This is a genomic window from Streptomyces sp. NPDC051913 (assembly GCF_044593635.1).
GTDB lineage: Bacteria > Actinomycetota > Actinomycetes > Streptomycetales > Streptomycetaceae > Streptomyces.
On sequence record NZ_JBIUCI010000005.1, the window covers coordinates 226,984 to 283,785 of the forward strand.

Consider the following 56,802-nt stretch of genomic DNA (forward strand, 5'->3'; position numbering starts at 1 on the left):
TGAGACACGCGGCGTGGAGACCGGCACGTTGTCGGTGCTGACCCGCCAGGCCCGGCCGCCGTCGAGGGGCGCGATCCACACGTCGTCCTCGGCGGTGAAGGCCACCAAGTCGCCGGTCAGGTGCGGGTATCGGAGATACGCGGGCGTCACGGGCTGGGTCACCCGATCACCCTAAGGTCATTTGCCCTGCACCGGGCGGCAGTCCGGGTACTTGTCGCACCACACGGTCTCCGTGACGGTGACGGTGACCGTGGCACCGGGGTTGTTGTCGGCGGGCTCGGGAGTGGCGTTGCAGTTGCCCAGCCCGTTCACCTGGAACCACTGCTTCCCGTCGATCTTCGCGGTCAGCTCCCCGCGCACACACTGCCCGTTGACGACCCGCGTGATCTTCCCGTCGGCCTTGATGTCCTTGCCGTCGTTGGTCTCGCCGGTGCAGTGCACCTCGGCGACGGCGTTCTCGGTCGCGGTCGGGGTGGGGCGGTTGCCGTAGGAGGCCTGGCAGGTGAGCCACTGCACCTTGGCGTGCTGCCGCTCCAGCTCCTTGGTGACGGTCTGGTCGGTGGTGTACGCCACGGACGCGGAACTAAGCCCCGCGGGATCACAGGCGACGGCCCCACCGACGGTCACCACGACAAGCGCGGCCACCGCGCCGATACGTCGGCCCCGGTGCCGCCAAATCCTCCTCAATACCCCCATGGAGGGCAGCTTCCCACTGTCCCGCCCGCCGCGGTAGGCCGCATACGGACACTCGTCCCACATTCGAGTGAAGCCCTCGCGGAAAACCCGGAGACCGGACACCGTCCGCCCGCCTAGCGTGACGCCATGCGCAAAGACCGCCGGCTCCGCCGTCTCGTCGTCGACGAGCAGACGACGTATCTGTGGAACTTCCGTCAGAGGAAGGGCGCCGACGGCGTCTGGCGGGACGTCGTCACCCTGCACCGCGGTGGCCGACGTACCCGGTTCGTGTTCCTGCCGGGCGAGGCGGGCTCGGGCCGGTACCTCTCCGAAGGCCACCCCTGGTTCCAGGGCTGGGCGATGGACGGCCAGGGCGCGGGGATCAACCTGCGTGAGCCGGGTGTCGTACGCGCCCTGCTCGACGAGGCGACGCGGCGCGGTCTGATGCCGTCCGGTGAGGGGGAGTTGGACGGCTGGGAGTTCTTCTACGCCGTCGCCGAGGCCGTCGATCTCAAGCGCGCAGCAGCAGCCACTCCTGGAGCTCCACCAGGTTCCCCTCCGGGTCCTTGAGGTGGGCGACCCGCATCCGGTCGGTCATGGGGGCGGGGCCGTGCAGCAGGACGGCGCCCCGCCCGGCGATCTGCTCGCAGTAGGAGTCCAGGTCGTCGACGCGCAGCACCACCAACGACCGGTGCCCGGTGGCGTCGTCGCCCAACTCGCCGAGAACGCCCGCCATCATGGCCCGGTCCTGGAGGGCGATGCCGGCCGCCCCGGTGGAGGGGCTGAACTTCTCGTACGGTCCCTCGGTCGCCCCCGACTGCGGCTTCAGACCGAGGACTTCGGCGTAGAAGCGGTAGCAGGCGGCGAAGTCGGTGACGAGAAGCCGTACTTGGGCGAGTTCCACGGTGTTTCCCCCGGAGGATCGGTCAGGACCAGCGGCCGGTGCGGCCGAGGAGCAGGGCCGCGGCCGCCGTCCCGGCGGTCGACGTACGCAACACGGTAGGGCCCAGCACGTACGCCTTCGCACCGGCCTCCTCGAAGAGCGCCAACTCGTCCTTGGCGACGCCCCCTTCGGGGCCGACGACGAGGACGATCTCACCCTCGTCGGGGAGTTCGGCGGTGGCGAGCGCCTGACTGCCGCGCTCGAAGTCGGAGTGGAGCACGGCGGCGAAGTCGGCGCGGGCGAGCAGCGCGGCGACCTGCTTGGTCGTGGCCAGGTCCGCGACCTCGGGGAAGCGGACGCGGCGGGACTGCTTGCCGGCCTCGCGGGCGGTGGCCCGCCACTTGCCGAGCGCCTTCAGCCCGCGGTCGCCCTTCCACTGGGTGATGCAGCGGGCCGCCTGCCAGGGCACGACGGCGTCGACGCCGACCTCGGTCATGGTCTCGACGGCGAGTTCACCGCGGTCGCCCTTGGGGAGGGCCTGGACGACGGTGATGCGCGGTTGCGCCACCGGTTCCTCGCTGACGCCGTCCAACTGGACGATCAGCCGGTCCTTGCCCTCGGTGGCGAGCACGACGCAGTCGGCCCAGCGGCCCGCGCCGTCGGTGAGGATGACGTCCTCGCCGGGCTGGAGACGCTTCACGGAGACGGCGTGCCGTCCCTCGGGTCCGTCGAGGACGTAGTGGCCGCCGCCACCGGCGTCGAAGTGCTCGACCACGAAAACGGGAGCGGTCATCGCGGGTCACCTCCGGCGTTCCGGAATCCGGACAACGCTGTCGTGGCGTCGGCGAGTTCGGCGGCCAGCACCTCCACGAGCTGCCCGGCGGGCAGCGGGCGGGCCATCCGGTGCCCCTGTCCCGCCCACAGCGCCATGCCCTGCGGGTCACCGGCCTTGGCGGCGGCCTTGCGCAGGGGGGAGGTGAGGTGGTGGACCTCGGGGTAGGCGGCGGGGGCGTACGGGCCGTGCTCGCGCAGGAACCGGTTGACGAGCCCGCGGGCCGGCCGGCCGGAGAAGGCGCGGGTCAGTTCGGTGCGTACGAAGAGGGGGTTGGTCAGCGCCTGCTTGTGGAGATCGGCGGCGCCGGACTCGGAGGTGGCGAGGAAGGCGGTGCCGAGCTGGGCGGCACTGGCGCCCGCGGCGAGGACGGCGGCGATCTGGCTGCCGCGCATGAGGCCGCCGGCGGCGACGACGGGGATCCCCACGGTTTCCCGGATCTGTCCGACCAGCGAGAGCAGGCCGAGCCCGGCGCCGTCGGTCTCGGGGACGTCCCGGTGGGTGCCCTGGTGTCCGCCGGCCTCGATGCCCTGCGCGATCACCGCGTCGGCCCCGGCCCGCTGCACGGCGAGGGCCTCGTCCGGGGTGGTCGCGGTGACGAGCGTGAAGGTCCCGGCCCTCCGCAGCGCCTCCAGCACCTCGCCGCCCGGCACCCCGAAGTGGAAGGAGACGACGGGTACGGGGTTGTCGAGGAGTACGGCGAGCTTGGCGTCGTATCCGTCGTCCCGCCCGCTGTCGGGATCACCGAGCTCGGTCTCGTACCAGGCGGCTTCCCCGGCCAGCTGGTGCGAGTAGACATCCACGGCGGCCGGGTCCGCGTACTCGGGCTGCGGCATGAACAGATTGACGCCGAAGGGCCGTCCGGTGAGCCCGCGCAGCTGCTTGATCTCCTGGTACATGCCGTCGGCCGTCTTGTACCCGGCGGCGAGGAACCCGAGCCCCCCGGCGTCGGACACGGCCGCGGCCAGCCGCGGCACGGAGACCCCGCCCGCCATGGGGGCCTGCACGATCGGATAGGGGAAGAGATCGGTCAGCGCGGAGGACATGCCCGCATGTTGTCACGTCCCCCGAACAAGTCCGAATCCAGCCTTCCACCTGGCATAGTCCACTGACGCCACTGGGCGCCGAGCGGCTTTCACCACCGACGCCCAGCCCACCTCAGCGACCGTTGAACGCATCCTTCAACCGCGAGAACAGTCCCTGCTGACCCGGCTGGAACTGCCCCTGGGGCCGCTCCTCGCCTCTCAGCTTGGCCAGCTCGCGCAGCACGCGCTCCTGCTCCGGGTCCAGCTTGTTCGGGGTCTGCACCTCGACGTGCACGATGAGATCGCCCCGGCCGCCGCCCCGCAGATGCGTGACACCGCGCCCGTGCAGCGGGATCGACTGCCCGGACTGGGTGCCCGGCCGGATGTCGACCTCCTCCAGCCCGTCCAGCGTCTCCAGCGGCACCTTCGTACCGAGCGCCGCCGCCGTCATCGGAATCGTCACCGTGCAGTGCAGATCGTCACCGCGCCGCTGGAACATCGCGTGCGGCAGCTCGTGGATCTCGACGTACAGGTCACCGGCGGGACCGCCGCCGGGCCCGACCTCGCCCTCACCCGCGAGCTGGATCCGCGTGCCGTTGTCCACACCGGCCGGGATCTTCACGGTCAGCGTGCGACGGGAGCGGATCCGGCCGTCACCGGCGCACTCGGGACACGGCGTCGGAACCACCGTGCCGAACCCCTGGCACTGCGGGCACGGACGCGAGGTCATGACCTGGCCCAGGAAGGACCGCGTCACCTGCGAGACCTCACCGCGCCCACGGCACATGTCACATGTCTGGGCCGAGGTTCCCGGCGCCGCGCCCTCACCGTTGCAGGTGTTGCAGACGATGGCCGTGTCGACCTGGATGTCCTTCGTGGTGCCGAAGGCCGCCTCGTCGAGCTCGATCTCCAGCCGGATCATCGCGTCCTGGCCGCGCCGGGTGCGCGAGCGCGGACCGCGCTGGGACGCCGTACCGAAGAACGCGTCCATGATGTCCGAGAAGTTCCCGAAGCCGCCGGCGCCGAAGCCGCCCGCGCCCCCGCCACCCGCCTGGGACAGCGGGTCGCCGCCGAGGTCGTAGACCTGCTTCTTCTGCGGGTCCGACAGCACCTCGTAAGCGGCGTTGATCTCCTTGAACCGCTCCTGGGTCTTCGGATCCGGGTTGACGTCCGGGTGCAGCTCGCGTGCGAGCCGACGGAACGCCTTCTTGATCTCATCCTGCGACGCGTCGCGGCGCACGCCGAGAACGGCGTAGTAGTCCGTGGCCACTTACGACTCCGCCAGGATCTGTCCGACGTACCGTGCCACCGCTCGTACCGCTCCCATCGTTCCCGGGTAATCCATGCGGGTCGGTCCGACCACGCCGAGCTTGGCTACTGCCTCGCCGCCCGAACCGTAGCCGACCGACACCACCGAAGTTGAGTTGAGTCCCTCATAGGCGTTCTCGTGACCGATGCGTACGGTCATGCCCGAATCCCCGGCCTCGCCAAGCAACTTGAGGAGCACGACCTGCTCCTCCAGTGCCTCCAGGACCGGCCGGATGGTGAGGGGGAAGTCATGTCCGAAACGGGTGAGATTGGCGGTACCGCCGATCATCAACCGCTCCTCGTTCTCCTCGACCAGTGTCTCCAGCAGCGTGGAGAGCACTGTCGCGACCGTACCCCGATCCTCGACGTCGAAGCCCTCGGGCAGGTCCTCGACCAGCCGCGGCACATCGGTGAACCGACGCCCCGCGACCCTGCTGTTGAGCCGCGCCCGCAGATCGGCCAGCGAGGCCTCCCCGAAGGGCGCCGGGCAGTCGACCATGCGCTGCTCGACCCGGCCCGTGTCGGTGATCAGGACGAGCATCACCCGTGCGGGGGCGAGCGAGAGCAGCTCCACGTGCCGCACGGTGGATCGGGTCAGCGACGGATACTGCACCACCGCCACCTGCCGGGTGAGCTGCGCGAGCAGCCGCACGGTCCGGGCCACCACGTCGTCGAGGTCGACGGCGCCGTCGAGGAAGTTCTGGATCGCGCGCCGCTCGGGCGCGGTCATGGGCTTGACGCCCGCGAGCTTGTCGACGAACAGCCGGTAGCCCTTGTCGGTGGGGATGCGCCCGGCGCTGGTGTGCGGCTGGGCGATGTACCCCTCGTCCTCCAGGGCGGCCATGTCGTTGCGCACGGTCGCCGGGGAGACGCCGAGGCTGTGCCGCTCGGTGAGGGCCTTGGAGCCCACGGGCTCCTCCGTCCCCACATAGTCCTGGACGATGGCGCGCAGCACCTGAAGCCTGCGTTCACTCAGCATCGCGCACACCTCCAGAAGTCGATCCCCAGGCCCCTGCCTGGCACTCTGTCCGTCCGAGTGCCAGCGTTCCCCGCGGCCCAGTGTACGGCGGTGGGGTGCCACCCGGGCAAGGTCGGTCGGGGTGTGACAGCTCGTGAACCGCTCGTACGGCTAGCGTCGCGGTATGACGGTGACTTGGGAAGAGCTGGGGTGGCAGCGGGTCGCGGCCGGGGTGGGCCGGTGCCGGCTGCCGGTCTGGGACTGCACGGCGGGCCTGGTCGTCGGGGCGGAGACGGCCCTGTTGGTGGACGCCGGGTCGAGCCTCGCGGAGGGGGCGCGACTGCGGGCTCAGGCGGAGTCGCTCGCCGGGCACCGTGTGACTCATCTCGCGCTGACCCACCCCCACTTCGACCATGTCTTCGGCGCGGCGGCGTTCGCGGGTGCGGAGGTGTTCGGGCCGGTCGGCATGGACACGCTGCTCGGCCAGACCCAGGCCCGCGCGGAGCTGCGCGCGGACGCGATCCGCAACGGCCTGGAGGCGGGGCGGGCCGACGAGGCCGTGGACTCCCTCACTCACCCCCGCCATCTGGTCTCCGGCGAGTGGACCCTCGACCTGGGCGGCGGCCGGCAGGTCCTGCTGGCCAACGTCGGCCCCGGGCACACCGCCCACGATCTCGCGGTGCTGGTGCCGGGCTCGCCCGAGGTGGTGTTCTGCGGCGACCTGGTCGAGGAGTCCGGTGATCCGCAGGCGGGCCCGGACGCCGTACCGTCGCACTGGCCGGCCGCCCTTGACCGTCTCCTCGCCCTGGGCGGCGGGGACGCGCTGTACGTGCCCGGTCACGGAGCGGTGGTGGACGCGGCGTTCGTCCGGGCACAGCGCGACGCCCTGGCGCGGCGTTTCGGCGTGTCGCCCTGACCGCACCCCGGCTTCTCCTATCGTCATCCGAATGCGCCAGTACTCCGCCGATCTGACCCCGCCGTGGAAGAAGCCGAAGCCCGTCCCGGAGGTCCCGGCCGAGCCCGGCCTGGTGGTCGAGGAGCCCGGCACCGGTTTCTGCGGCGCGGTGATCCGCTGCGAGGCGGGCACGGTGACCCTGGAGGACCGCTTCGGCAAGCTCCGGGTGTTCCCGCTGGAGCCGCGGGGCTTCCTGCTGGAGGGGCGGGTGGTGACGCTCGTACGCCCGTCGTCATCGGCTCCTGTACGTCCCACGCGTACGGCCTCCGGCTCGGTCGCCGTCCCCGGCGCTCGCGCGCGCGTGGCCCGCGCCGGCCGCATCTACGTCGAGGGCCGGCACGACGCCGAGCTGGTCGAGAAGGTCTGGGGCGACGACCTGCGCATCGAGGGCGTGGTCGTGGAGTACCTGGAGGGCGTGGACGACCTCCCGGCGATCGTGGCCGACTTCGCCCCGGGCCCCGACGCCCGCCTGGGCGTCCTGGTGGACCACCTGGTGCCGGGCAGCAAGGAGTCCCGTATCGCGGCCTCGGTGACCAGCGAACACGCCCTGGTCGTAGGCCACCCGTACATCGACATCTGGGAGGCGGTGAAACCGTCGTCCCTGGGCATCGAGGCGTGGCCCAGGGTCCCCCACGGCCAGGACTGGAAGAAGGGCGTGTGCAGCGCACTGGGCTGGCCGCCGGAGAACACGGGCGCGGTATGGCAGGCGATCCTGAAGCGGGTGAACTCGTACAGGGACCTGGAGCCGGAGCTCTTGGGCCGAGTAGAAGAACTGATCGATTTCGTCACGGCCTGACTGGACCCACCTGAAGGGGCGCGGGGCTGTGTCTATTTGCGGCTCCGCCGCGTGGGCGCGACCAGCCCCCACCGGCCCGCACCCGCCCAACGACCTCTCAGTCCACCAGGTCCCGCACCACCGCATCCGCCAGCAGCCGCCCCCGAAGCGTCAGCACCGCGCGCCCCTCGTCGTACGACTCCTGCCACAGCAGCCCGTCCGACAGCGCCCGGCGAGCAGCTCGCAGACCCTCCTCACGGAGCAGATCAAGCGGCACCCCTTCCCGCAGCCGCAGCTCCAGCAGAATCCGCTCGACCCTCCGGTCCTCCTCCGACAACACCTCACGCCCCGCCCCCGGCGACCTCCCCGCAGCCAGCGCCGCCGCGTACGCGCCGGGATGCTTCACGTTCCACCACCGCACCCCGCCCACGTGCGAGTGCGCTCCAGGACCGGCCCCCCACCAGTCCGCGCCCCGCCAGTACAGCTCGTTGTGGAGGCACCGCCCGGCCTCGGAGGTCGCCCAGTTCGACACCTCGTACCAGTCGAAGCCGGCCGCCGCGAACGCGTCCTCCGCGATCAGATACCGGTCCGCGTGCACGTCGTCGTCGGTCATCGGCACCTCGCCGCGGCGGATCCGCCGGGCCAGCTGCGTGCCCTCTTCCACGATCAACGCATACGCGCTGACGTGGTCCGGCCCCGCGCCGATCGCCGCGTCCAGGGACGCCCGCCAGTCGTCGTCCGACTCGCCCGGGGTGCCGTAGATCAGATCCAGGTTGACGTGCTCGAAGCCCGCCGCCCGCGCCTCCGCCACGCACGCCTCGGGGCGCCCGGGCGTATGGGTCCGGTCCAGCACGCGCAGCACATGCTGCTTCGCGCTCTGCATGCCGAACGAGATCCGGTTGAAGCCGCCCGCGCGCAGGGTCGCCAGATACGACGGGTCCACCGACTCCGGATTCGCCTCCGTCGTGACCTCGGCGTCCGGCGCGAGGCCGAACTCGTCGCGGATCGCCGCGAGCATCCGTACGAGATCACCCGCGGCCAGCAGTGTCGGCGTACCGCCCCCGACGAACACCGTCCGGACCGGACGCGGGTCGTCCCCGAGCACCTTCCGGGCGAGCCTGATCTCGTCGATCAGGGTGTCCGCGTAGTTGTCGCGGGAGGCGAGGACACCGCCGCTGCCGCGCAGCTCGGTGGCGGTGTAGGTGTTGAAGTCGCAGTACCCGCAGCGGGTCGCGCAGTACGGGACGTGCAGATAGAACCCGAGGGGGCGCTCGGCGGCTCCGGAGAGCGCGTGCGCGGGGAGTGCGCCGTCGTCGGGGACGGGCTCGCCGTCGGGGAGTGCGGAAGGCATGCCTTCCATTGTCCAGTACCCCGCCGGCTACTCGGCCTGGAGCACCAGCAGGGCAAGATCGTCGTCGGGCGGTCGTACGCCGAATTCGTGCACCAGCCGTTTGATGCGCTCGGCGATGAGCGGGGCGGTCAGGCCCGCGCAGCCGGCGAGGGCCTCGGCGAGGCCGTCGCCGTCGTCGAACTGGCGGGAGCCGCTGCGCCGCTCGGTCACCCCGTCGGTGACGCACAGGAGGGTGTCGCCGTGGCGCAGCTCGATGACCTCGCTGGTGTAGACGGCGTCCTCGACGACCCCGAGGAGGGTCTGCGGCTGGGCGACCGTGCGGACCCCGCCGTCCGGGCCCAGCAGCAGGGGCAGGGGGTGGCCGGCGGAGGCGAGGGTGACCTGGACGCCGCCGTCGAAGGGCACGAGCTGGCCGAAGAGGAGGGACAGGAAGCGGGTCTGCGGGCCGTCGGCGGCCGCGGCGAGGCCGGCCGGTCCGGCGAAGGCGCGGGCGGCGGCGTCGGCGGCCTCGGTGGCGTCGTCGAGGAGGAGCTGGTTGAGGCGGTCGAGGACGTCGGCGACCTCGTACCCCTCGCGGGCCAGCAGCCGCAGCCAGGGCCGGGCCAGCCCGATCACCACGGCCGCCTCCGGCCCCTTGCCCTGGACGTCGCCGATGGCGAAGCACCAGCGGCCGTCGCCGGACGGGAAGAGGTCGTAGAAGTCGCCGCTGGGGCCCGCCTTGTCGCAGGGCTCGTAGACGAGCGCGCTGCTCACGCCGGGGATCTCGGCGACGGCGCCGGGCAGCAGTCCGCGCTGGAGGACGGCGCTGATCGTGGCCTGGCGGGCGTACTGGCGGGCGGCGCTGATGGCGAGGGCGACCCGGCGGCCCAGGTCCTCGACGAGCCCGGTGATCTCGTCCGGGAAGCGCAGCAGGCCCGCCCGCCCGATGACCAGCGTGCCGAGCGGACGGCCGCCGGCGATCAGGCGGTACGCGAGGGCCGCGCCGTGGGTGCCGTGCGGGCCGAGCGCCTCGCCGGGCCAGGGGAAGGAGACGGGCCCCGAGCGCGGCGGGTCGGGAGGACGCGGCGCCTCCTTCTCCAGGGCCCGGCGCAGGTCTTCGATGAGGTTCTCGCTGCCGTGCCAGACGCGGGCCAGCCGCGGCCCCGGCCCGGCGATCGCGTCGGCGCCCCAGCCTCCGACGCCGCCCGCGCCGTCGGCCTCGGCCCCGCGCGGGGAGCCCCAGCGCCCCATGAGCTCGTCCTCCAGCCACACCGCGCACCAGTCGGCCAGCCGCGGCACGATCAGCTGTCCGGCGAGCGCGGCCACCAGGTCCTCGTCGAGCTGCCCGGCGAGCAGGTCGGAGGCCTCGGCGAGGAAGGACAGGGCGCCTCGGTTGAGCCACTCCCGGTCGCGCTCGGCGCGCTGGGGTTCGGGCGCGAGGATCTCGGCGACCCGCAGACCGCGCTCCCCCGGGTAGGGGTCGGTGTCGCCGACGGCGGCGCAGCCGTCGTCGGTGAGCCGGGCCCATACGGTCTTGGAGCCGGTGCGGTACGTGATCCCCCAGGACTCGGCGAGGGCGGCGACCAGGCGAAGGCCGCGGCCGTACTCCGGTGTGCCGGGGTGGCTTTCCGGCGCGCCGGTGGCGAACTCGCTCCTCTCGTACGGAGGTTCGGGCGCGCCGGCGCGCGGGGCGCGTGAGGGGTGGTGGTCGGTGACCTCCACGACGACCGCGCCGGTGGCCTCCATACGGCAGTCCAGTGCGATGTCGGTGCCCGCGTGGACGACCGCGTTGGTGACGAGTTCGCTGGTCACGATCGTGAGGTCGTCGGTGAGGCGATCGGTGAGCTGTTCGGCGCCGGGCAGGCCGAGTTCGGCCCATTCGGCGAGCGCGGCGCGCAGCAGTGCGCGGGCGGCGCCCGGCGCGTGCGAGCTCCCGGAAAGGGTCGCGTGCGCCCGGGCGCACGGGAGCACGCCGTCGGGCACAGGCGCATCAGAGGCACGGGGATCGCTCTCCCGTTGCGTCGGAATGGCCCCCATGTCCAGCTCCCCGAGCAGTTCGGACGAATACACCTCAGTCGATGCGGACAGAGTGACAGACTGGCTGCGCCCATAAGCGCCGAGTTACCGAAGTGGGCCGCCATGAGTGAGAACAGTGCTACGCGTGTGCTCGAAGACGGACAGAATCAGGACCAGATTCGAGCATCGGATCTGCGTCCGCTGCTCGCCGCGATGACGGCCGCGCGGGACGGGCACTTCTCGAAGGTGCCGGAGACGGGGCACGGCCCCGTCGTGGCCGAGCTGTCCGCGATCTTCAACCAGTTGGTGGACCGCAACGTCCACTTCACCACGGAGGTCCAGCGGGTCAAGCGGGAGCTGGTGCGGCACGGCCGGCTGGACGAGCGGCTCTCGCCGAGCCCCGGTGCCGGCGCCTGGGCCTCCCGGGTCAGCGATGTGAACCAGCTGCTGGACGCCCTGGTCGCCCCGGCCGCCAACGCGACCCGGGTGCTCGACGCGGTGGCCGGCGGCGATCTGACCCAGCGGGTCGATCTGCACGACGGCAACCGCCAGTTGCGGGGCGATCTGCGCCGGCTCGGCCGGGCCGTGAACAAGATGGTCGACCAGTTGTCGCTGTTCACGGGTGAGGTGACCCGGGTCGCCCGAGAGGTCGGCACCGAGGGGCGGCTCGGCGGGCGGGCCAAGGTGACGGGTCTGTCCGGCAGTTGGCGGGATGTGACCGAGGCGGTCAACACCATGGCCTCCCGGCTGACCGCGCAGGTCCGTGACATCGCCCTGGTGACCACGGCCGTGGCCCGCGGCGACCTGACCCGCACGGTCACCGTCGAGGCCACCGGTGAGCTGCTGGAACTGAAGCTGACCGTGAACACGATGGTGGACCAGCTCTCCGCCTTCGCCGACGAGGTCACCCGCGTCGCCCGCGAGGTCGGCACCGAGGGGCAGCTGGGCGGACGCGCTCAGGTGCGGGGCGTGAGCGGCGTCTGGAAGGACCTCACCGACAACGTCAACTTCATGGCTTCGAACCTGACTTCCCAGGTCCGCAACATCGCCCAGGTGACGACCGCCGTGGCCAACGGCGACCTGTCGCAGAAGATCACCGTGGACGCGCAGGGCGAGATCCTCGAACTGAAGTCGACCATCAACACGATGGTGGACCAGCTCTCCGCCTTCGCCGACGAGGTCACCCGCGTCGCCCGCGAGGTCGGCACCGAAGGCAACCTCGGCGGCCGGGCCCAGGTGCGGGGCGTGAGCGGCGTCTGGAAGGACCTCACCGACAACGTCAACTTCATGGCCGACAACCTGACCTCGCAGGTCCGCAACATCGCCCTGGTCTCCACCGCGGTGGCCCAGGGTGACCTCGGCAAGAAGATCACGGTCGAGGCGAAGGGCGAGATCCTGGAGCTGAAGTCCACGATCAACACGATGGTGGACCAGCTCTCCGCCTTCGCCGACGAGGTCACCCGCGTCGCCCGCGAGGTCGGCACCGAAGGCAACCTCGGCGGCCAGGCGCAGGTGCGGGGCGTGAGCGGCGTCTGGAAGGACCTCACCGACAACGTCAACTTCATGGCGCTGAACCTGACTTCGCAGGTCCGCAACATCGCCCAGGTGACGACCGCCGTCGCCAACGGCGACCTCTCCAAGAAGATCACGGTCGACGCCCGGGGCGAGATCCTGGAGCTGAAGGACACCGTCAACACGATGGTGGAGCAGCTACGGGCCTTCGCCGACGAGGTCACCCGTGTCGCCCGCGAGGTCGGCACCGACGGTCGGCTGGGCGGTCGCGCACAGGTGCTGGGCGTGTCCGGTGTCTGGCGTGACCTGACCGACAACGTCAACTACATGGCCGACAACCTGACCTCGCAGGTGCGGAACATCGCCCAGGTGACGACCGCCGTGGCCAACGGCGACCTCTCCAAGAAGATCGACGTGGACGCGCGCGGCGAGATCCTGGAGCTGAAGACCGCCATCAACACCATGGTCGACACGCTGTCCTCCTTCTCCTCCGAGGTCACCCGCGTGGCCCGCGAGGTCGGCTCCGAGGGCCAACTCGGCGGCCAGGCACGGGTCGAGGGCGTGTACGGCACCTGGAAGCGTCTGACGACCAATGTGAACGAGCTGGCGTCGAACCTCACCACCCAGGTCCGCGCGATCGCCGAGGTGGCCTCCGCGGTGGCCCAGGGCGACATGTCCCGCTCGATCACCGTGGAGACGCAGGGCGAGGTCGCCGAGCTGAAGGACAACATCAACCTGATGGTGGCCAACCTCCGCGAGACGACCCGTGCGAAGGACTGGCTTGAGTCGAACCTGGCCCGGCTCGCCGCGCTGATGCAGGGCCACCGCGACCTGATGGAGGTCGCCGACCTGATCCTGCGCGAGCTGACGCCGCTGGTGAACGCCCAGTACGGGGCGTTCTTCCTGGCCGACCCGGACGAGGACGGCGCATCCATCCGCACAACCGTTCCTGCAAAGGGACTGGCGTTCATCGCGGGCTACGGCTCGGCCCAGGGCGCGACCGTGGAGACCGGCGGCCTCCCCGTGCACGGTCTGGTCCGCCAGGCGGCCCGCGAGAAGAAGCGCATCCTCGTCGAGGAGGCCCCGCCGGACTACATCAAGATCAACAGCGGTCTGGGCGAGGCGGCTCCCACGAGCGTCGTGATCATCCCGATCCTCTTCGAGGACAAGCTCCTCGGCGTCATCGAACTCGCCTCGTTCTCCCGCTTCTCCGACGTCCACCTGGCGTTCTTCGACCAGTTCGTGAACACCATCGGCGTCGCGATCAACACCATCATCGCCAACTCCCGCACGGAGTCCCTGCTCGGCGAGTCCCAGCGCCTCGCGATGCAGCTCCAGGAACGCTCGGACGAACTCCAGAAGCAGCAGGCGGAGTTGCAGCGTTCCAACGCGGAACTGGAGGAGAAGGCGGCCCTGTTGGCCACCTCCTCCCAGTACAAGTCGGAGTTCCTGGCGAACATGTCGCACGAACTCCGCACCCCCCTGAACTCCCTGCTGATCCTGGCGAGGCTGCTCTCCGACAACCCGGACGGCCATCTGTCGGACCAGGAGGTCCAGTTCGCGACGACGATCCACCGCTCGGGCTCGGATCTCCTCCAGCTCATCAACGACATCCTCGACCTGTCCAAGATCGAGGCGGGCCGGATGGACGTCCGCCCGAAGAAGCTCCCGCTGATCAAGCTCCTCGACTACGTCCACGCCACCTTCCGCCCGCTCACCCTCGACCGGGGGCTCGCCTTCGAGGTGTCCGTCGGCGAGGACGTACCGCGTGAGATGTACTCCGACGAACAGCGCCTCCAGCAGATCCTGCGCAACCTGCTGTCCAACGCGATCAAGTTCACCGCGGGCGGCCGGGTCGAGCTCCGGGTGAACCGGGTCAAGGACCCCGAGCGCAGGTACGTCCGGGAGAGCGACGAGGTGATCGCGTTCGCCGTCACCGACACCGGGATCGGCATCGCGGCCGAGAAACTCCCGGTGATCTTCGAGGCGTTCCAGCAGGCCGACGGCACCACCAACCGCAAGTACGGCGGCACCGGCCTCGGGCTGTCCATCAGCCGGGAGATCGCCGGCCTGCTGGGCGGCCGTATCGTCGCCGAGAGCGAACCCGGCAAGGGCTCCACCTTCACGCTCTACGTCCCCGTCGTCAGCCCCGGCCACTCGGCGACCGGCCCGGTCCCCGAGGACCGCTCCCTGCCGACGGTGCCGGAACAGCACTCCTCGGAGCCCTACACGGCCGCCCACGACGTGGACGACGCCTGGCCCGCACCGACCAAACTGGAGGCGTGGAAGTCGGGCCGGGCGGGCCAGGTGCTCCCCGGGCGCCGGGTGCTGATCGTCGACGACGACATCCGCAACGTCTTCGCCCTCACCCATGTCCTGGGCCGGGTCGGCATGCCCGTCCTCTACGCCGAGAACGGCCGCGAGGGCATCGAGACGCTGGAACGCAACCCCGACGTCGAACTCGTCCTGATGGACATCATGATGCCGGAGATGGACGGCTACGAGACCATCGCCGCCATCCGCCGCACCCCCCGCTGGACGGGGCTGCCCATCGTCGCGCTGACCGCGAAGGCGATGCCGGGAGACCGCGAGAAGTCGATCGCGCGGGGCGCCAACGACTACGTACCCAAACCGGTCGACGTCGACCAGCTGCTGACCGTGGTCTGCGCACTCCTGGACCCCGAGGGCGAGGACGAGGACGAGACCGATCCCGCCGCGGAATCCGCCGTAGAGGAACCGGACACGACAGAGGACGTGGCGGTTCCGCCGACGACTGAATGAGGCACAGTCACCATGAGCGCTGAGGCAACGACCGACGAGCGCGCCAGCATCCTCCTGGTCGACGACATGGAGGACAACCTGATCGCGCTGGAGGCCGTCCTGGGGTCCCTCAACGAGCCGCTCGTCCGGGCACGTTCGGGCGAGGAGGCGATGAAGGCGCTGCTGCGCCGGCAGTTCGCCCTCGTACTGCTCGACGTCCGCATGCCGGGCATGGACGGCTTCGAGACCGCCGCGAACATCAAACGGCTCGACCAGACCAAGGACGTCCCGATCATCTTCCTGACCGGCGCGGAGGACGACTCCGGCTACGCCTTCCGCGGCTACGCCACCGGCGCGGCCGACTACCTGACCAAGCCGTTCGACCCCTGGGTCCTGAGGGCGAAGGTCAGCGTCTTCCTGGACCTGCACAGAAAGAACCAGCAGCTGGAACGGCTACTGGCCCAGGACCAGGCGGATTACGGGGAGGTGAGCAGCAGACTGGCGGAGCTGGAGGCGGAGTTGGAGACCGAGGGTCCCCCGGACCGGGCGGCGCTGCGCACCCGGATCCAGGAGCTACGACAACTGTTGAACAGGGGCCGGGGCTAAAGGCTTTTTCTCGGGGGCGCGGGGAACTGCGCGACCAGCCCCCACGCACCCGCACCGCACCCGCCTACGCCTCGCGAGTACCCGCGTACATCTCGTCAATCAGATGCTTGTACTCCCGCTCCACAACCGGCCTCTTCAACTTCAGACTCGGCGTGATCTCACCATGCTCCACATCGAGATCCCGAGGCAGCAACCGGAACTTCTTGATGGTCTGCCACCGCTGAAGCCCCCCGTTGAGTTCCTTGACGTACCCCTCGACAAGCGCCACCGCGGCCGGATCGGCGACGACCTCCGCGTACGGCTTCCCACCGAGCCCGTTCTCCTCGGCCCAGCCCAGAATCGCGACCTCGTCGAGAGCGATCAGCGCCGTGCAGAAGTTCCGGTCGGCACCGTGCACGAGGATGTTGGAGACGTACGGGCACACCGCCTTGAACTGACCCTCGACCTCGGCCGGCGCGATGTACTTGCCGCCGGACGTCTTGATGAGGTCCTTCTTGCGGTCGGTGATCCGGAGGTACCCGTCGGGCGAGAGCTCACCGATGTCCCCGGTGTGGAACCAGCCGTCGCTCTCCAGCACCTCGGCGGTCTTCTCGGGCAGCCCGTGGTAGCCCTCCATGATGCCGGGGCCGCGCAGCAGGATCTCGCCGTCGTCCGCGATGCGCACCTCCGTGCCGGGCAGCGGCTTGCCGACCGTGCCGGTGCGGTACGCCTCGCCGGGGTTCACGAAGGAGGCCGCCGAGGACTCCGTGAGGCCGTAGCCCTCCAGGATGTGGATGCCGGCGCCGGCGAAGAAGTACCCGATCTCGGGCGAGAGCGCCGCCGACCCGGAGACACACGCGCGCAGGTTCCCGCCGAACGCCTCGCGGATCTTGGCGAAGACCAGCGCGTCGGCGACCTTGTGCTTGGCGGAGAGGCCGAAGGGCGCGCTCGCCGTGCCGGTGCGGCGGAAGTTGTCCTGGCTGGCCTTGGCGTACTCGCGGGCCACCTGGGAGGCCCACTGGAAGATCTTGTACTTGGCGCCGCCGCCCGCCCGGGCCTTCGCGGCGACCCCGTTGTAGACCTTCTCGAAGATGCGCGGAACGGCGGCCATGTACGTCGGCTGCACGACCGGCAGATTCTCGATGATCTTGTCGACGCGGCCGTCGACGGCGGTGACGTGCCCGACCTCGATCTGGCCGGAGGTGAGGACCTTGCCGAAGACGTGCGCGAGGGGCAGCCAGAGGTACTGCACGTCCTCGGCGCTGATCAGCCCGGTCGCGGCGATGGCCTTGGCCATGTAGGCCCAGTTGTCGTGCGGGAGGCGGACGCCCTTGGGGCGGCCCGTGGTGCCCGAGGTGTAGATGAGGGTGGCCAGCTGGTCCTTGGTGATCGCGCCGACCTTCTCCTTGATCAGGTCGGGGTCCTTCTCCAGGCGGGCCGCGCCCCGGGCCTCCAGCTCGGCCAGGGTGAGCACCCAGTCGCCGGTCTCCACGCCCTCGGCGTCGATGACCACGACATGGGTCAGCTCAGGCAGCTCGGCGCGCTTGTCGACCGCCTTGGCCAACTGCTCGGCGTTCTCCGCGAACAGGACGCGGCTCTCGGAGTCGGAGACGATGAACGCCGACTCCTCGGCGTTGGTCTGCGGATACACCGTGGTCGTGGCGGCACCGGCGCACAGGATGCCCAGGTCGGCGAGGATCCACTCGACCCGGGTCGAGGAGGACAGCGCGACCCGCTGCTCGGGCTGCACCCCGAGCTCGATCAGGCCGGCGGCGATCGCGTAGACCCGCTCGGCGGTCTGCCCCCAGCTCAGCGACTTCCACTCGTCGGGGCCCTCACCGGAGGCCGGAGGCACCGGGTAGCGGTACGCCTCCGCGTCCGGCGTGGCCGCAACGCGCTCAAGGAAGAGGGTCGCCACGCTCGGCGGACGGTTCTCGATCAGGGTCTGTGTGTCGCTCACGACATCCTCCGGGGCCCGCGACAGTGCGGCGGCTGGCTCAGTGCGGCTGGTGGCTCAGTGCGGCTGGTGGTGCTGCTCGAGTGTTGTTTAACTCACGAGTAACCATCGAGTGGAGATCAGAGTAGAGCGCGACCGCCGCCTGCGTAAGGGGCGACGGCCTGTCACTTCCTACAGAGCGCGACGTTACGCACGCGTAGGGGCCCGTCACGCTCACACGCGACGGGCCCCTGTTCCCACGGGAAAACGCGGTTACTTCTTGGCCTTGCCGGAACCCGCGCTGTCGTCACTGCTCAGCACGGCGATGAAGGCCTCCTGCGGAACCTCCACAGAGCCCACCATCTTCATCCGCTTCTTGCCCTCCTTCTGCTTCTCCAGGAGCTTCCGCTTACGGGAGATGTCACCGCCGTAGCACTTGGCGAGGACGTCCTTGCGGATGGCGCGGATGGTCTCGCGGGCGATGACCCGGGAACCGATCGCGGCCTGGATGGGCACCTCGAAGGCCTGCCGCGGGATGAGCTCGCGCAGCTTGGCGACGAGCCGCACCCCGTACGCGTACGCCGCGTCCTTGTGCGTGATCGCCGAGAAGGCGTCGACCTTGTCGCCGTGCAGCAGGATGTCGACCTTGACGAGGCTGGAGGTCTGCTCGCCGGTGGGCTCGTAGTCCAGGGAGGCGTAGCCGCGGGTCTTGGACTTCAGCTGGTCGAAGAAGTCGAAGACGATCTCGGCGAGCGGCAGCGTGTACCGGATCTCGACGCGGTCCTCGGACAGGTAGTCCATGCCGAGCAGCGTGCCGCGCCGGGTCTGGCACAGCTCCATGATCGACCCGATGAACTCCGAGGGAGCCAGGATCGTGGCCCGTACGACAGGCTCGTAGACCTTGTCGATCTTCCCCTCGGGGAACTCGCTCGGGTTGGTGACGACGTGCTCGCTGCCGTCCTCCATGTCCACGCGGTAGACCACGTTCGGCGCGGTGGCGATGAGGTCGAGTCCGAACTCGCGCTCCAGCCGCTCACGGATCACGTCGAGGTGCAGCAGACCGAGGAAGCCGACACGGAAACCGAAGCCCAGCGCGGCGGAGGTCTCCGGCTCGTAGACGAGCGCGGCGTCGTTGAGCTGGAGCTTGTCGAGGGCCTCGCGCAGCTCGGGGTAGTCGGAGCCGTCCAGCGGATAGAGCCCGGAGAAGACCATGGGCCTGGGGTCCTTGTAGCCCCCGAGCGCCTCGGTGGCCCCCTTGTGCTGGCTGGTGACGGTGTCGCCGACCTTGGACTGACGGACGTCCTTCACACCGGTGATGAGGTAGCCCACCTCACCGACGCCGAGGCCGTCGGCGCCGAGCATCTCGGGCGAGTTCGTCCCGATCTCCAGCAGCTCGTGGGTGGCGCCGGTCGACATCATCTTGATGCGCTCACGCTTGTTGAGCTGCCCGTCGATGACACGGACGTACGTCACGACACCGCGGTAGGAGTCGTAGACGGAGTCGAAGATCATCGCGCGGGCGGGTGCGTCGGCGACACCGACAGGGGCCGGGATGTCCCGGACGGCCCGGTCGAGCAGCGCGTCGACACCTACGCCGGTCTTGGCGGAGACCCGCAGCACGTCGTCCGGGTCGCACCCGACGAGGTTGGCGAGCTCCTCGGCGAACTTCTCGGGCTGCGCGGCCGGCAGATCGATCTTGTTCAGTACGGGGATGATCGTGAGGTCGTTCTCCATCGCCAGGTACAGGTTGGCGAGGGTCTGGGCCTCGATGCCCTGGGCGGCGTCGACGAGGAGGATGGTCCCCTCGCAGGCGGCGAGCGACCGCGAGACCTCGTAGGTGAAGTCGACGTGCCCGGGGGTGTCGATCATGTTCAGGATGTGCGTGTTGGTCTTGTCGTGGGTCGGAGCCCACGGCAAACGCACCGCCTGGGACTTGATCGTGATGCCACGCTCACGCTCGATGTCCATACGGTCGAGGTACTGAGCACGCATCTGCCGCTGCTCGACCACACCGGTCAGCTGGAGCATCCGGTCGGCGAGGGTGGACTTGCCGTGGTCGATGTGCGCGATGATGCAGAAATTGCGGATCAGAGCCGGGTCGGTACGGCTCGGCTCGGGCACATTGTTAGGGGTCGCGGGCACGCAGGGTCCTGTCTCTTGAGGCGCCTTATGCCTCGGGTCGGATCGATACGTAGGCTCCATGGTCCCACGGCGGGCGACCGGGGACCGTTTTGGGCCACCGGCCGCCCCCCTGGTAGCCTGGGTGGCTGTGTCTCATGCCCTCTCAGCGCGAGGCACACCCCAAGAAATCACCTGGCCCGGATCCCTCGCGGTTCCGTGCCTGAACCTGAAAAGGCTCAATCAGTGGCGAACATCAAGTCCCAGATCAAGCGGATCAAGACCAACGAGAAGGCCCGGCTGCGCAACAAGGCCGTCAAGTCCTCCCTGAAGACCGCGATCCGCAAGGCCCGTGAGGCTGCTGCCGCGGGTGACGTCGAGAAGGCCACCGAGTACCAGCGCGCTGCCGCGCGTCAGCTCGACAAGGCCGTCTCGAAGGGCGTCATCCACAAGAACCAGGCCGCCAACAAGAAGTCGGCGCTTGCTTCGAAGGTCACCGGCCTCAACGGCTGACACTTGATTTGACGCCGGAAGGACCCGAGCGGGCCCTCTCTCATCCGCTCCCGACCGGCTCCCCGGATCTGCGCGCGGCCTGCGTTCGCCACGCGGGCGCGGATCCACCATCGTGAACCGAAGGCCCCGGCACCCTCCCTTCCCCAGGGCGGAAGCCGGGGCCTTCGGCGTACCCGGGCCCGAGCTCAGGACCAGAACGCGTCGCTCTTCTCCATGTCCTCGACACACTCGTCGAGGTCGGTGACCTTGTCCCCGACGATGCGGAACACGATGCAGCCGGTGTCGTCCAGATGCCGCCCCTGCCGATCGGCCGTGACCCGGCACATGCCGACCGCGTGACCCCGGCCGTCGACGGCGATCCCGAGCATCTCCAGCCGCATCGACCCCTCGGTCTCCTCACCGAGCCGCCGGTACATGTCGAGGATCGCGTCCTGCCCCTTGAAGTCGCCCGAGAGCGGGTGAGTGCCGGGCACATGATGCGTGGCGTCCTTGGCGATCAGTTCCCGCAGGGTGTCCATGTCCCCCCGGGTGAAAGCCTCGAAGCCCTTGCGGACGAGCGTTGCGTGCGGATGTTCAGCCATGACCATCGCCACCTCTCCGTGATCTCGGCGATATGCGGCTGATGCCCCGATTGTCCTCCCCTCACCGGCAATCGTCACGACCCTGCCCACGGAACGCCGGTCAGGCCACACTCCGAGGCCGGCCCCAGCCGACCCGCCACGCGCCCCGGCACCGGACCGGACCGGACGCCGCCCTCCGCCTACGCCCTACCCGCGCCCCCGCGACCGCGCCGCCCGAGCGATCGCGACGACCGCCTTCTCCAGGGCGTACTCAGGATCGTCCCCGCCGCCCTTCACTCCCGCGTCCGCCTCGGCCACCGCCCGCAGCGCGAAGGCCACCCCGTCCGGCGTCCACCCCCGCATCTGCTGCCGCACCCGATCGATCTTCCACGGCGGCATCCCCAGCTCCCGCGCGAGATCCGCCGGCCGCCCGCCCCGCGCCGACGACAGCTTCCCGATCGCCCGCACCCCCTGCGCCAACGCACTGGTGATCATCACCGGCGCCACCCCGGTCGCCAGCGACCACCGCAGCGCCTCCAACGCCTCCGCGGCCCGCCCCTCGACCGCCCGGTCGGCCACGGTGAAGCTCGACGCCTCGGCCCGCCCGGTGTAGTACCGCCCGACGACCGCCTCGTCGATCGTCCCCTCGACATCGGCCACCAGCTGCGACACGGCCGACGCCAGCTCCCGCAGATCACTGCCGATCGCGTCGACCAGCGCCTGACAGGCCTCCGGCGTCGCCGACCGCCCCGTCGCCCGGAACTCCCCCCGCACGAACGCCAGCCGGTCCGCCGGCTTGGTCATCTTCGGGCAGGCCACCTCCCGCGCCCCGGCCTTGCGCGCGGCGTCGAGCAACCCCTTGCCCTTCACACCCCCCGCGTGCAGCAGCACGAGGGTGATCTCCTCGGCGGGCGCTCCGAGATACCCCTTCACGTCCTTGACCGTGTCGGCCGACAGGTCCTGCGCGTTGCGTACGACCACGACCTTGCGCTCCGCGAAGAGCGAGGGACTGGTCAGCTCGGCAAGGGTGCCGGGCTGCAACTGGTCCGAAGTCAGGTCCCGTACGTCCGTGTCGGCGTCGGCGGCCCGAGCGGCGGCCACCACCTCCTGCACGGCACGGTCGAGCAGAAGGTCCTCCTGGCCCACGGCAAGCGTCACGGGGGCGAGAGGGTCGTCATTCGCAGTCTTCCTGGCCATCGCGACAAGCATGGCACGCGCCACTGACAACGACCGCCCCCAAGCCCCGCCCCGGGCCCCGGCGCTCTACGGCCCTACGGCTCCTCCCGCCACCCGTCCCACTCCCCCGCGAACTCGTCCAACGCTCCGGGATCGAGCCGCCCCTCCTCGTCCCGCAGGACGATCAGCCACTGCGCGTCCTCCGCGTCGTCCTCCCCGGCCAGCGCGTCCCGCACCAGCTGCGGCTCCTCGGTCACCCCGAACCGCTCCCCGAGCTCTCGCGCCGCTTCCTCCGCGGCGTCCCGGTCGGGCAGCACCAGCACATGTCTCACATCACTCACGCCCCCATTCTCCGGCACCGCTCCGACACTCCCCGTCCGTCCCCGTCCCTCCCTGTCGACCGGCCCGGCCGAAGTCCCGCACCTCCGGCACCCGCTCCAGTGCGATCCCGAACCGCTCCCGGTACACCGCGAGCACCTCCTCGTCCGTCGCCGGCTCCCGCACCTCACGCGCCCCGTCCGCCGCCGTCACCGTGAGTCCCCGGCCGCTGAGCGTGATCCTCCCGCCGTCCTCCGTGACCCGCGAGCACACCAGCGACTTCGTGAAGTGCGACCCCGGCGAGGTGCTGTGCCACCATGCGCCCGCCACGAAGTCACGGAGCACCCGGGGCCGCGCCTCCAACCGGTACTGGGGCTTGCCGTCCATGACGACGTCCAGGTCCACCGCCTCGGCCGCCGCGAGCCCACCGCCCCGCACCCCGGCGGCGTCCGGCTCCGCCGCCACGACCCGGAAGACGCCCGCGGGATCGTGCTGCTCCTCCCGCGCCCCGATGGCCAGCGGCCGGTGGCTGAGCGCCCCGAAGCCCACGTCGGCCAGCCAGTCGCCCCCGTCCACCGTCCTCACCCGCAGCGCGAGATGGTCGTACGGAATGCCCGGCCGTCCCTCCTCCCCGTACACCCGGGCCGCGAGCAAGGTCACGTCGAAGCCGAGCGCGCCGAGCAACGCCCCGAAGGCGCCGTTGAGTTCGTAGCAGAATCCGCCCCGGTGCGCCCCCACCACCTTGTCCAGCAGCCGCTTCTCCTCCAGCACGATCTCCTCCCCGAGGTGCACCGAGAGGTTCTCGAAGGGCACGGTCCGCAGATGGCGCAGCTGAAGCTCGCGCAGCGCGTCCGTGGTGGGCCGCGCCGGGCGGCCGACCCCCAGACGGCGGAGATAGGCGTCGACCTGTACAGAGTCCATGCCTTCAGTCTCCGTCACCACGGCCTCCACCACCCCTGACCTCAACGGGCTTCAACCACCCGAGACGCGTAGCCCCTCCCCTGTCCCCGAGACCGCCAACGCCCCGTCCTCGTCCGTCCGCAGCACCACCGCGCCCAGGGCCCGCAGCGCGGCGACCGTGCCAGGTGCCGGATGCCCGTACGGGTTGTCCCTCCCGCAGGAGATCAGCGCCAACCGCGGGGCCACCTTCCGTATGAGCTCCGGGTCCTGGTAGGCGGAGCCGTGGTGGGCCACCTTGAGGACGTCCACGCCGCCCAGCAAGGCCCCCGCCGGCGATCTCGACAGCGCCTGCTGGGCCGGGGGTTCGAGATCGCCGAGCAACAGCAACCGCAGCCCCGCCGATCGCACGAGCAGCGTGACACTGGCGTCGTTCGGGCCGTCCGGTTCCGGTGCCACGAGCCCGGCCGGTGTTCCCGGTGGCGCGTTCGGCGGCGGGCTCGGCGGCGGCCACACGACCTGCCAGGACAGTGACCCCGTGCGCCGCTGCTCCCCGGCGACCGCGCGGGTGAGCGGAATGTGCCGGCGCGCCGCCTGCCTCCGTACGAACTCCACCTGGTCCATGGGCTCTTCGAACCCGGTCGTCTCGATCGCGCCCACCGCCCGCCCGCGCAGCACCCCGGGCAGGCCCGCCACATGGTCGGCGTGGAAGTGCGTCAGGACGACCAAGGGGACCTTGGTGATCCCGAGCGTGCGCAGACACCGGTCGGCCAACGCCGGGTCGGGCCCCGCGTCGACCACTACGCCGGTGCCGTCGCCCGCGGCGAGCACCGTCGCGTCGCCCTGTCCCACGTCACAGACCGCGAACCGCCAGCCGGGCGGCGGCCACCCGGTGACGACCCTGGTCAACGGCGGCGGCTGCACCACCGCCAGCACGAGCAGCGCCCCGCAGACCCCGCACCACCAGGGGTGCCGCAACAACCATCGACCGGCCAGGACGAGCACCCCCGTGACCACGGCGAGCAGACCCGCCCCGCCCCAGTTGCCCGGCCAGTCCACCCCCGCGCCCGGCAGCGCCGCCCCGGTACGGGCGACGTCCGCGATCCACCCGGCGGGCCAACTCGCACACCACGCCAGCACCTTGGCCACCGGCATCGCCATCGGTGCCGCCGCCAGCGCCGCGAAGCCCAGCACCGTGGCCGGCGCCACCGCGAACTCGGCGAGCAGATTGCACGGCACCGCCACCAGACTCACCCGTGCCGACAGCACCGCCACGACCGGCGCGCACAGGGCCTGCGCGGCACCGGCGGCGGCCAGCGCCTCGGCCAACCGCGGTGGCACCCGCCGCCGTTGCAGGGCCGCGCTCCAGCGGGGCCCGATCGTCAGCAGGGCTCCGGTGGCCAGCACCGACAGCAGGAATCCGTAACTCCGGCCCAGCCAGGGGTCGTACAGCACCAGCAGCAGTACGGCCGTCGCCAGCGCCGGGATCAGCGATCTGCGGCGTCCGGTCGCCAGGGCGAGCAGGACGACGGCACCGCAGGCCGCGGCCCGCAGCACGCTCGGGTCCGGCCGGCACACGACGACGAAGGCCAGGGTGAGGACGCCGCCGAGTACCGCTGTCGTCCGCAGCGGGATACCGAGCCGGGGCGCGAGCCCTCGCCGTTCGACCCGCTGGGCCAGCCCGGGCGGTCCGATCAGCAGGGCGAGGATGATCGTGAGGTTGCTCCCGGAGACGGCGAGCGTATGGGCGAGGTCGGTCGCCTTGAACGCCTCGTCCAGCTCCGGCGTGATCCGCGAGGTGTCACCGACGACCAGCCCCGGCAACAGCGCCCGCGCATCCCCCGGCAACGGATCGGTGGCCGCCCGCAGCCCCGCCCGGAGCCGCCCCGCGAACCGCTGCACCCCCGACGCCTCCGCCACGACCTGCGGCGCCTCCGCCACGACCTGCGGCGCCTCCCGGCCCGAGACCCGCGCCACCCCCACGACCCGGTCCCCGTCCCGCACCGTCGGCGCCAGCCGTGCACTCACCCGCACCCGCGTGGAGGGCAACAACCGAAGCCAGGCAGAAGCCGATGCCCCGGCACGGACACCCACCTGACCACCGGCCCCGAGCCCGACGTCGGCCCCAGCACCCACACCCGCACCCGCACCCGCACCCGCACCCGACGGTCCCTCGAATCCGGCACCCACGCCCAGCCGACCGTCTGAACCGACCCCTGCCGCCGCCCCCGTCCCGGCGGTCCCCGCCCCGCCCGCCGTCCGCCCACCAGATCCGTCCGGCGCCCCTCCCCCACGCCCACCCTCGCCCTCGCTCCCCGCCCCCACATCAACGATCACCAGCACCGGCGCCCGCGTCGCCACCGCCGCCCCGCCCGCTTCCTCGACCCGCCGCACCTCCGCGCCGATCAGCACGGAGGCCGGGGCCATGTGATCCCCCTTGACCCGCGGCCGGGTGAGCCGGGGATCCGAGGTGACCTCCAGCTCGGCCGTCACCGTGGCGTACTCCCGCACCAGCGCGGGAACCGGGCCCCTACGCAGATCGGCACCGTGCAACCCCGCGGAGGCGGCTGCCGCGGCGACGCACAGCAGCACGGCGGCGACCGCCACCCGACGCCCGGCACGCCTCCGCACCACCAGGAGCCCAACCCCCACGGCCAGGCATCCGACGGCGACGCCGATGACCCGTCCCGACGCGGCGTCCACCATCGTCGCCGCCGTCAACCAGGCGGCCAGCGCGGGCGGTACGAGTCGTAGGTCGGTCGGCCCCTCCTGCCGGGGGTTGGCCGCGCCCAACCGCGCGCCGGAGGAGGCGTGCACGGCCGGGCGCGGATGAGGTGCCGTCGACGGGGGCTCCGCAGGGCCAGGGACGCGACTCATGGCCGTACGAGATTCCGTAGGTCGGCGAAGCGACGCTCGCCGATGCCGTTGACCTCGCGCAGTTCGTCCACCGAGCGGAAACCGGCGTGCTGTGTGCGGTAGTCGACGATGTGCTGGGCCAGCACCGGCCCGACGCCGGGCAGGGTGTCGAGCTGGTCCACGGTCGCCGTGTTGAGGGAGACCGGCGCGGCGGGCCCGGCCCCCGCCACCGAACCGCCTGAGCCGACCGAGCCGCTTGCCCCCGCCGCGCCTCCCGTAGCCCCGGCAGGACCGGGCGCCACCCCGGCAGGAGCCCCCACAACGATCTGCTCACCGTCGATCAGAAAGCGGGCCCGGTTGAGCCCGGTGGTGTCCGCACCCGGCTTGACCCCGCCGGCCGCGCGGAGGGCGTCGGCGACCCGTGACCCTGCCGGAAGACGATGGATCCCGGGCTCCCGGACCTTGCCGCTGACGTCCACCACGATCTCCGCCGACGCCGTACCAGCCGCTCCGGACGCACCAGCCCCGGCCCCGCCCCCGGTCCCGGCCTCCGTACGTCGCTCCTCGGACGCCCGCTGCCCCTCGAAGGGCACCGCGGCCCGCACCACCTCCGGCGCCCGCACCGACTGCGTACGGCCGGTCCAGAAGTGCTGCACGGCGAAACCGGCCGCGACCACGAGCAGCACCGTGAGCGCCACCACGCTCCGCCGCTCCAGACCACACCTGGTCTGAAGCCACACCGGCATCCGCTCCCGCACCGCGAACCCGACCCGCACCCGCCAGTCACCCGGAGACGGAGACGGCGACGGCGACGGAGACGGATCCAACACCGTTGGGCTCAGAGCCGGAGAAGGAGCCGGATCCGAAGGAGGCGTCGGATGCGGACCATCCGCCCCCAACTCCCGCCACCCCTCGACCCGTTCCGGAAAGATGACCTCCGCGCGCCGCCGAAGCTCCTCCCCCGACGCATACCGATGCCGACCCCGACGACCGGTGGTCGGGGGACGTCGGCGATGACGGCTGCGGACATCCGAGGCAGGGCCGCGGCCCGGCCCACTGGTCGGGACAGCTGTGCGTGAACGTGATCGAAGTGCCATGCGCCGAGGATCCGGCACTTCACCCATCCGCGATGATCTTGCTCAATTCCCGGGGACAACCACCGAGTTGTGGATAACTCCACCACCCACACGAGTGACAGAACCCCGCACCCCGCCCACGGCCCCGCACACGGCCACGGCCACCGTCCCGTCACCGAGGGGAGACCACAGCCCCCAACAACCCGGGCCCCGTGTGTGCCCCGATCACCGCGCCGACCTCGCTCACATGCAGGTCCGCCAGCCCGGGCACCCGTGCCCGCAGCCGGTCCGCCAGGGCCGACGCCCGGTCGGGGGCGGCGAGATGGTGGACCGCGATGTCGACCTGTGCGCTGCCGGCGCGGTCGGCCACGATCTCCTCCAGGCGGGCGATCGCCTTCGACGCCGTCCGTACCTTCTCCAGCGGTTCGATGCGGCCGCCTTGCAGCTGGAGCAGCGGCTTGACCGCGAGGGCGGAGCCGAGGAGGGCCTGCGCGGCGCCGATCCGGCCGCCGCGGCGCAGATAGTCGAGGGTGTCGACGTAGAAGTAGGCGGAGGTGCCGGAGGCCCGCTTCTCGGCGGCCGTGACGGCCTCGTCGATGGTGCCGCCGCTCTCCGCGGCCTCGGCCGCCGCGAGCGCGCAGAAGCCGAGGGCCATCGCGATCATGCCGGTGTCCACGACCCGTACCGGCACCGGCGCCTCGCGGGCCGCGAGGACGGCGGCGTCGTAGGTACCGGAGAGTTCGGCGGAGAGATGGAGGGAGACGATGCCGGTCGCGCCGGCCTCGGCGACCTTGCGATAGGTCTCGGCGAAGAGCTGCGGGCTGGGGCGGGAGGTGGTGACCGGGCGCCGTTTCTGGAGCGCCTGGGCCAGCGACCTGGTCGAGATCTCGGTGCCCTCTTCGAGTGCCTGGTCGCCGAGGACCACGGTCAGCGGTACCGCGGTGATGCCGTGACGCTCCATCGTCCGCGGCGGCAGGTAGGCCGTTGAATCGGTGACGATCGCGACATGGCGGGACATGAGCTGGAGGTTACCTGCCGTAGCGCCCGGGCGGCAGCCCGACCCCTCGGGGCCGGGAGGGCCGTGGCCGGATCAAGTCGTGTTCTCGGGGCGGGGCTTCTTCTGCCAGGGGTAGGTGGGGCGGGTGGCCGGTGGCGTGATGGAGGCCTGGGTCGGTTCCTCGGCCGTGCGGGACCGCGGGGTCTCGGGCCAGGTCTGCCGGGAGCCCGCGCCGTCGGCGGCCGGGGCGTCGGGCCAGGACGGCGGGGACTGGGCGGCGGCCGGGTCCGTCGGCTCGGCCGTGGTCCAGTGGCGCAGTGCGCCGGCCTCCATGTCGATCTGGGTGCTCAGGGAGTCCAGGTCGTCGTCCGCGAAGCGGCGGGCCCGGTCGCGCGCGGCCCAGCGCAGGGAGTCCGCGGAGCGGGTGATGGTCTCGGTGCGCTCGCGCAGGGCGGGGAGCCGCTCGGCGAGGGTCGCGCGGTCGGGCTCGGACTCCAGTCGGCGCAGTTCGGCGTCGAGTTCGTGGCCGTGCGCGCTGAGCCGCTGGAAGAGGGCGAGGGACTCCTTGAGGGACTCGTCCTCGGCCACGCCCGCGTGCAGTGCGTCCTGGGTGGCGCGCATGGAGGTCCGCAGGCGCAGCCGCAGCTGGGCGACCTCGCCGGCGGGGCCGGGCTGCACCATGGACTTGGCCCGCAGGGTGTGGTCCTCGACCGTGCGGCGGGCCTGGGTGAGGGTGCGGTCCACTCCGCGCTTGGCGGCGCCGACCGCCTTCACGGTGGCGTAGGCGCCGAGCACCAGGACGAGCACGAAAAGCAGAGCGACGATCGCCAACAGTGCCTCCACTACGCTCCTCCTCCGACCGGGCGCGAGGTTCCACGCCCTTCCTCCACGGTAAACGCGACAGGCAGGTCCGGAGTTCCAGCGGAACCCCGAACCTGCCCGTAGCGAACCCCTAGGGGCAGACCGCGTCGCACACGGCCGGACGCCTACGCCGGAACGATGTTCACCAGCTTCGGCGCCCGCACGATCACCTTGCGGATGCCCGCCCCGTCCAGCGCCGCCACGACCTTGTCGTCGGCCAGAGCCACCTTCTCCAGCTCCTCGTCGGAGATGGTCGGCGAGACCTCCAGGCGGGCCTTGACCTTGCCCTTGATCTGCACGACGCAGGTCACGCTCTCGTCGACCACGTACGCGGGGTCGGCGACCGGCAGGTCCTGGTGGACGACCGAGTCGGTGTGGCCCAGCTTGCGCCACAGCTCCTCGGCGATGTGCGGGGCCAGCGGGGCGATCAGCAGCACCAGCGCCTCGGCGACGGACCGGGGCAGCGCGCCGCCCGCCTTGGTCAGGTGGTTGTTCAGCTCGGTGACCTTGGCGATGGCGGTGTTGAACCGCATGCCCTCCAGGTCGCCGCGCACACCGTCGATGGCCTTGTGCAGGGCACGCAGCGTGTCCTCGTCGGGCTCGGCGTCGGAGACGGTGACCTCACCGCTCGCCTCGTCGACGATGTTGCGCCACAGCCGCTGGAGCAGCCGGTACTGGCCGACCACCGCGCGCGTGTCCCACGGCCGGGAGACGTCCAGCGGGCCCATGGCCATCTCGTACAGGCGCAGGGTGTCGGCGCCGTACTCCTCGCAGATCTCGTCCGGAGTGACCGCGTTCTTCAGGGACTTGCCCATCTTGCCCAGCAGCCGGGAGACCTTCTCGCCCTGGTAGTAGTAGGCGCCGTCGCGCTCCTCCACCTCGGCGGCCGGTACGGCGATCCCGCGCGCGTCCCGGTAGACGTAGGCCTGGATCATGCCCTGGTTGAACAGCTTGTGGAACGGCTCCGCGGAGGAGACGTGGCCCAGGTCGAACAGCACCTTGGACCAGAAGCGCGCGTACAGCAGGTGCAGCACGGCGTGCTCGGCGCCGCCGACGTACAGGTCGACGCCGCCGTGCGGCTGGCCCTGGCGCGGGCCCATCCAGTACTGCTCGATCTCGGGGTCGACCAGGGCCTCGCTGTTGTGCGGGTCCAGGTAGCGCAGTTCGTACCAGCAGGAACCGGCCCAGTTGGGCATGGTGTTGGTCTCACGCCGGTACTTCCGCGGACCGCGCCCGTCGCCCAGGTCCAGGGTGACGTTGACCCAGTCCTCGTTGCGGGACAGCGGGGTCTCCGGGGAGGTGTCCGCGTCGTCCGGGTCGAAGGTGCGCGGCGAGTAGTCCTCGACCTCGGGCAGCTCCAGCGGCAGCATCGACTCGGGCAGGGAGTGCGCGACGCCGTCCTCGTCGTAGACGATCGGGAAGGGCTCGCCCCAGTAGCGCTGACGGCTGAACAGCCAGTCGCGCAGCCGGAAGTTGATGGTGCCCTCGCCGACGCCGGACCGCTCCAGCCACTCGGTGATGCGCGCCTTGGCCTCGGCGACGGGCAGGCCGTCCAGGGAGATGCCCTCGCCCGAGGAGTTGATGATCTTCGCGTCGTACGAGGCGAAGGCGTCCTCCCACGTGGAGGTGTCCGTGCCGCGGCCGTCGGTCGGTTCGACGATGCAGGTGATCGGCAGTTCGAAGGCGCGCGCGAACTCGAAGTCGCGCTGGTCGCCCGCGGGGACGGCCATGATCGCGCCGGTGCCGTAGCCCATCAGGACGTAGTCGGCGATGAAGACGGGGACCTGCTCGCCGTTGACCGGGTTGGTGGCGTAGGCGCCGATGAAGACGCCGGTCTTGTCCTTGGCCTCGGCCTGGCGCTCCACGTCCGACTTGGCGGCGGCCTGCGCGCGGTAGGCGGCGACGGCCTCGGCCGGGGTGGCGTGCCCGCCGGTCCAGACGTCGTGGGTGCCCTCGGGCCAGGCGGCCGGGGTGAACTTCTCGACCAGCGGGTGCTCGGGCGCCAGCACCATGTAGGTCGCGCCGAACAGGGTGTCGGGGCGGGTGGTGAAGACGGTGATGTTCTCGCCGTCGATCGGGAAGTCGACGCGGGCGCCCTCGGAGCGGCCGATCCAGTTGCGCTGCTGCAGCTTGATGGCCTCGGGCCAGTCCAGCGCGTCCAGGTCGTCGATCAGCCGGTCGGCATAGGCGGTGATGCGCATGTTCCACTGGCGCAGCTTGGCCTTGAAGACGGGGAAGTTGCCGCGCTCGGAGCGACCGTCGGCGGTGACCTCCTCGTTGGCCAGCACGGTGCCCAGCCCCGGACACCAGTTGACGGGCGCGTCGGAGGCGTAGGCCAGCCGGTACTCGCTCAGGACGTCGGCGCGCTCGGCGGCGGTCAGCGCGTCCCAGGAACGGCCACCGGGTACCGCACGCTCACCGGACTCGAACTGGGCGATCAGCTCGGCGATCGGGCGGGCCTTCTTCGCCTCGTCGTCGTACCAGGAGTTGAAGATCTGCAGGAAGATCCACTGGGTCCACTTGTAGTAGTCCGGGTCGATCGTGGCGAACGACCGGCGCTTGTCGTGGCCCAGGCCCAGCCGGCGCAGCTGGGCCTTCATGTTCTCGATGTTGGCCTCGGTGGACACGCGCGGGTGCGTGCCGGTCTGCACGGCGTACTGCTCGGCGGGCAGGCCGAAGGCGTCGAAGCCCAGGGTGTGCAGGACGTTGTGCCCGGTCATGCGCTGGAAGCGGGCGAAGACGTCGGTGGCGATGTAGCCCAGCGGGTGGCCGACGTGCAGGCCCGCGCCGGAGGGGTAGGGGAACATGTCCATGATGAACTTCTTGGGCTTGGCGACCAGCTCCGGGTCGCCCGCCAGGTCACCCTTGGGGTTCGGTGCGGCGTACGTGCCCTCGGCGTCCCAGAAGTCCTGCCAGCGTGCCTCGATCTCGGCCGCCATGGCGGCCGTGTAGCGGTGCGGCGCGGCATCCACCGACGTATCAGTGGGGGCAGCGGGGTTCGTCTCGCTCATGATCCTTAAGCTCCATCGATCGTCTCTGCCAGCGGCTGCGTCGTCCGGCTGTGACAGCCGGCAAATGAAAAATCCCCTCACACAGGAGGGGACGCCGCGCTGATGCCGACCCGTCCGGTTCACCGGCGGTCGGGACTGGTCAGCGCGGCTCGCTAAGCAGAAGGCGTACGGCACGCATGGCGTCAGGGTACCGCAGCCATTGAGCAAGCCGCGACGCGCTTACGTATGCCTCTCTATGGCCCCGGACATCGGGTACCGAACTGAACAAACGTCAAAAGTTACTTCGCGTAACACCCACTAAGGGACAACACAACAAGCCCACGGCCTTTTGATAACAACGCAATAACTCAAACCCCGTACCGATCGGTATGGCTCCACTTAGAGTGCGGCAGCGGGACCGCCTTCCCGAACTGCTCGGAGTTGCCCCCATGAACCCTCGTCGAAGTAACAGCTCGCTCCCCAGGCCCGGCCGCTCGGCCTACGGCATGGTGTCGGCTGTCGTTCTGCTCTTCATACCCGTGTTCGTGCTGGTAGGAGGTGACACGGTCCGCGACTTCCTGAACTTCGGCGCGGGCGTGCTGTCCCTCGTCTCCCTCAGCTGCTCGGTGATCTGGGGCCTGGTCGCCCAGGACCGGATCTTCCTCAACCCCAAACAGCGGATCATCGGCCAGGCCGTTCACCGGACGACCGCCGTCGGCTCGATCGCCTTCCTGCTGTTGCACATCACCACCAAGGTCGCCCTCGAACACACCCAGCTGATCGGCGCGATCATCCCGTTCTCGCTGGGCTTCACCGGCAGTGCGGGCCTGATCGGCCTGGGCTCGCTGGCCGGCCTGCTGATGATCTTCGTGGGCATCACCGGCGCCCTGCGCAACCAGTTCGCCTCCCCGGCGCCGGTCGCCGCCCGCTGGCGGGCCATGCACATGCTGGCGTACCCGGCCTGGTGCTTCGCGCTGGTGCACGGCCTGTACTCGGGCCGCGAGGCGAAGCCGATCTTCGTGATCCTCTACAGCCTCTCCCTGGCCGGCGTCATGGCCGCGCTCGCCCTGCGCGCGGCACCGCGCCCGGTCAAGCGCAAGGTCGCCGACCGGATCCAGGCGATCCTGGGCACCGAGGACCGGCCGGGCCGCGAGGAACTGGACGCGAGCCGGGCCAAGGTCGCCGAGGCCGCCTCCGCCCTGCCGGGCTACGAGAACGCGCGAGCCGCGCGGTCCCGCCCGGAGCCCTCCTACGAGGCGCCGGCCCCCGCCCCGGAGCCCGCGAACGGCTTCGCCGCCGCCTACCGCGCCGTCCAGCCCACTCCGCGCATCCCCCAGCAGCCGTCCTACGGCGCCGACCAGACCGCCCGCATGGACCTGCCCATGGACATGCAGCCCACACAGGCCGTGCCCCGCTACGACACCGGCGGCAGCACCTCGGGCAGCTGGCCGATCCCGTCCCCGCCGCCGGTCGGCGAGGCGCCCCCGTCGTCCTACGACCCGCTCCAGGACACCGGATACAACATCCCGACCTACCGCAATACGGACACGTCCGGATACGGCACGAGTGACGTGTACGACACCGGTGAGTCGAACGCCGCCTCCGGCGCGTACTACCCGAACGACACGTACAACAGCGGTCCCGCCACTGATCCAACGCCCGGTGACTCCTACGACTTCGGCGCACCGGGTTCGGGCGAACCTTGGAACATGCCTTCCGGAGGCTATAGGTGAACGAGGCCCTGCCCGACGTCCCAGAAGTCCGCGTGGTCGGTCTTCCCCAGCTCACGTCGGGCTTCGACCTTGTCGAAAGACTCGATCTGCCCATGCACCTGAAGGTGCACGGGCCGCTCGAACCCATGGGCGGCGAGCAACTCGCGAAGCTCGCCGAGAACATCAACCTGAAGGGCCGCGGCGGCGCGGGCTTCCCCTTCCACAAGAAGCTGCGCTCGGTCGCCGAGGCGGCCATCAAGCGCGGGGTACGACCGGTCGTCGTCGTCAACGGCAGCGAGGACGAACCGGCCTGCCGCAAGGACACGGTGCTCATCAACCGTGCCCCGCACCTCATCCTGGACGGCGCCCTGCTGGCCGCCGAGGCCCTGGGCGCCCGCACGCTCGTGGTGGGCGTCACCCGGGAGTCCACCCAGCGCTCCATGGAGGCCGCGCTCGCCGAACGCGGCCTGAGCAACGGCCGTAGATCCGCGCTACGCGCGCGTGTGCAGCGCAACCCCGTCCGTATGGTCACCGGAGCGGCGGCCTCGCTGATCCGCTCCATCGACGGCGGCCCGGCGATCCCGCCCGGCCGCAAGGTCAGCGCCTCCCAGAACGGCGTGGGCGGCGCACCCACCCTCCTGTCGAACGCCGAGACGTTCGCGCAACTGGCGATAGCCGCCCGCATCGGCCCGGAGCGCTACGGCAACACCGGGCTGTACGACGAGCCGGGCACCGTCATGCTCACCGTGTCCGGCGCGGTCGCCCGCCCCATGGTGATCGAGGCCCCCACCGGCGTACCCCTGCGGTACATCCTTCAGCTCGCCGGCGCCCCGCCCGTTCCGCAGGGCGTGCTCACCGGCGGCTACCACGGCAAGTGGATCGACGCGGCGACGGTCAACGAGGCGGTCGTCTCCCGCAACTCGCTGGACGCGGTGGGCGGTGCGCTCGGCGCGGGCGCGATCCTGCCGATCAGTCAGGAGACCTGCCCGCTGGGCGAGTCGCTGATGGTGGCCAAGTGGCTGGCCGAGGAGAGCGCGGGCCAGTGCGGTCCCTGCTACCTCGGCCTGCCGGCCGCCGCGCGCGGCATGGAGGACATCCTCAACGGCGGCGGACCGGCCGCCCTGGAGGCGCTCAAGCAGGTCGCCAAGAACGTGAAGCGGCGCGGCGCGTGCTCACACCCGGACGGCTCCGCGATGTTCCTGGAGTCGACCATCAAGGCGTTCACCGACGACCTCGCCGCCCATGTCCTCGGCAACGGCTGCGGACGGCCCGTGGAGGGCGTTCTGCCGCTCTTCGAGGGCGGCATGGCGCCCGCGGGCCTTCCGGGCGGTGCCACGTCCGAGGAGAACGGCCCCAGCCGCCAGAAGATCTACGTCGACTGGACCCTGTGCCGCGGCCACGGCCTGTGCGCCGACATCCTCCCGGAGGTCTTCGAGCTCGGCGCCGACGGGTTCCCCACGGTCGCCCAGGCCCAGGTCCCCCGCTACGCCGAGGCGAAGGCCCTCCGCGCGGTCCGCCGCTGCCCCGCCCTCGCCCTGCGCCTGGAGGAAGCGGCCCCGCGCGACAACAGCGCGTCCCGCAACCTCCCGGTCCTCTCCCAGGGCCGCGGCCGCCGGGCGCTGGGCCGCTGAACCGACAGCACGTAGGGGGCCGCCCGATCCGGGCGGCCCCCTACGGCATGTCAACTGCCCCTGGAAACGCAAGAATCCCGCCGGATTTTGATGATCCGGCGGGATCTTTCTGTGGAGCTAAGGAGAATTGAACTCCTGACCTCCTGCATGCCATGCAGGCGCTCTACCAACTGAGCTATAGCCCCTTGCGGTGTCCTCCGCGGTTTCCCCCGGCGGCGACGCCAACATTACACGGTCACCCGGGTGGAACACCAAATCGTTTCCTGAGGCCCGCTCGGCGACGGGCCTCAGGCAGTGACGAACGAGTAGAACCTCTTGAGCGTGCAGTGCTCTTCGAGCAGCCGGCCGTAGATCGGCTCGCCCTCGAGCTCCCGGTACGTCTCGATCGGGTCGCCTTTTATGATCAGCGCCCGCGCGCATTCCTCGCACCAGTACTGGTAATCGGGATTGACCGGCTCCATGTCCCGCACGATCGGCGTCCCGCTGCCGCACCAGTCGCACTTTCGCCTGTGTGCACCCATCGATCAGCTCCAGCTGTGGCCGCAGGCCGTGCACACGTAGGAGATTCCGCCGTTGTCACCGAGCACTTGCGCGACGTGGAGGGAACCGCAGGAAGGGCAGATGAGGCGGGTGACGGTGTCCCGGGTCAGCACTGCTCCGAGGAGGTGGTCGACCTCCTCGAGGATGCTCGCAGGCATCGCTACTCCCTCCCGTCGGGCCGCGCCCCCTTCCGGCCGTTTGATTCTGCCACGGCCGGACCAATACGGTCAGCGACGCCTCAGTACCAGTCCGGACACGGCACCCACCGCCGCGGTGCCGGCCAGCGCGAACATGCACGCCAGAAGCGCCTCCGCAGAGGTATACGCCTCCGGGACCCCAAGTGACTCAAGCCGGTTGAAGAACAGTGTGCCGAACACCGCGACGCCGGTCAGCTGGCCGAGCTGGGTGACGGTGGCGAGCAGACCGCTGGCGTCCGCCGCGTCCTCGGGCCGCACGGTCGCCAGGGCCCGGGTGAGCGTGGGGCTGAAGGCGAGCGCGAGACCGACGCCCACGCCGACGTACGACACATAGGCCAGGACTCCGCCCTCGCCGCCGCCCTTGAGCGCGAGGCCGGTCCCGGCCACGGCCAGCGCGGTGAGCGCGAACCCGGCGGGCGCCAGTGCCCGCTGCCACCCGGCGGGCCAGTTGCGCCAGGTCAGCCCGACCGCGCCGAAGACGACCGCGGTCGGCACGAAGGTGAGGCCGGAGCGCAGGGCGCTGTAGCCGAGGCCGCCCTGGAGATGCAGGGTCAGCAGGAACAGGAAGCCGCCGTTGACCGCCATCACGGCCATGATGCGCAGGACCGCCAGGCCCATGCCGGGGTGGCGCAGGACCCTCGGCGCGATGAGCGGGTCGCCGCCCCGCCGGGCCAGCCGCGACTCGAACCCGCAGAACACGGCGAACAGGACCGCGGAGCCGGCCAGCGACAGCCACGACCACAGCGGCCAGTCCTGCTCCTGCCCCAGCACCAGCGGCACCGTGAACAGGGAGACGGCCGTGCCGAGCAGGACGAGCCCCGGCAGATCGAGCCCGCGCCGCCCCCCGCTCCCGCCGCCCCGCGGCAGCACCCGCCCGCCGACGACCAGGAGTACGAGGCCCACGGGCACGTTCACCAGGAACACCGGCCGCCAGCCGGTGCCGAACAGATCGGCGCTGACCAGGACCCCGCCGAACACCTGCCCGGCCGCCGCGCCGACCGCCAGCACCGCCGAGTACGCGCCGAGCGCCTTCACCCGGGCCTCCCCGACGAAGTTCCGCTGGATCAGGCTGAGCACCTGCGGGATCATCAGCGCCGAGCCGGCGCCCTGGATCAGCCGGAACACGATCAGTTCGGTGGCCCCCTGCGCCAGACCGCAGGCGAGCGAGGCGGCGGTGAACAGGGCCATCCCGGCGAGGTGCACCCGGCCGGGACCGAACCGGTCGCCGAGGCGGGCACCGGTGATCAGCAGCACCGCGTAGGTGATGGTGTATCCGGCGACCACCAACTGCAACTCGGCTCCCGAGGCGTGGAGTTCGGAACCGATGGTGGGAGCAGCGACGTTCACGATGAAGACGTCGAGCATGGCCATGAACATCGCGGCGAGGACGACGGCGAGGAGCGGGCGGGGGCCGTTGTCAGTGCCCGGTGGTTCACTGATCGCAGGGCTTGGAGCGGGCTCGGAACCCGTTCCGGCAGGGGTTGTTGTCGTCATGCCGTCGAGCGTGACGGCGCCGCGGTAAGGGTGCCGAGAGCCCGCTGATGCTGGTACTGACAGCACCTGGCAGGAGACAGGTCGGGCGCCGACGATGGGGGACGTGACGATGGGGACGACACAGCGCCTGGGGACGACACAGCGCCGCCGACCGGAGCTGGCCGCGTTTCTGCGCAGCCGGCGCGCCCGGGTGACCCCCGCGGACGTGGGGATGCCCCCGGGTCTGCGCCGTCGCACTCCGGGTCTGCGCCGCGAGGAGGTCGCCCAGCTCTCGGGGGTCGGTGTGACCTGGTACACATGGCTGGAGCAGGGCCGCCCCATCAACGCCTCCGCACAGGTCCTCGACGCCGTGGCGCGCACGCTGCGGCTCGATCCGCCGGAGCGTGAGCATCTGTACCGCCTGGCCGAAGTGGCGTACACGGCAACGCCGGAGGCCGTCGCGCAGTCCGTGGGCCCGGAGGTCCAGGGCATCATCGACGCCCTGGCACCGCGCCCGGCCGTGGTCTACAACTCGCGGTTCGACATCCTGGCTGCCAACGAGGTCTATCGCACCCTGTTCGCCGTGCCGCTGCTCCAGCCCAGCGGCCGTCCGCCCAACGCGCTGTGGGGGTTGTTCACGGCGCCGGACGAGAACTGCCCGCTGCTGTTCCGGGAGACGGAGCTGCCGGTGATGGTGGCGACGCTGCGGGCGGCCTACGGACCGCATGCCGGGGAGCCGGCCTGGGACGGCTTCATACGCAAGCTGTCCGCGGCGAGCCCGCTGTTCGCGCGGCTGTGGGAGACCGGCGACGTGGCGGAGCCGGGGCGGCGGGTGAAGTGCTTCCGTCACCCGGCGGTCGGCGAGCTGCGGCTCACTTCGGTGTCGCTGTCGATCCACGGGATGCCGGAGTGCCGGATCGTGGTCTACACACCGGACGACGAGGAGACGGCGCGACGCACGGCCCTGTTGCGGGAAATGAAAAATCCCGCCCTGTGAGGACGGGATCTTCATCTGTGGAGCTAAGGAGAATTGAACTCCTGACCTCCTGCATGCCATGCAGGCGCTCTACCAACTGAGCTATAGCCCCGAGCTTTGTTCTTCCCGCTCGGCGGGGCGAACAAGAAGAACTTTAGCCTGCGACCTGCCAGAAAGTGAAATCCGCTCAGTCGTCGTCCCCGAGCACCGGCTCCGGCAGTGTCCCGGCGTTGTGCTCAAGGAGCCGCCAGCCGCGGGCGCCCTCGCCGAGGACGGACCAGCAGCAGTTGGAGAGCCCGCCGAGGCTCTCCCAGTTGCCGGACTCCAGGCCGAGGAGCCGGCCGATGGTGGTGCGGATCGTGCCGCCGTGGCTGACGACGACGAGCGTGCCGTCGTCGGGCAGCTTGTCGGCGTGCCGCAGCACCACGGGGGCGGCGCGGTCGGCGACCTCGGTCTCCAGTTCGCCGCCGCCGCGACGGACCGGCTCACCGCGCTTCCACGCGGCGTACTCCTCGCCGTACGAGGCGATGATCTCCTCGTGCGTCAGCCCCTGCCAGGCGCCCGCGTAGGTCTCCCGCAGGCCGTCGTCGTGACTGACGTCGAGACCGGTGAGCACGGCGAGCTCGGCGGCGGTGTTCGCGGCCCGCTGGAGGTCCGAGGAGACGACAGCGTCGGGCTTCAGGGAGGCGAGCAGCCGGGCGGCGCGCCGGGCCTGGGCGACGCCGGTCTCGGTGAGGGCGACGTCCGTGGTGCCCTGGAAGCGGCGTTCCACGTTCCAGGAGGTCTGGCCGTGGCGCCACAGGATGATGCGGCGACCCCGCCCGCCCTGCTTGGCGTCCGTCACCTCACCGGTGCTGCTCATCGCCAGTCACCATCGAGGTCCTCGGACTCCTCGGCGGCCTGCAGCTTGGCGTGCTCCTCGGCCTTGCCGCGGGTGGCCTTGGCGTCCTCGGGCAGGTCCAGCTCGGGGCAGTCCTTCCACAGCCGCTCCAGGGCGTAGAAGACGCGCTCCTCGCTGTGCTGGACGTGGACGACGATGTCGACGTAGTCGAGCAGGATCCAGCGGGCGTCCCGGTCGCCCTCGCGGCGTACGGGCTTGGCGCCGAGCTCCTTCTGGAGGCGCTCCTCGATCTCGTCGACGATCGACTTGACCTGGCGGTCGTTGGGCGCGGAGGCCAGCAGGAAGGCGTCCGTGATCGACAGCACGTCGCTGACGTCGTAGGCGATGATGTCGTGCGCGAGCTTGTCGGCGGCCGCCTGTGCGGCGGTGTGGATGAGCTCGATGGAGCGGTCAGTGGCGGTCACTACACGGCTTTCGGTCGGCGGTCACTTGACCTCAAGGGTCTCACGACCGCCGAGGGCACCCGGGTGATTACCGGGGCCCGTGGCGGGGCCGGGCCACGGGCGTCCGTGACCCGGCCCGCCGCGGGCGGCTACGAGGACGGGTCGTAGTTCTGGCCGAGGACCACGGAGACGTTCGCGTTCGACGTGGTCTTGCCCTTGCTGACGGCGCTGGTGGGCAGGCCCAGGGTCTTGGCGACCTCGGTGGCGTTCTCCTTGTCGGCGGCGTCCGCGTAGACGACCTTCGAGGCGGCCTGGGTGCCGGAGGCGGTGCCGCCCTCCAGGAAGGTGAAGCCGCCGTTGAGGAGGACCACACGGGCCTTCTCGGTGTTGTCCTTGGCACCGCTGGCGTTCTGGACGGAGACGCGGACCGCGGCGTCCTTGTCGGGGCTCTTGGCGGTGCCGCCGAGGACGTCCTTGACGACGCTGTCGCTGGCCTGGGCGCTGAGGGTGCCGTCGGTCTGGACGGGCAGCAGCGCGGTCTTGTAGTCGCCGCCCTTGGCGAGGTCGGCGAGCTTGGCGAGGAAGGTGCCGAGGTCCTTGTCGGTGAGCGACGGGTCGAGGATCTGCGCCAGTGTCTGGACGGTGGTCGTGGCGGCCCCCGCGTCGGAGGACAGCTTGCGCAGCACGGCCTGCATGACCTGCCCGAACCGCTCCAGCTGGGCGTTCTGGGCCTCGCCCGAGGCGCGGTAGGTGGCGTAGGCGACGGCCGTCTTGCCGCTGAGGGTCTGGTCCTCGCCCTTGTTCACCAGGGGCGCGGTGCCCTTCTTCTTGGCGGCCGGGTCGGGGACGTCGGTGTTCGTGTCGACGTCGATGTTGCCGACGAGGTCGACGAGGTTCTGCAGGTAAGGGGTGTCGAGGCGCCAGGTGCCCTGGATCTGGGTCCCGAGGACCGTGTCGATCGCCTCACGGGTGCCCGAGGAGCCGTCGTCGTCGACCGACTTGGCGAGGGTGGTCGTGGTGCCGTCGTCGTCGGTGAGGGCGAGGGAGTTGGGCAGCAGGACGGTGGTGCCCTGCTGGGTGGTGGTGTTGTCGACGAGCAGCGCCGTGGAGGTGCCGCCGCCCTTGGTGTTGTGGAGGTGGACGACGATCACGTCGCGGTTCTGGGCGGCGACGGACGTGCCGGTGCCGGTCGCGGAATCGGACTTCGAGGACAGTCCGGGCAGCTTCCCGGCGTACCAGAGGTAGCCGACGCCACCGACCGCGGTGAGGGCCAGGACGACGACCAGGGCGACGAGCCGGCTGCGGGCGCGGCGCTTGGCCTCCTCACGGCGCTCGGTGCGGTTCTCGGTGAAGTTCAGCCAGTCGATGACGTCCTCTGAGTCACCGTCGGGCTCCTCCACGAAGGAGAACTGCTCGGTGTGGTAGTCGCGTTCGGCGCCGTCGGGACGGCCGTGGCCGTCCGGCTCCGCGGCCTCGGCCGGTCCGGCCTGCTGCGGGATGTACGCGGTCTGCTCGGCGACCCGGGGCTGCTGGGCACTGGTCGCGGCCCGCCCGTAGGGGTCATAGGGCTGCGCAGGGGTCTGCTGACCGGTGCCGTAGGGGTCGTAGGACGGCACGGAGGGCTGCTGGCCCGTGTCGTAGGGGTCGTACGGCGGTGCGGGCTGCCGGCTGCCGGTGTCGTAGGTCTGCGCGGGGTACTGCCCCGTCTGCTGCCCACCGGCGGCGTAGGGGTCGTAGCCGTAACCCTGCTGTGTCTGCTGCGCGTACGGGTCGTACGGCTGCTGCGGGGTCTGTTGCTGGGGGATCTGCTGGTAGACGGGACGGCCGTACTCGTCGTAGCCGACGAGTTGGTACTGGTCGTCGTGGTTGTCGCCGTGTCCCGCGTCGTATCGGTCGTTCACCGGTGCCCCTCTCGGCTCACTCGCCGCGGTACAGCTCGCGCTTGTCGATGTAGCGCACGACTCCGTCCGGCACCATGTACCAGATGGGGTCGCCCTTGGCGACTCTCGCACGGCAGTCTGTGGAGGAGATGGCGAGCGCGGGAACCTCCACGAGAGAGACACCGCCCTCCGGGAGTCCGGCGTCGGTCAGGTGGTGGCCCGGCCGGGTGACCCCGATGAAGTGCGCCAGGGAGAAGAGCTCCTCCATGTCGCGCCAGGTGAGGAGCTGGGCGAGGGCGTCGGCGCCGGTGATGAAGAAGAGGTCCGTGTCGGGGTTGATCATGCGCAGGTCGCGCAGGGTGTCCACGGTGTACGTGGGCCCGCCGCGGTCGATGTCGATGCGGCTCACCGAGAACTGCGGGTTCTCGGCGGTGGCGATCACCGTCATCAGATAGCGGTCCTCGGCCGGCGAGACGCTGCGGTGACTCTTCTGCCACGGCTGTCCGGTCGGCACGAACACGACCTCGTCCAGGTGGAACTGCGCGGCGACCTCACTGGCCGCCACGAGGTGTCCGTGGTGGATCGGGTCGAACGTCCCGCCCATGACGCCGAGACGGCGCTTGCCGGGGTTCGACGGGGCGTTGCCCGGGCCGGTAGGCATGTCCTGCTCTCCCATGCGTGCAGACCCTACCGGCCCGTTCCGCGGGGTCGGTCTCCCCCAGCCCCTCGGCGGCTCAGCGGTCGCGGTTGAAACGGGTCGTGATCCACAGCAGGAGCAGCAGGATGACGAACGCGCCGCCGCCGGTGAGCAGCGGGCTGAGGCTCTCGTGGTTGCCGCCGTGCTCCTCGCCCTCGGCGGCAAGGGTGACCAACTGGGCAGCGGTGCTGTGGAAGCTCATCTGGACCTATCCGATGTGGGCGGGATAAAGATGTCGGCCCATCGTAATCGGGCGGCCCGGCGGCGATCACGCCGACTCCGCCGTTGGCGCCCCGACGGAACTTCCGCTCCGGCTCAGTCGTCCTTCTGCTTGTAGCCCCGCAGCAGGAACCACGCGGCCAGCACACAGCCCACCACCATCACGATCAGCACGACCCGGAGCAGATACCCCGACCCTTGCTGCTGGGCTGCGCTCGCGGCTTCGGTCAGCCAGGCGGACGCGGGGCTGTGCTCCATGACGGGACTCCTTCGCTGTACTGCCCGTCCACCGTATCTCCGCCTAGGCTGGGCTCTGCTTCGGGGGCGCAAAAGGCCGCACAAGGGTCCGCAAAGGATCACACTCACGCACATGGGGGAAGACATGTCCGACGACGGCCACGAGCAGAACGGGCACGAGAACGGCCAGGGCAACGGCCATGAGAACGTGCCGAGCAGGCAGCGCAGGCGCTTCCCCGGCATCTCCTCGCGGGCGTACGAGCACCCCGCCGACCGCTCCGCCCTGGTGGCACTGCGCAAGCTGAGCGGGTTCGACACGGTCTTCAAGGCGCTCAGCGGTCTGCTGCCCGAGCGGAGCCTCAGGCTCCTGTTCCTCTCCGACTCGGTGCGGGTGTCGGACCAGCAGTTCGCGTACCTCAACGACATGCTGCGGGACGCCTGTTACATCCTGGACCTGGAGAAGGTCCCGCCGATGTACGTGAGCCAGGACCCGAAGCCGAACGCGATGTGCATCGGCCTGGACGAGCCGATCATCGTCGTGACGACCGGCCTCGTCGACCTGCTCGACGAGGAGGAGATGCGGGCCGTCGTCGGCCACGAGGTGGGCCACGCCCTGTCCGGTCACGCCGTCTACCGCACCATCCTGCTCTTCCTGACGAGCCTCGCCCTCAGGGTGGCGTGGATCCCGCTGGGCAACATCGCGATCATGGCGATCGTGACGGCGCTGCGCGAGTGGTTCCGCAAGTCGGAGCTGTCCGCGGACCGCGCGGGTCTGCTGGTCGGCCAGGACCTCAGGGCCTCGATGCGCGGCCTGATGAAGCTGGCCGGCGGCCACCACCTGCACGAGATGAACGTGGACGCGTTCCTGAAGCAGGCCGAGGAGTACGAGGCCGGCGGCGACCTGCGCGACTCGGTCCTGAAGATCCTGAACGTGCTCCCGCGCAGCCACCCCTTCACCACGGTCCGGGCGGCCGAGCTGAAGAAGTGGTCGGAGTCCCGCGACTTCCAGCGTCTGATGGACGGCCACTACCCGCGCCGCACCGAGGACAAGGACACCTCGGTCACCGACTCGTTCCGCGAGTCGGCGGCCAGCTACGCGACCAACGTCAAGTCCTCCAAGGACCCCCTGATGAAGCTGGTCACGGACATCGCGGGCGGCGCCGGCGACCTGGGCGGCAGGGTGAGGCGAGGCTTCGGCGGCTTCACGACCACCAACCCCAAGGACCAGCCCCCAAGGGATACCGAGGAGGACTGAGAACGCCGGGGGCGCTGACGCCGTCAAGGGGCGCGGGGAACTGCGCGACCGGGCACCAAACGCCCCTCACCCTTTGGGCAAGGCCCCCGAAGCCAACGTCCCGCACACCGCCGTGGCCCGATCCGTGGCAAACGGATCGGTCCCCACCGGCCCACCCGCCTTCGCCGTCTGCCCCGCCAGCAGCGGACTCAGCACATCCGCCGCGTTGTCCCCGCAGGACAAGGGCCCGGCCTGCACATACGACGTGGACAGCTGCGCCTGGTGCAGCCGCACGTCCTCCCGGTCGAACCGGAAGTGCAGCTCACGCCGGACGGTGAACAACGAGGTCTCCGCCTTGGCACCGGCGTCGGCGGACCGCAGCGCGTACACGTACGTGTGGTCCGCGGTCACCTCCAGCATCGTGGACTCGGTCTCACTGACCGCCAGCGTCCCGCTGACCCGGATCTGCGGGTCGGCCAGCCGCACGGTCCTGGCGTCGAAGCGGACCAGCCATCCGGTCACCGCGTGCCGGCCGTCCGCGGCGGGATGGCTCAGGCTCTCGTCGAACTGGAGGTGCTGGTCGGCGGGGAGCAGAACGCGGACGGGGCGGGTCTCGCCGCCGGTGAGCACCTCCGGGTAGAGCGCGGACCGCACCAGGTACTCCTTGACCGTGTCCAGCGCGCTCATCACCTGGGTCTCGGAGAAGTGCGAGGTGTCCCGCGCGGCGGGCAGCGTGATCCCGGCGGCGCCGATCCGGAACTGCGCGGCGGGGCTGTGGTCGTACAGATACTCCGCGTCGGCCGCGCCCGGCACCCTGCCCACCGGGGCGAGCGGGACGACGGTCGTCTGGAGGGGCAGGGAGACGTCCCGTACGGGGGCGGGGGTCTGGTAGGGGTGCCGTACACCCATGTAGATCGCCGTGCCGAAGGCGAGGGCGATCAGCAGGACCAGGACGAGGGCCTGCCGGGACAGTCCCCGGCGCATCGGCGGGCGGCGCCGGACGGCCGGGGCGTGGTCGGCGATGCGCTCCTGCGCGGAGTACTCCTGGAGCCGGGCAGCACGGACGAACGACTCGTCGAAGACGACGGACCGGTACTCGTCCTCAGCACCCCCGGGGCCGCCCTCGGGTGCACCCTCAGGTGGTTCTCCAGGCCCTCCCATACCTTCAGGGTAGGTCTCCGGAAGCTCAGGTAAACGCCCTGCCGCGCGACAAGTTCTGACAGGTTCTCACCAGGACCGTCAGGACGTGCCGAACGGGCGTTCAGGGCGACTTGGGGACCGCGGAGAAGGCCGGCTGGGAGTAGTCGGCGGAGGCGGAGGGGGTCGCCGCGCCGCCCTGCTCCAGACCGGTGGTGGCGGGCGGCGGCGGGACCTGGTCCCGGCTGTTCGAGGACGCGCCCCGGTAGACCGCGGTGAAGGCGAGCGTGACCATGCCGATGCCCATCACGAGCGCCAGCATCCAGGCGACGGGACGGTGCCAGCGGACCTGTTTGCCGTACGTCCCCGGGGCGCCGAAGCGGCCTTCGAGGATGTCGGTGTCGTCCAGGTCGTCGTAGTCGGGGTCGTGGTCGAACCCGGCGCGGGCCTCGGCGCCGTACGCGTCCTCGTAGCGCTCGCCGCGGCGGTGGGCGCGGCGGGCCTCGGCCTCGGAGGCCTCCGCTCTCGCCTGGGCGGCGGCCAGGAGGCGTTCGACGGCGGTCGGCTCGTGCACCACGGCCGCCCGTATGAAGGCCTCGTCGAATACCACGGAGGCGAACTCTTCGTCCGACACCCCGCGGTCGTGGTCGTCGTCGGGCTCCCAGCCGTCAGGGAACGGCGTACCCCCCACGTCCTCCGGCACGGATCCAGAGTAGACCTGGGGGGTCATTTTGGGCAGAGGGTATGGAAATTCATCGGCGCACGCCTCAGCGGCGTACGTGCCCGTCCCCGGTGACGATGTACTTGGTGCTCGTCAGCTCCGGCAGCCCCATCGGGCCGCGGGCGTGCAGCTTCTGCGTGGAGATGCCGATCTCGGCGCCGAAGCCGAACTGGCCGCCGTCGGTGAAGCGGGTGGAGGCGTTCACGGCGACGGTGGTGGAGTCGACCAGCTGGGTGAAGCGGCGGGCCGCCTGCTGCGAGGTCGTCACGATGGCCTCGGTGTGGCCGGAGGTCCACAGCCGGATGTGCTCGACGGCCCTGTCCAGGGAGTCGACGACCGCCGCGGCGATGTCGTAGGAGAGGTACTCGGTCTCCCAGTCCTCCGCCGTCGCCTCCACGACGGTCGCCTCGGAGTCCTTGGCGTACGCCATGACCCGGTCGTCGGCGTGCACCGTGACGCCGGCCTCCGCGAGGGCGTCCAGGGCGCGCGGCAGGAACTCGGGGGCGATGTCCTGGTGGACGAGGAGGGTCTCGGCGGAGTTGCAGACGCTGGGGCGCTGCGCCTTGGAGTTGATCAGGATGTCGATCGCCATGTCGAGGTCGGCTTGGGCGTCGACGTAGACGTGGCAGTTGCCGGTGCCGGTCTCGATGACGGGGACGATCGACTCGTTGACCACGGTCCGGATGAGGGAGGCGCCGCCGCGCGGGATGAGCACGTCGACCAGACCGCGGGCCCGCATCAGCTCGCGCACGCTCTCGCGGCTCTCGCCGGGCACCAGCTGGACGGCGTCGGCGGGCAGCCCCGCCCCGCCCACGGCGTCGCGCAGGACCCGGACGAGGGCGGTGTTGGACTCGTACGCGGAGGCCGAGCCGCGCAGCAGGACGGCGTTGCCGGACTTGAGGCAGAGCGCGGCGGCGTCCACCGTCACGTTCGGGCGGGCCTCGTAGATGATGCCGACCACACCGAGCGGGACGCGGACCTGGCGCAGGTCGATGCCGTTCGGCAACGTCGATCCCCGTACCACCTCGCCGACCGGGTCGGGCAGTGCGACGACGTCCCGGACGTCCGAGGCGATGGCGCGGACCCGCTCGGGCGTGAGGGTGAGCCGGTCGATGACGGTCTCGCTGGTGCCGGCCTCGCGGGCCTTGGCGATGTCCTTGGCGTTGGCCTCGACGATCTCGCTCGTACGGACTTCCAGGGCGTCCGCGATGGCCAGCAGCGCGTCGTCCTTCTCGGCCCGCGGGAGCGGGGCGAGGTCGGCGGCGGCGGCCTTGGCGCGGTAGGCGGCCTGGGTGACCGGGGACATCGAGTCGTACGGCGAGAGCGTGGTCATGAGGGAAGGGTAGTGCGCCGTACGGGGGTGGGGACCCGGCCGTCTTGCACCGCGAGACAGAAGCGATACCGCCCGCTATGTCGCCTTATGGAAGCAACGCAGGTCAAAAGGGGTGAACCCCTACGGGTGTCGCGGGGGCCGGGCCGTATCCCTCGGCGATGCGCTGGTGGTAGGTCTCACGGTCGATGACCTCCAGGCCGACGATCTCCCAGGGCGGCAGCTGGGCGGTCTGGCGGTGCTCGCCCCACAGGCGCAGGGCGACGGCGGCGGCGTCGTGGAGGTCGCGGGCCTCCTCCCAGTAGCGGATCTCGGCGTGGTCGTTGGCGTAGCGGCTGGTCAGCAGAAAGGGGTGGTCGTGGGCCAGCTGTTCGAGGCCGCGGCGCACCTCCTTCAGCGGGGCCTCCTTGCCGGAGACGCTGAGGGTGACGTGCCACAGCCGGGGCAGCTCGGCCGGCTCCTCGTAGCGGTCGCCGGCCGCGACGCTCGTCAAGACGCGCTCCTCACCGGCCGCACGGGACGAGGCCTCCTCGGCACCACCACGGGGCGCGGCCCCAGGGCGCACTCGTCTCACGACGGCCTCCTTTACCCAGTGATCCCAGTGACCGACACGGTGGTCGTGCGGAACGTGTCCCTGAAACAAAGTTGAGCAGGCCGCAAGGGCTTGTGTGGCACTTTTGCGGAACGTCCACCTGAGGGCGACAGCCTTCGCGGGGCGTTCCCCCCGTTTTCGGGTGAGCGGCGCTTTCCCCGGGGAGCTCTCAGGGCTGGAGCACCACCAGATCGTCCCGGTGGACGACCTCGCGCTCGTACGCCGGCCCCAGCTCACGCGCCAGCTCACGCGTCGAACGGCCCAGCAGTTGGGGGATCTCCTTGGCGTCGAAGTTCACCAGCCCGCGGGCCACCGCGCGCCCCTCGCCGTCCCTCAGCTCGACCGGGTCCCCGGCGTTGAACTCACCGTCCACGGCGGCGATACCGGCCGGCAGCAGTGACTTGCGGCGCTGCACGACCGCCCGTACCGCGCCGTCGTCCAGGGTCAGCGAGCCCTGCGGGGTGGACGCGTGCTGGAGCCACAGCAACCGGTCGGCGGAGCGCTTGCCGGTGGGGTGGAAGTGGGTGCCGGTGTCGCCGCCGCTCAGCGCTTCGGCCGCGTGGACGGCGCTGGTCAGCACCACGGGGATGCCGGCGGCGGCGGCGATCCGGGCGGCCTCGACCTTGGTGACCATGCCGCCGGTGCCGACGCCGGCCTTGCCTGCGCTGCCGATGTCGACGCCCGCGAGGTCGGCCGGGCCCCGTACCTCCGCTATCCGCGAGGTGCCCGGCTTGCTGGGGTCGCCGTCGTACACGCCGTCCACGTCCGACAGGAGGACCAGCAGGTCGGCGCGGACCAGATGGGCCACGAGCGCCGCGAGCCGGTCGTTGTCGCCGAAGCGGATCTCGTCGGTGGCGACGGTGTCGTTCTCGTTGACGACCGGGAAGGCGCCCATCGCGAGGAGCTTGTCGAGGGTGGTGGAGGCGTTGCGGTGGTGGGACCGGCGGCTCATGTCGTCGCTGGTCAGCAGGACCTGGCCGACGCGGACGCCGTAGCGGGCGAAGGAAGCGGTGTAGCGGGCGACGAGGAGGCCCTGGCCGACGCTGGCGGCGGCCTGCTGGCGGGCCAGGTCCTTGGGGCGGCGGCGCAGTCCCAGCGGGGCGAGGCCGGCGGCGATGGCACCGGAGGAGACGAGGACGACCTCCTTCTCTCCCCCGCTGCGGCTCTTGGCGAGGACGTCGACGAGCGCGTCGACCCGGTCGGCGTCCAGGCCTCCCGACGCGGTGGTCAGCGACGAGGAACCCACCTTGACGACGATCCTGCGGGCCTCGCTCACGGCCTGCCTCACGCTTGCCACCTGCACTGTCCCCATTTCCTTGCGCGTGGCAGCAATCTACGCGAAGTACCCCTTCGTCCGCCCCGACGTTTCAGCCCCCGGACAGCCGCACCCCGTCCGCCCCGTGGCCACCACACGTAACCGTTTGCTCACGCGTCGCGTACGGCAAAAAGGTTGTAGGGGTTGCTTATAGAAATCAAAGAGCATCCAAACTTATTTTGAAGTTTGTGCCACCTAAAGTTCGCCGAGTGACCCCTGCCAAACGCATCCTCCTGAGATCGGGCAAGAGCCCGTACGACGTCGTGCCCACGGAGGAAGCCCTCCAACACGACGTCTTCGCCACCAACTCAGGCAACCTGATCTTCAGTGACGCCACCCACAAGATCCTGGAGACACCAGGAACCGAGGTGGTCTCGAACGGGATCAAGTCGCTGGTGGCCGAGGCCACGCGGATCAACCAGGAGTACGACGCCTTCGTCGTGCCGTTGGCGAACGCGTTCCGTCCGTCCTTCGAGCCCCAGCTGAGGCGGCTGACGCGGCTCATCCAGCGGCTGAAGATCCCGGTCGTGGTGGCCGGCGTCGGCGCGCAGACCGGGCTGAACTACGACCCGACGCGGCTCAAGCCCATCGAGTCCTCGGTGCGCGAGTTCGTCTCGGCGGTCCTCGACCGCAGCGCCTCGATCGGCGTGCGCGGCGAGTTCACCGAGCAGTACCTCAAGGACATGGGCTTCAGGGACGTCGAGGTCATCGGCTGCCCCTCGCTGTTCATGTACGGCAAGGAGCTCGCCGTCCACAAGCGGACGCCGGAGCTCACCGCCGAGTCCCGTATCGCGATCAACGGCTCGCACAACGCGGTCCAGAAGCAGGGCCTGGGCAAGGTCATCGAGCGCACTCACGCCCGCTACCCGCAGCTGCGCTTCATCGGCCAGAACCTGTCCGACGCGCGGCAGCTGCACTGGCGGGACCTGTCGGACCCGAACGCCAAGGTCAAGGCGATACCGACGCACCCCGACCACCCGATGTACGCCGAGGACAAGGTCCGCGTCTACATCGACCCGGTCACCTGGATCGACGAGCTGCGCGACTTCGACTTCTCCTTCGGCTCCCGCATCCACGGCAACATCGCGGCCCTGCTGGCGGGCACGCCGGCGACCGTGCTCTCCGGCGACTCCCGCACGCTGGAGCTGTGCCGCTACTTCGACATCCCGTACGTCCGCATCGACCAGCTGCCCGCGGACCTGGATCCGGCGCGGCTGTACGAGGAAGCGGACTTCGGCAAGCTGATGAGCGGTCACCACGAACGCTACGAGCGGTTCATGGGGTTCCTGGACCGCAACGGCCTGCAGAACACCTTCACCCACGGCGACGGCGGCGCGGCCTTCGAGGAGCGGCTGCGGAAGCTGTCCTTCCCGGCGGGCGTCCGGCCCTGGCTGGAGGCCGACCTCGGCTCGCTGGCCGCGCGGATGGCGTTCATGCAGCGCAACATCAACGAGCTGACGCTGGACAACGAGCGGCTGAAGCGCGACCTGGCCCGCGCCAAGGCCGGTTCCCGGTCCACGAAGACGTCGGGGGCCGTCCCGGCACCGTCGGTGTACCGCCGCGCCCGCCGGGTCGTGGGCGGCCCGATACGCCGCGCCCTGCAGTCGGGCCGGTAGTAACGCGGCGTCACTATCACTCCACGGTCGCCCCAAGGCGCCCGGACACGCGCGTGTCGTCCAGAGGTCGGCAGGCGTTAACCCGGGCGCACGTCCTTGACGACCTTGGAGTGACGCCGTGCCCACGAAGAGAGTCCGCCGCCCCCGCCTGCTCCGCCGCAGACGCCCGCTGAAGCGTTCCGCCACCGACGGCCCGGGAAGCCGCCCGCGCCGCAGGCGCCGCCTCCCCCTGCGTCGCGCCGCGCCCCGCGTCCTCGTCACGGCACTCCTGGCCGCCGCCTTCGCCGTCCAGGCCATCGCCGCGTTCCTCCCCGACGTCCCGCTGCTGCTCGCCGCGACGGCCGCCTCGGTGGCCGGCGAGGGGGTGCTGCACCGATGGCAGCGGGGCATGGCGACGGTGTTCGCGAAGTCGCACGCCGACATCACCGTCCGGCATGTCCTGCGGGACCTGCTGCTGGTGGCGGGCCTGCTGCGGGTGGGCGAGCAGGACCGGGAGGCGGTGTACGGGCCGATCGTCGCCGCCCTGCTGCTCTTCTACGCCCTGCACTGCGCGATCCAGGCCGTCTCCGTCCTGGTCCGCCGCACCCGCACCCTGCCGGTGGTGACCCGGAACATCGACGCCTCCGCGCTCCGGCTCTCGACCGCCCCGCCCGCGCTGCTGCTGCGCCGCCCGGGGCACCGGCTGCTGGTGTTCGGACTGCCCGCGACCTTCGGCCTGGCGGCCACCGCGGCGACCGACCATCCGGCCGCCGCGGCCGGCGGGCTCGCCGTGTCCCTCGTCCTCGGGCTGCTCGGCCTGGGCGAGCTGCTGCTGCGACTGCTGCCCAGCCGCCGCCCGGCGGGCGAGCAGCAGGTCCTCGACTGGTTCGACGCCTGGCTGGCCGACTACCGGCCCACGGTCGGCCTGTACTTCTCCGGCGGCGCGTCCTCCGCGTACCAGGCCAACATGTGGCTGGAGCCCCTCGCCAAGCTCGAAGGCAGGCCGGTCATCGTGCTGCGCGAGCGCTTCATGGTGCAGAAGATCGCCGCCACCGACGTGCCGATCATCTGTCTGCCCAAGGTCACCACCTTGATGCGCCTCGAGCACTCCACGCTCCAGGTCCTCATCCACCCGTCGAACTCCGGCAAGACCTCCCAGGTCCTGCGCATCCCCACGCTCAAGCACACGTTCGTCAACCACGGCGAGAGCGACAAGCTGTCCTCGTGCAACCCGTACGCGAAGGCGTACGACGAGGTGTGGGTGGCGGGCCCCGCTGCACGCGTGCGGTACGCGCTGGCCGAGGTGGGCGTGGACGACCGCGAGGTTCGGGAGATCGGACGGCCCCAGCTGGAGGCGGTGCGGCCGTACGCGGGCCCGCCGAAGGGAACCTACGTCACCGTCCTGTACGCGCCCACCTGGGAGGGCTGGGACGGCAATCCGGGCAACACCTCCGTCATCGAGGCCGGCGAGAACCTCGTACGGGCGCTGCTCGCCGATCCGGGCGTACGGCTGCTGTACAAGCCGCATCCGCTGACCGGCTCGGTGGATCCGCGGGCGGGGGCGGCCGATCAGCGCATCCGGGAGCTGGTGCGGGCCGCGAACCGGGAGCGGTCGGGGGCACGGCCGGCCGCCGGTGGGGAACTGGCGCGCTGTACCGAGGAGTTGGACCGGCTCACCACCTCGGACTTCCGCACGAGTGCCGACTCGGCGGAGCGGATGCTGCTCCAGTCCGTGCCGTCCCGGGGGCGGGCTAGGGCGGTGGAGCGGGCCACGGCGGCCTGGGAGGCGGCGTACTGGGCCTCACTGCCGGAGTGGGAGCACCAGGTCGTCACGGACGCCCGGCCCGCGCTGTACGCCTGCTTCAACCGGGCCGATCTGCTCGTCAGCGATGTGTCGAGCGTGGTCAGCGACTTCCTGGCGAGCGGCAAGCCCTATGCGGTGGCCAACACCAGCGGGCTGCCCGAGGAGACGTTCCGGGAGGCGTTCCCGACCGTGCGCGCGGCGACCGTGCTGACGCCCGACGCGCGGGGCGTGCCGGGCATGCTGGAGGCCGTACGGCATCCGGAGAAGGACGAACTCGCCGAGGCCCGGGCCGAGTTGAAGCGGCATCTGCTGGGCCCGGACGAGCCGTCCTCGCAGGTGCGCTTCAACGACGCCGTGCGGACGCTGTGTGCGGCGGCGCGGGACCATCGGGTCCGGATGGCCGAGCGGCTGGCGTCGGAGATCCCCCCGCCCCGGCAGGCGGAGGACCCCGCCGACGTCACGCCGCCGCAGCCGGCCTGACGTCCCTGGACCGGGACGGCAGCGTCCGGCGCGCCTTGCGTACCGCCCGTCGTACGAACGAGTCGAGCCCGCCCTCCCGGTACCCCGGGACGGCGCGGGCCTCGCGTGGCTCGGCGAGGTAGAGGGCGTCGGGGATGCCTGCGGCGGTGTCCCGGAAGTGCGGGTAGGCGAAGTACACCCGGCGGCCGCGCTTCTCCAGCAGGGCCTCGGGCTCCTTCCCGGCCCGCCGGAACTCCAGGAGGTCCAGCAGGAGTTCGGGGCGCTGCTCGGCCACCGCGTGCATCCGCAGCCGCTCCTCGACCCGCAGGCGGTGGGCGACCTCGTCGGTCCAGTACGCCTCCAGCAGCGGCTTCGCCAGCTCGAACTTGTGCCGCCGCACCTGCTCGCTGTCCTTCAGGTACTTGGGGCCGAACTGCGGGAGCAGGGTGACGACGAACGGGCGGACCATGAGCATGTCGCGGCGCGGGCCCGCCGGGACCATGTCGGCGATCAGGCTCATCAGGGCGCGCGCGGAGTCGAAGCGCAGGGTGTAACCGCCGCTCCGCGTCACATGCTTGCCGTCCTCGCGGCCCACCAGGTAGTAGCAGGTGTAGTCGTCGATGAGGGAGACGCCGTCGGCCCGCAGATAGGCCTCCATGGTGAACAGGGCGTCCTCGCCGGTCCACAGCGACTCGTCGAAGCGCATGCCGTGCCGCTCCAGCAGCTCGCGGCGGAACAGCTTCTGCGCGCTGAGCGTGAACTTGATGTTGGACGACCAGAGGTCGGTGCGCTCCAGTGTCCGCCCCCACATGGACTGCGGTGGCTTGCGGTTGATGCCCTCGACCCGGCCCAGCACCACGTCCGTGCCGTTGCGGTCGGCCATCGCGACCATCCGCTCCAGGGCCTCGGGGCCCAGCCGGTCGTCGGCGTCCAGGAAGAACACGTACCGTCCGGCGGCCTTGCCCAGGCCGACGTTGCGCGGGCCGCTGGGGCCGCCGGAGTTGTCCTGCCGGATGACGGTGACGGGCAGGTCCGCGCGGGCCGCGAACTGCTCCAGGCACTCCCCCGTGCCGTCCGTCGAGCCGTCGTCGACCGCGATGACCTCGATGCGGGCGTGGTCGAGGGTCTGGGCCTCGACGGAGGCGAGGCACTCGACGAGGTACGGCATCGCTTCGTACGCCCCGATGACCACGGTCACATCAGGCTGGGTCACATTTCCCCCGTATCCTCATATTCACAATCAGTCAGACGGTCGAACGTCATGAGCGGTTGTCTCCGTGCGCGTCTTTTGTGATGCAGGTCACGGACTACAACGACCGTTCCCCCCTCAGATACGCAGAAGAGGCCCGGTTTTCGAGAATCACTCCTCGAAAACCGGGCCTCTGGGCCGAATGGGTCAGGCCATTGGGTCAGGCCGTGGTCGTGGCCTCCGCGGCTCCGGCCGCCGACCGTGACTCCTGGCCGACGTTGCGGGTGTCGGCCTTGCGGGCCAGGTCCGCCACCGCGGTGTTGAACTGCTCGATGGACGTGGGCTCGTCCGGGCCCAGCAGGTACTGCTTGAGCTCCTTGCGGTCCTCGGCCAGCGGGTCGCCCGCGAGGTCGCGGACCGCGCTCAGCAACTCGCCCAGCTCGGCGGCGCTGTTGGACAGGATCGTGGCGGCGCGCACCGCGGTGTTCTGCCGCTTGAACTCCTCCACGCCCAGCTCCGCGGAGTCCGTCACCGCGTACGGCTTGCCGCTCGCGATGAAGTCGGAGACCACGGAGGAGATGTCGGAGACCATCGCGTCGGAGACGTTGAAGCAGTCGTACAGCCGCGGTTCGGCGCCGGTGATGACCCGGTGCTCGTGGAAGCCGAAGGAACGCCAGTAGGCGTCGTTCCACTCGGCGCGCAGCCGGGCGATCTCCTCGTGCTTGGCCACGTCGACCAGCCCGTCACGCGTGGCCTCGGCCTCGTCGCCCTTGTCGCCGCCGCTGCCGGACAGCTGGGCGATCCGCGCCTCGACGCGGGTCAGATCGGCCTTGGCCTGCGCCTGGGCGGCCGCGTCCGCGGTGAAGCGGGCGTCGGTGGCGCGCTCGGCGGCGGCCTTCTCGACCAGTGCGGTGATGCGCGCGTGGGCGGCACCCGCCTCCTTGCTGACCGTGCCCGTGAAGGGGTGCGGCTTGTACAGGACGCGGACCGGCGGGTCGGCCTTGATCAGCTTCTTGACGATGTTCTCGCCGGCGAGCACCAGGGAGGTGTTGCCGGGGTTGCCGTCCCAGCCCTCCCAGGTGGGCGCGTAGAGAACGGTGGGCATACGGCCGTCGGGCACGCCCTGCCAGGTCTGGATCGGCGCCAGCTGCGGGCGGCCGACCTCCACGATGTCGTCGTCGCGGACACCGACGTCGGCGATGGCGTAGCGGTCGCGTCCCGCGCGGCCGGCGGTCCACACCTCGTCGTACACCTTGCTGAACGGGTTGACGCTGGCCAGCTTGTCGCTGTCGCCGTGGCCGATGAAGACGTGCTTCATGGTCGGCACGCGCAGCAGGTGGATGTTCTTGCCGACGTTCGCCGCGTACAGCGCGACGCGCACGGTCGACAGGTCCATGTTCATCAGGTGCACCCCTCCGGGCACGCAGATGACGGGGACCGTGGTCGGCGCCAGGTTGTTCAGTATCGCCCGCTCACGCAGGATGATCAGCGGCTTGGAGTCCAGCTGCTCCATGGTCTCCAGCCACATGTTGACCTGGTAGGCCGAGTCCTTGGAACCGGAGAAGTAGAGCACCGTCTCGGGCCGGTAGCCGGCCAGCCAGTCGTCGACCGCGGCGAGGACCGTGTCCGCGTTCGGCGGGATCTTGCTGCCGCGCACGTACGGCACGAGCGCGAGGACGTACAGGGTGCCCAGCGCTATCGTCGCGCCGATGCCGACGAAGGCCGCGAGCGTCTCGTCCGTCGCGGCGGAGACCAGCACGCCGACGACGGCCAGCAGGTCCAGGTGGAGCATCTTCTCGGCGGAGCGGTTGAGCAGGCGGCGCGGCGGGGCGTCCGGGATGCGGATCCGGGCGGCCAGGTCCACGTTGCGGGTGGCGACCGGCATCCGGCGGCGGTTGCGGATCAGGGTGACCAGCGCGCCGTGCGGGGCCTGGAGGCCGTAGAAGGCGATGAAGCAGGCGACCGCCCCGTAGAAGACCAGGCCGTCCGCGAGGTCCAGGCGAGCCAGCAGCAGGATCAGCAGCAGCTGCCGGATCAGGAAGCGGATCGACAGACCCGCGCGCACCTTGCTCAGGCGGTTGATCAGATAGCTGCTCTTGCGATGCAGATAGTGGTCCGCCAGGTACGTCACTGCGGCCGCGGCCGCGAAGGCGGGAACGCTCGGGACGAGCGCGGCCAGCATGAGCACAGGGAAGCCCAGGATCATGAGGGCCGCCGCGGCCAGCTCGGCCGCACTGCCCACCCGGGCGACGCGAATGGCTCTGGTTATCACGGAGGAACCTGCTCTTGGAGGGGGAGTGCCGGTTTTGTTCTGAGGTGCAGCGAAAATGTGAGGAATTCGCGAGAGGTACTGATTCAGGCCCCTGCGAATGCTCCGATAACGGGCAGACACAGAGGCCTGAATAACAGATGTCTAATTGCGGTTGATTATGCCACGCCGTCCTGACGGTCCAGAACGGAGGCCAGCGCCTGCTCGAAGCCGGAGGCCTTGCCCGCGGCGGCCGTCGGGTCCTGCTGGCGCACGTCGATGACATGACCGGTCAACTCGGACAGCAGCACGTCGAGCGAGGTACGGGCCACGACCTCGGAGGACAGCAGCGAACCGGCCGGCTCCTGACCGAAGGCCTTGGTGCGCATGGGAGTTGCGGTGCGCTCGGGGTTCACGCAG

At 70.8% G+C, this 56,802-nt stretch carries 49 protein-coding genes and 2 tRNA genes (2 of these 51 cut by a window edge); 12 read left to right on the forward strand and 39 right to left on the reverse strand.

All coding sequences use genetic code 11. The features are described 5' to 3' along the window. Nucleotides 1–162: the 5' end (the start) of a S41 family peptidase gene (locus ACIHIX_RS17065; RefSeq protein ID WP_399956123.1), read on the reverse strand. The gene continues 3,036 nt to the left of window position 1, outside the view; 162 of the gene's 3,198 nt are visible here — the first part of the coding sequence; the start codon lies at nucleotides 160–162; the stop codon falls past the left edge of the window. 15 nt (nucleotides 163–177) lie between these two features. Next, on the reverse strand, nucleotides 178–696 hold the full coding sequence (locus ACIHIX_RS17070) for a hypothetical protein (protein WP_399956126.1): 519 nt from the start codon (nucleotides 694–696) through the stop codon (nucleotides 178–180). A gap of 126 nt (nucleotides 697–822) precedes the next feature. On the opposite strand from ACIHIX_RS17070, the gene ACIHIX_RS17075 reads away from it, so the two are divergent. Continuing rightward, nucleotides 823–1,245, forward strand: a complete 423-nt coding sequence (locus ACIHIX_RS17075) for a hypothetical protein (RefSeq protein ID WP_399956129.1) — start codon at nucleotides 823–825, stop codon at nucleotides 1,243–1,245. On the opposite strand, the gene ACIHIX_RS17080 is transcribed toward ACIHIX_RS17075, so the two are convergent. From ACIHIX_RS17080 to hrcA, 5 genes are all read right to left on the reverse strand, one after another. Then, nucleotides 1,187–1,579 carry a VOC family protein gene (locus ACIHIX_RS17080; RefSeq protein WP_399956132.1) on the reverse strand — a complete coding sequence of 131 codons (393 nt, stop codon included), beginning with the start codon at nucleotides 1,577–1,579 and terminating at the stop codon, nucleotides 1,187–1,189. The two genes, ACIHIX_RS17075 and ACIHIX_RS17080, sit on opposite strands and share 59 nt — an antisense overlap. Nucleotides 1,580–1,601: 22 nt before the next feature. Next, the gene (locus ACIHIX_RS17085) at nucleotides 1,602–2,351 is read right to left on the reverse strand and encodes a 16S rRNA (uracil(1498)-N(3))-methyltransferase (protein ID WP_399956135.1); all 750 of its coding nucleotides are present in this window, start codon (nucleotides 2,349–2,351) and stop codon (nucleotides 1,602–1,604) included. Next, nucleotides 2,348–3,436 (reverse strand): nitronate monooxygenase, encoded by a 1,089-nt coding sequence (locus tag ACIHIX_RS17090; RefSeq protein ID WP_399956138.1) that lies wholly within the window; start codon nucleotides 3,434–3,436, stop codon nucleotides 2,348–2,350. Before ACIHIX_RS17090 ends, ACIHIX_RS17085 begins: the two co-directional genes overlap by 4 nt. Nucleotides 3,437–3,548: 112 nt before the next feature. Further along, the gene (dnaJ, locus tag ACIHIX_RS17095) at nucleotides 3,549–4,685 is read right to left on the reverse strand and encodes a molecular chaperone DnaJ (protein WP_399956141.1); all 1,137 of its coding nucleotides are present in this window, start codon (nucleotides 4,683–4,685) and stop codon (nucleotides 3,549–3,551) included. Further along, nucleotides 4,686–5,702: a heat-inducible transcriptional repressor HrcA gene (gene hrcA, locus ACIHIX_RS17100; protein WP_399956142.1), complete on the reverse strand. Its 1,017-nt coding sequence runs from the start codon at nucleotides 5,700–5,702 to the stop codon at nucleotides 4,686–4,688. A gap of 163 nt (nucleotides 5,703–5,865) precedes the next feature. On the opposite strand from hrcA, the gene ACIHIX_RS17105 reads away from it, so the two are divergent. Together ACIHIX_RS17105 and ACIHIX_RS17110 are read left to right on the forward strand one after the other, a co-directional pair. Beyond that, the gene (locus tag ACIHIX_RS17105) at nucleotides 5,866–6,597 is read left to right on the forward strand and encodes an MBL fold metallo-hydrolase (protein WP_399956144.1); all 732 of its coding nucleotides are present in this window, start codon (nucleotides 5,866–5,868) and stop codon (nucleotides 6,595–6,597) included. Between the two features lie 31 nt (nucleotides 6,598–6,628). After that, entirely contained in the window at nucleotides 6,629–7,432 is an 804-nt protein-coding gene (locus tag ACIHIX_RS17110; RefSeq protein ID WP_399956147.1) for a DUF3097 domain-containing protein, read from the forward strand. A gap of 97 nt (nucleotides 7,433–7,529) precedes the next feature. Here ACIHIX_RS17110 and hemW read toward each other — a convergent pair whose 3' ends face one another. Continuing rightward, nucleotides 7,530–8,762 (reverse strand): radical SAM family heme chaperone HemW, encoded by a 1,233-nt coding sequence (gene hemW / locus ACIHIX_RS17115; protein WP_399956150.1) that lies wholly within the window; start codon nucleotides 8,760–8,762, stop codon nucleotides 7,530–7,532. 27 nt (nucleotides 8,763–8,789) lie between these two features. Continuing rightward, a complete protein-coding gene (locus tag ACIHIX_RS17120) occupies nucleotides 8,790–10,778 on the reverse strand; it encodes a SpoIIE family protein phosphatase (protein WP_399956153.1) in 1,989 nt (662 codons plus the stop codon). Nucleotides 10,779–10,880: 102 nt separating this feature from the next. On the opposite strand from ACIHIX_RS17120, the gene ACIHIX_RS17125 reads away from it, so the two are divergent. After that, the gene (locus ACIHIX_RS17125) at nucleotides 10,881–15,050 is read left to right on the forward strand and encodes a HAMP domain-containing protein (RefSeq protein WP_399956156.1); all 4,170 of its coding nucleotides are present in this window, start codon (nucleotides 10,881–10,883) and stop codon (nucleotides 15,048–15,050) included. Between the two features lie 12 nt (nucleotides 15,051–15,062). After that, nucleotides 15,063–15,635: a two-component system response regulator gene (locus ACIHIX_RS17130; RefSeq protein ID WP_399956159.1), complete on the forward strand. Its 573-nt coding sequence runs from the start codon at nucleotides 15,063–15,065 to the stop codon at nucleotides 15,633–15,635. A gap of 64 nt (nucleotides 15,636–15,699) precedes the next feature. On the opposite strand, the gene ACIHIX_RS17135 is transcribed toward ACIHIX_RS17130, so the two are convergent. Next, nucleotides 15,700–17,574, reverse strand: a complete 1,875-nt coding sequence (locus tag ACIHIX_RS17135; RefSeq protein WP_399956162.1) for an AMP-dependent synthetase/ligase — start codon at nucleotides 17,572–17,574, stop codon at nucleotides 15,700–15,702. Between the two features lie 249 nt (nucleotides 17,575–17,823). Next, nucleotides 17,824–19,692, reverse strand: a complete 1,869-nt coding sequence (gene lepA, locus ACIHIX_RS17140; protein WP_399956165.1) for a translation elongation factor 4 — start codon at nucleotides 19,690–19,692, stop codon at nucleotides 17,824–17,826. A gap of 222 nt (nucleotides 19,693–19,914) precedes the next feature. Here lepA and rpsT point away from each other — a divergent pair, with 222 nt between their 5' ends. After that, a complete protein-coding gene (gene rpsT / locus ACIHIX_RS17145) occupies nucleotides 19,915–20,181 on the forward strand; it encodes a 30S ribosomal protein S20 (RefSeq protein ID WP_329339357.1) in 267 nt (88 codons plus the stop codon). Between the two features lie 185 nt (nucleotides 20,182–20,366). On the opposite strand, the gene ACIHIX_RS17150 is transcribed toward rpsT, so the two are convergent. From ACIHIX_RS17150 to leuS, 9 genes are all read right to left on the reverse strand, one after another. Continuing rightward, the gene (locus ACIHIX_RS17150) at nucleotides 20,367–20,762 is read right to left on the reverse strand and encodes a nuclear transport factor 2 family protein (protein ID WP_399956168.1); all 396 of its coding nucleotides are present in this window, start codon (nucleotides 20,760–20,762) and stop codon (nucleotides 20,367–20,369) included. A 186-nt stretch (nucleotides 20,763–20,948) separates the two neighbouring features. Further along, nucleotides 20,949–21,938, reverse strand: coding sequence for a DNA polymerase III subunit delta (gene holA / locus ACIHIX_RS17155; protein ID WP_399956172.1), 990 nt, complete (start codon nucleotides 21,936–21,938; stop codon nucleotides 20,949–20,951). A gap of 74 nt (nucleotides 21,939–22,012) precedes the next feature. Further along, entirely contained in the window at nucleotides 22,013–22,258 is a 246-nt protein-coding gene (locus ACIHIX_RS17160) for a hypothetical protein (protein ID WP_399956175.1), read from the reverse strand. Then, nucleotides 22,251–23,156 (reverse strand): arylamine N-acetyltransferase, encoded by a 906-nt coding sequence (locus ACIHIX_RS17165; RefSeq protein WP_399956178.1) that lies wholly within the window; start codon nucleotides 23,154–23,156, stop codon nucleotides 22,251–22,253. The genes ACIHIX_RS17160 and ACIHIX_RS17165 overlap by 8 nt, the downstream gene beginning before the upstream one ends. A 51-nt stretch (nucleotides 23,157–23,207) precedes the next feature. After that, nucleotides 23,208–26,009 (reverse strand): ComEC/Rec2 family competence protein, encoded by a 2,802-nt coding sequence (locus ACIHIX_RS17170; RefSeq protein ID WP_399956181.1) that lies wholly within the window; start codon nucleotides 26,007–26,009, stop codon nucleotides 23,208–23,210. Next, the gene (locus tag ACIHIX_RS17175; protein ID WP_399956184.1) at nucleotides 26,006–27,085 is read right to left on the reverse strand and encodes a helix-hairpin-helix domain-containing protein; all 1,080 of its coding nucleotides are present in this window, start codon (nucleotides 27,083–27,085) and stop codon (nucleotides 26,006–26,008) included. The genes ACIHIX_RS17170 and ACIHIX_RS17175 overlap by 4 nt, the downstream gene beginning before the upstream one ends. 151 nt (nucleotides 27,086–27,236) lie before the next feature. Then, complete coding sequence (locus tag ACIHIX_RS17180; RefSeq protein ID WP_399956187.1) at nucleotides 27,237–28,082, reverse strand: DegV family protein; 846 nt, start codon at nucleotides 28,080–28,082, stop codon at nucleotides 27,237–27,239. Between the two features lie 72 nt (nucleotides 28,083–28,154). Beyond that, a complete protein-coding gene (locus ACIHIX_RS17185) occupies nucleotides 28,155–28,904 on the reverse strand; it encodes a hypothetical protein (protein ID WP_399956190.1) in 750 nt (249 codons plus the stop codon). A gap of 143 nt (nucleotides 28,905–29,047) precedes the next feature. Beyond that, on the reverse strand, nucleotides 29,048–31,933 hold the full coding sequence (gene leuS / locus ACIHIX_RS17190) for a leucine--tRNA ligase (RefSeq protein ID WP_399956193.1): 2,886 nt from the start codon (nucleotides 31,931–31,933) through the stop codon (nucleotides 29,048–29,050). Between the two features lie 428 nt (nucleotides 31,934–32,361). On the opposite strand from leuS, the gene ACIHIX_RS17195 reads away from it, so the two are divergent. Both ACIHIX_RS17195 and ACIHIX_RS17200 read left to right on the forward strand, forming a co-directional pair. Continuing rightward, on the forward strand, nucleotides 32,362–33,645 hold the full coding sequence (locus tag ACIHIX_RS17195) for a cytochrome b/b6 domain-containing protein (RefSeq protein WP_399956196.1): 1,284 nt from the start codon (nucleotides 32,362–32,364) through the stop codon (nucleotides 33,643–33,645). Beyond that, nucleotides 33,642–35,255 (forward strand): NADH-ubiquinone oxidoreductase-F iron-sulfur binding region domain-containing protein, encoded by a 1,614-nt coding sequence (locus tag ACIHIX_RS17200; RefSeq protein ID WP_399956199.1) that lies wholly within the window; start codon nucleotides 33,642–33,644, stop codon nucleotides 35,253–35,255. The genes ACIHIX_RS17195 and ACIHIX_RS17200 overlap by 4 nt, the downstream gene beginning before the upstream one ends. Nucleotides 35,256–35,367: 112 nt before the next feature. Here ACIHIX_RS17200 and ACIHIX_RS17205 read toward each other — a convergent pair. From ACIHIX_RS17205 to ACIHIX_RS17220, 4 genes are all read right to left on the reverse strand, one after another. Further along, nucleotides 35,368–35,440 (reverse strand) — tRNA-Ala (locus ACIHIX_RS17205). A gap of 102 nt (nucleotides 35,441–35,542) precedes the next feature. Beyond that, a complete protein-coding gene (locus tag ACIHIX_RS17210) occupies nucleotides 35,543–35,776 on the reverse strand; it encodes a hypothetical protein (RefSeq protein WP_003976229.1) in 234 nt (77 codons plus the stop codon). Between the two features lie 3 nt (nucleotides 35,777–35,779). Continuing rightward, entirely contained in the window at nucleotides 35,780–35,953 is a 174-nt protein-coding gene (locus ACIHIX_RS17215; RefSeq protein WP_399956201.1) for a hypothetical protein, read from the reverse strand. A gap of 69 nt (nucleotides 35,954–36,022) precedes the next feature. After that, nucleotides 36,023–37,486 (reverse strand): MFS transporter, encoded by a 1,464-nt coding sequence (locus ACIHIX_RS17220; protein WP_399956204.1) that lies wholly within the window; start codon nucleotides 37,484–37,486, stop codon nucleotides 36,023–36,025. A gap of 109 nt (nucleotides 37,487–37,595) precedes the next feature. On the opposite strand from ACIHIX_RS17220, the gene ACIHIX_RS17225 reads away from it, so the two are divergent. Next, complete coding sequence (locus ACIHIX_RS17225) at nucleotides 37,596–38,462, forward strand: helix-turn-helix transcriptional regulator (RefSeq protein WP_399956207.1); 867 nt, start codon at nucleotides 37,596–37,598, stop codon at nucleotides 38,460–38,462. 18 nt (nucleotides 38,463–38,480) lie between these two features. Here the strand turns inward: ACIHIX_RS17225 and ACIHIX_RS17230 are convergent. The 7 genes from ACIHIX_RS17230 to ACIHIX_RS17260 form a co-directional block, all read right to left on the reverse strand. Then, nucleotides 38,481–38,553 (reverse strand) — tRNA-Ala (locus ACIHIX_RS17230). Between the two features lie 75 nt (nucleotides 38,554–38,628). Then, on the reverse strand, nucleotides 38,629–39,303 hold the full coding sequence (locus ACIHIX_RS17235; RefSeq protein WP_399956210.1) for a histidine phosphatase family protein: 675 nt from the start codon (nucleotides 39,301–39,303) through the stop codon (nucleotides 38,629–38,631). Further along, nucleotides 39,300–39,746: a ribosome silencing factor gene (gene rsfS, locus ACIHIX_RS17240; protein ID WP_399956213.1), complete on the reverse strand. Its 447-nt coding sequence runs from the start codon at nucleotides 39,744–39,746 to the stop codon at nucleotides 39,300–39,302. Before rsfS ends, ACIHIX_RS17235 begins: the two co-directional genes overlap by 4 nt. A gap of 128 nt (nucleotides 39,747–39,874) precedes the next feature. Beyond that, nucleotides 39,875–41,626, reverse strand: coding sequence for a LytR C-terminal domain-containing protein (locus ACIHIX_RS17245; protein ID WP_399956216.1), 1,752 nt, complete (start codon nucleotides 41,624–41,626; stop codon nucleotides 39,875–39,877). A 16-nt stretch (nucleotides 41,627–41,642) separates the two neighbouring features. Beyond that, the gene (gene nadD, locus ACIHIX_RS17250; RefSeq protein WP_329339323.1) at nucleotides 41,643–42,281 is read right to left on the reverse strand and encodes a nicotinate-nucleotide adenylyltransferase; all 639 of its coding nucleotides are present in this window, start codon (nucleotides 42,279–42,281) and stop codon (nucleotides 41,643–41,645) included. A 58-nt stretch (nucleotides 42,282–42,339) separates the two neighbouring features. Continuing rightward, nucleotides 42,340–42,504: a hypothetical protein gene (locus ACIHIX_RS17255; protein ID WP_329339321.1), complete on the reverse strand. Its 165-nt coding sequence runs from the start codon at nucleotides 42,502–42,504 to the stop codon at nucleotides 42,340–42,342. 113 nt (nucleotides 42,505–42,617) lie between these two features. Next, entirely contained in the window at nucleotides 42,618–42,779 is a 162-nt protein-coding gene (locus ACIHIX_RS17260) for a hypothetical protein (protein ID WP_399956219.1), read from the reverse strand. A 124-nt stretch (nucleotides 42,780–42,903) separates the two neighbouring features. On the opposite strand from ACIHIX_RS17260, the gene ACIHIX_RS17265 reads away from it, so the two are divergent. Next, nucleotides 42,904–44,013, forward strand: coding sequence for a M48 family metallopeptidase (locus ACIHIX_RS17265; protein WP_399957296.1), 1,110 nt, complete (start codon nucleotides 42,904–42,906; stop codon nucleotides 44,011–44,013). A gap of 66 nt (nucleotides 44,014–44,079) precedes the next feature. On the opposite strand, the gene ACIHIX_RS17270 is transcribed toward ACIHIX_RS17265, so the two are convergent. The 5 genes from ACIHIX_RS17270 to proB all read right to left on the reverse strand — a co-directional run bounded on the left by ACIHIX_RS17270 (nucleotide 44,080) and on the right by proB (nucleotide 49,048). Next, nucleotides 44,080–45,153 (reverse strand): hypothetical protein, encoded by a 1,074-nt coding sequence (locus tag ACIHIX_RS17270; RefSeq protein WP_399956222.1) that lies wholly within the window; start codon nucleotides 45,151–45,153, stop codon nucleotides 44,080–44,082. Nucleotides 45,154–45,253: 100 nt separating this feature from the next. Next, nucleotides 45,254–45,859 carry a hypothetical protein gene (locus ACIHIX_RS17275; protein WP_399956225.1) on the reverse strand — a complete coding sequence of 202 codons (606 nt, stop codon included), beginning with the start codon at nucleotides 45,857–45,859 and terminating at the stop codon, nucleotides 45,254–45,256. Between the two features lie 37 nt (nucleotides 45,860–45,896). Further along, nucleotides 45,897–47,183 (reverse strand): glutamate-5-semialdehyde dehydrogenase, encoded by a 1,287-nt coding sequence (locus tag ACIHIX_RS17280; protein ID WP_399956227.1) that lies wholly within the window; start codon nucleotides 47,181–47,183, stop codon nucleotides 45,897–45,899. Nucleotides 47,184–47,286: 103 nt separating this feature from the next. Further along, a complete protein-coding gene (locus tag ACIHIX_RS17285; protein ID WP_399957299.1) occupies nucleotides 47,287–47,745 on the reverse strand; it encodes a hypothetical protein in 459 nt (152 codons plus the stop codon). 196 nt (nucleotides 47,746–47,941) lie between these two features. After that, nucleotides 47,942–49,048 (reverse strand): glutamate 5-kinase, encoded by a 1,107-nt coding sequence (proB, locus tag ACIHIX_RS17290; RefSeq protein WP_399957302.1) that lies wholly within the window; start codon nucleotides 49,046–49,048, stop codon nucleotides 47,942–47,944. Nucleotides 49,049–49,296: 248 nt separating this feature from the next. On the opposite strand from proB, the gene ACIHIX_RS17295 reads away from it, so the two are divergent. Together ACIHIX_RS17295 and ACIHIX_RS17300 are read left to right on the forward strand one after the other, a co-directional pair. Further along, the gene (locus tag ACIHIX_RS17295; protein WP_399956229.1) at nucleotides 49,297–50,703 is read left to right on the forward strand and encodes a polysaccharide pyruvyl transferase family protein; all 1,407 of its coding nucleotides are present in this window, start codon (nucleotides 49,297–49,299) and stop codon (nucleotides 50,701–50,703) included. Between the two features lie 229 nt (nucleotides 50,704–50,932). Then, a complete protein-coding gene (locus ACIHIX_RS17300; RefSeq protein ID WP_399957305.1) occupies nucleotides 50,933–52,966 on the forward strand; it encodes a hypothetical protein in 2,034 nt (677 codons plus the stop codon). Here the strand turns inward: ACIHIX_RS17300 and ACIHIX_RS17305 are convergent. The 3 genes from ACIHIX_RS17305 to ACIHIX_RS17315 all read right to left on the reverse strand — a co-directional run. Then, a complete protein-coding gene (locus ACIHIX_RS17305) occupies nucleotides 52,944–54,113 on the reverse strand; it encodes a glycosyltransferase family 2 protein (protein WP_399957308.1) in 1,170 nt (389 codons plus the stop codon). The genes ACIHIX_RS17300 and ACIHIX_RS17305 overlap by 23 nt on opposite strands. Nucleotides 54,114–54,354: 241 nt before the next feature. After that, nucleotides 54,355–56,406 carry a hypothetical protein gene (locus tag ACIHIX_RS17310; protein WP_399956231.1) on the reverse strand — a complete coding sequence of 684 codons (2,052 nt, stop codon included), beginning with the start codon at nucleotides 56,404–56,406 and terminating at the stop codon, nucleotides 54,355–54,357. Between the two features lie 155 nt (nucleotides 56,407–56,561). Further along, nucleotides 56,562–56,802 carry the 3' end of a D-ribitol-5-phosphate cytidylyltransferase gene (locus ACIHIX_RS17315; protein WP_399956233.1) on the reverse strand. The gene runs 1,259 nt beyond the window's last position, so only the last 241 of its 1,500 coding nucleotides appear in the window; its start codon lies off the right edge, out of view — the gene reads right to left on this strand; the stop codon is at nucleotides 56,562–56,564.

What these genes read in the sequence shown, in the direction of transcription:
- ACIHIX_RS17070 (WP_399956126.1), bottom strand. Translation starts at nt 696, where the DNA reads ATGGGGGTATTGAGGAGGATTTGGCGGCACCGGGGCCGACGTATCGGC.
- ACIHIX_RS17075 (WP_399956129.1), top strand. Translation starts at nt 823, where the DNA reads ATGCGCAAAGACCGCCGGCTCCGCCGTCTCGTCGTCGACGAGCAGACG.
- ACIHIX_RS17085 (WP_399956135.1), bottom strand. Translation starts at nt 2,351, where the DNA reads ATGACCGCTCCCGTTTTCGTGGTCGAGCACTTCGACGCCGGTGGCGGC.
- ACIHIX_RS17090 (WP_399956138.1), bottom strand. Translation starts at nt 3,436, where the DNA reads ATGTCCTCCGCGCTGACCGATCTCTTCCCCTATCCGATCGTGCAGGCC.
- hrcA (WP_399956142.1), bottom strand. Translation starts at nt 5,702, where the DNA reads ATGCTGAGTGAACGCAGGCTTCAGGTGCTGCGCGCCATCGTCCAGGAC.
- ACIHIX_RS17105 (WP_399956144.1), top strand. Translation starts at nt 5,866, where the DNA reads ATGACGGTGACTTGGGAAGAGCTGGGGTGGCAGCGGGTCGCGGCCGGG.
- ACIHIX_RS17110 (WP_399956147.1), top strand. Translation starts at nt 6,629, where the DNA reads ATGCGCCAGTACTCCGCCGATCTGACCCCGCCGTGGAAGAAGCCGAAG.
- hemW (WP_399956150.1), bottom strand. Translation starts at nt 8,762, where the DNA reads ATGCCTTCCGCACTCCCCGACGGCGAGCCCGTCCCCGACGACGGCGCA.
- ACIHIX_RS17120 (WP_399956153.1), bottom strand. Translation starts at nt 10,778, where the DNA reads ATGGGGGCCATTCCGACGCAACGGGAGAGCGATCCCCGTGCCTCTGAT.
- ACIHIX_RS17125 (WP_399956156.1), top strand. Translation starts at nt 10,881, where the DNA reads ATGAGTGAGAACAGTGCTACGCGTGTGCTCGAAGACGGACAGAATCAG.
- ACIHIX_RS17130 (WP_399956159.1), top strand. Translation starts at nt 15,063, where the DNA reads ATGAGCGCTGAGGCAACGACCGACGAGCGCGCCAGCATCCTCCTGGTC.
- ACIHIX_RS17150 (WP_399956168.1), bottom strand. Translation starts at nt 20,762, where the DNA reads ATGGCTGAACATCCGCACGCAACGCTCGTCCGCAAGGGCTTCGAGGCT.
- holA (WP_399956172.1), bottom strand. Translation starts at nt 21,938, where the DNA reads ATGGCCAGGAAGACTGCGAATGACGACCCTCTCGCCCCCGTGACGCTT.
- ACIHIX_RS17165 (WP_399956178.1), bottom strand. Translation starts at nt 23,156, where the DNA reads ATGGACTCTGTACAGGTCGACGCCTATCTCCGCCGTCTGGGGGTCGGC.
- ACIHIX_RS17170 (WP_399956181.1), bottom strand. Translation starts at nt 26,009, where the DNA reads ATGAGTCGCGTCCCTGGCCCTGCGGAGCCCCCGTCGACGGCACCTCAT.
- ACIHIX_RS17175 (WP_399956184.1), bottom strand. Translation starts at nt 27,085, where the DNA reads ATGGCACTTCGATCACGTTCACGCACAGCTGTCCCGACCAGTGGGCCG.
- ACIHIX_RS17180 (WP_399956187.1), bottom strand. Translation starts at nt 28,082, where the DNA reads ATGTCCCGCCATGTCGCGATCGTCACCGATTCAACGGCCTACCTGCCG.
- leuS (WP_399956193.1), bottom strand. Translation starts at nt 31,933, where the DNA reads ATGAGCGAGACGAACCCCGCTGCCCCCACTGATACGTCGGTGGATGCC.
- ACIHIX_RS17195 (WP_399956196.1), top strand. Translation starts at nt 32,362, where the DNA reads ATGAACCCTCGTCGAAGTAACAGCTCGCTCCCCAGGCCCGGCCGCTCG.
- ACIHIX_RS17210 (WP_003976229.1), bottom strand. Translation starts at nt 35,776, where the DNA reads ATGGGTGCACACAGGCGAAAGTGCGACTGGTGCGGCAGCGGGACGCCG.
- ACIHIX_RS17215 (WP_399956201.1), bottom strand. Translation starts at nt 35,953, where the DNA reads ATGCCTGCGAGCATCCTCGAGGAGGTCGACCACCTCCTCGGAGCAGTG.
- ACIHIX_RS17220 (WP_399956204.1), bottom strand. Translation starts at nt 37,486, where the DNA reads ATGACGACAACAACCCCTGCCGGAACGGGTTCCGAGCCCGCTCCAAGC.
- ACIHIX_RS17225 (WP_399956207.1), top strand. Translation starts at nt 37,596, where the DNA reads ATGGGGACGACACAGCGCCTGGGGACGACACAGCGCCGCCGACCGGAG.
- ACIHIX_RS17235 (WP_399956210.1), bottom strand. Translation starts at nt 39,303, where the DNA reads ATGAGCAGCACCGGTGAGGTGACGGACGCCAAGCAGGGCGGGCGGGGT.
- nadD (WP_329339323.1), bottom strand. Translation starts at nt 42,281, where the DNA reads ATGGGAGAGCAGGACATGCCTACCGGCCCGGGCAACGCCCCGTCGAAC.
- ACIHIX_RS17255 (WP_329339321.1), bottom strand. Translation starts at nt 42,504, where the DNA reads ATGAGCTTCCACAGCACCGCTGCCCAGTTGGTCACCCTTGCCGCCGAG.
- ACIHIX_RS17260 (WP_399956219.1), bottom strand. Translation starts at nt 42,779, where the DNA reads ATGGAGCACAGCCCCGCGTCCGCCTGGCTGACCGAAGCCGCGAGCGCA.
- ACIHIX_RS17265 (WP_399957296.1), top strand. Translation starts at nt 42,904, where the DNA reads ATGTCCGACGACGGCCACGAGCAGAACGGGCACGAGAACGGCCAGGGC.
- ACIHIX_RS17270 (WP_399956222.1), bottom strand. Translation starts at nt 45,153, where the DNA reads ATGGGAGGGCCTGGAGAACCACCTGAGGGTGCACCCGAGGGCGGCCCC.
- ACIHIX_RS17275 (WP_399956225.1), bottom strand. Translation starts at nt 45,859, where the DNA reads ATGACCCCCCAGGTCTACTCTGGATCCGTGCCGGAGGACGTGGGGGGT.
- ACIHIX_RS17280 (WP_399956227.1), bottom strand. Translation starts at nt 47,183, where the DNA reads ATGACCACGCTCTCGCCGTACGACTCGATGTCCCCGGTCACCCAGGCC.
- ACIHIX_RS17305 (WP_399957308.1), bottom strand. Translation starts at nt 54,113, where the DNA reads ATGCCGTACCTCGTCGAGTGCCTCGCCTCCGTCGAGGCCCAGACCCTC.